Origin of the sequence: Clostridium autoethanogenum DSM 10061 (genome assembly GCF_001484725.1) — a bacterium.
GTDB lineage: Bacteria > Bacillota > Clostridia > Clostridiales > Clostridiaceae > Clostridium_B > Clostridium_B ljungdahlii.
Map to the genome: position 1 here is coordinate 1,038,088 of NZ_CP012395.1, position 57,671 is coordinate 1,095,758.

The following is a 57,671-nucleotide window of genomic DNA, read 5'->3' on the forward strand; positions in this document are numbered from 1 at the left end:
CTACTGCCAGTGAAAATAAAGTTTTTGCCGTTCCTGCAGGACCTTTTATTATCACAAGTGGAGCCTTTTCTGCATTTGTTAAAAGTGCCTCCAACATAAATTTCTGTCCCACATTTCTTGGAACTATTCCAAGAGGTGTACTATCCTTAAAACAAAGTGAAACTATTTCTTTACCGTCAAATCTTCCAAGGGCAGTCTGTTTAGGATTACTTAAACAATGTATTATAATAAACTCGTTTACATAAAGAGGTGGATCAAAGTATTCTGCATTGTCCTCATTATAACAAGTTATTTTATCAACTTTCATATATTTGTTACTATAAAATTCTGTTATATCCTTTTCAGAAGCATATACATCTATCCTTCCTGTATACTGACTTTCATCTTCGGGAACAACTTTTTCATAGAAATCTTCTACCTCTATATTTATTATATCAGCCTTAATTCTTTCAAATATGTCCTTTGTTATCAAACATACATTTTCACCACTTTCTTTAAGGCCTTTACACACCTGTATTATTCTGTTATCCGGTTTGCTTTTGTCCCAAGCCGGGGGCATCTGTACATCATAGTGGTTCATTTCAACCCTTAACTTTCCACCACCTGGCAAGTCCACTCCTTGGTTAAGCTTACCGCTTTTCCTAAAGTCATCTATAAGCCTAGCTGCATACCTAGCATTGGCACCAAGATCATTTTTATTCTTTTTAAATCCATCTAGCTCTTCCAGTACTACTTCAGGTATAACCACATCTCCATCATCAAAAGTCAATATAGCCCCTGGTGAATACAAAATAACATTGGTGTCTAAAACATAAGTTTTTTTCAAAGCCATTCCTCCCCTCTACCATTATTATAATATATTCATTTAAATATATAAATGAATTAAATTTCATAAACTTTGAAAATATATTTTGAATTATTTGCATAAAAGATAGGCACTAGTAATAACTAGTGCCTATTTTCCATAATATAATAATTGGGGATCAAAATATTATGCTATCTTTGTTTCATCGGTATATTGTTAATATTAACTATATTATGTGACAATATGGTGTCAAATATATTAAATATTTATTTACTTTTTTAATACTTTATGAATTAAAATGTTGTTAACTTAAGTATATGGAACAAAGTAACAAGTCAAAGACGCAAAATAAGCTAGCATACTGACTAGTTATTTTTTCAATATGTCTTGATTCTAATAAAAAATCTGTACCCTAATTTAGGTACAGATTTTTTATCATATATTTACTTTAAATTCTGTTCATAAGCCTCAATCATTTTCTTAACCATATTTCCACCTACAGAGCCTGCTTCTCTTGAAGTTAAGTCTCCATTATAACCATTCTTTAAATTTACTCCAACTTCTTTAGCTGACTCCATTTTGAATTGATCTAATGCTGCTTTAGCTTGTGGAACTACTGGATTATTACTGTTTGTCATAGTACTCACTCCTTTTTATAGTAAACTTTACTGCTTACATTTAAAGTTTCTACATTTTTAAAAAAATTACTCCAGGTAATTGAATGAATATTTAGTACTTGTTGCAATATAAGTTAATAAGCATAAATGCTTTTAAATTTTTTACTGCTTTGTAATAAGAAAGTAAGCACTGTTAGCTACCAGCACTTACCTCTTTCAATAGATACATATAATTATACTATCCTCATTTTCGCTAAGGTCATTTCCCTAGGACACTATTATATTACCCAATATCTCTAACAATATGACACCATATACATTATGTAAATATTCATAAAAAAATAATCTGGATAAAAAATAATGATTTTCATAATAACAGACTTTATACCAGATTTTATAAGTTGTGAAGATACTAGATTACAATTACAATTAAATTAGGTACACTATTTAGAATCAATTATAAGGAGCATTGTAAAATGTGGAAAACTTATGGAAGGTTTATAATAAATAGCATATTTGTATTCCTAATTTGTTTCTTAATCTTAATACCAAAATCAGTTCAAGCTGCTTCTGGACAGGTTTCTAGGATCGGAGAATTTAATAGATATGCGACTGCTGCTAAAAGTGCAACTACAAATTGGACTAGCAGTAAAAATGTAGTATTGGTGTGTGGTGAAATATATGCAGATGCAGTAAGTGGTGTAACCCTTGCAAAAAAGTTAGATGCTCCTATCCTTTTAACTACTTCTAACTTACTTAATTCATATACTAAATCTGCATTAGACACCTTAAAACCCCAAAACATATATATTATAGGAGGAGTCTCCTGTGTATCACAAAATATAAGAGATGAACTTAAAAGTTATGGTTACAATTTAATAGAATTAGGTGGAAAAAGTAGATACGAAACCAATGTATCTGTTGCTAATGAATTGGTCAAATTAGGTGTTAATGCCCTGGATGTAATGCTTGTCTCAGGAAAAGGATTTTCAGATGCCCTATCAGCTGCGCCTATAGCAGCAGCTAAAGGACAAATTCTTTTACTCGGAAATAATGATGACGACTCAATGGAACCAGTTTTAACCTTTATTAGAAATAACAATTCAAATGTTACAGTTATTGGTACACAAAACGTATTAAATGACACTATGTATAATAAAATAGGTGCTGCGAAAAGAGTAAATGGTGGAGCTAACAGATTTGAAACCAATTTAAATATGTTAAATGAATACCAGGATATATTAAAAAATGATAAGCTGTTTATAGCAAATGCAGGTGGAGAAGATTTTCCAGATCCTCTTATAGCCTCTTCTTTAGCCGGTAAGTGGTCATCACCATTGGTGCTTGTAGATGGTGATAGTTCCCCATCTACAGAGAAAGCATTAAACTACATAAAAAATAAAGCAACTAATTTAACAGACTTAAATGCCATAGGCGGAAAAAATGTCATTTCAGATAATATTATTTCAAAGATAAATAATGCAATTTCCAATGACGTAGTTTCAATAACTACAAATGGATTAAATCAAATTAAAATTGCATTCAACACTGATATCAACAAAGAAACAGCTGAATTTGTAGGAAATTATCAGATTGATGGAATTGATCTTACACCCAATATATCTTCAGCTTCGCTGCAGGATGATAATAAAACTGTACTAGTTACCCTTGCAAATCCATATTCACAATATAAAAGCATAATTTTTACTGTAAAAAGCACCGTACTAGATAAGGATTTAAATGTCATAACACCTAAAATTGAAAAAGGAATTACCTTTTTAGACATAACTGCACCTAAAATACAAGCACTAACACTGTATGGAAGTAATAAATTAGTGCTTAAATTTTCAGAACCAATAAGGATAAAGACAAATAATCTATCTTCCATGAAAATCAATGATCAAAGTATAGTGGGTCTTGGATTAAACACATCCTTAAGTACTTTTTACGAAAAATCAGGCGTATGGTCAATGGAAGTAGTACTTTATTTTGATGCATCCCTTAAAGAAGGTGTCAATGCTTTTAAAATTTCCCGGGGAATCTCAGGTGAACAGTTCGATGACGCTGCAGGATTTCCTATAGAAGAAACTTCTATAAATTTTAATGTTAATTCATTAAAGGACAATCCTCAAATTACAGAAGCTAATTATACTACAGCTGGAATTATTTATATAACTTACAATAGATCTATGGATACTAAAACCGTACTTAATATAAATAATTATAGAATAAATGGAAATGCAATAGCCGCCTCCTCCATAGACTTTTGTCCGGGATCAAATGATAAAATTGTTCAAATAAAAATTATAAATTCTTTACTTAATATTGGAAGTAATATTGTAAGTGTCTCAGACAATGTTAAAGACGCCTATGGTAATAACGTATATGACAATTCCAGTACGAGTTTTGAAGTTGAAGATAATACTGTAAAACCACAAATTACACAATTTAAAATACTCGACAGTCAAACAATAAACATAAAATTCAACCAATATGTAATGAATATATATGCAACTAATAAATCAAATTATAAATTGCTTGATTCTGATGGAACAGACATAACCTATAGAATTGATGAAATATCACCAGCTACTAGGTTAAGTAATGACAACACAAGCTCCTATAATATAAAATTTACAAGAGATAATACTTTAACAGATTTAACATACACCTTAGTTATTAAAAATATCATTGATACTAACTTAAAGCCTAATGTAATGGATGATTATACTGTAACTTTCAATGGAATAGATAACATAGATCCCAAAGTTACAGCTATAGTCCAAAAATCAGATAATCCGCAAAAAATAGTTATTTTTTTTAATGAACCCATGAATGTAGATTCACTAAGGAATCCTTCAAATTATTATTTTGTAGATGGTACAGGTGGTACTAATGCATTGCCTTATAATACAGTGATTACTCCTGGTGAAGATAATACTTATGTGCTCATTAAATTTCCATCTAATTATATATTAAGCTATGGAACTTCAGAAAATAATGTACTCAAAATAGGTGTGGAATATGTTAAGGATAAATCTCTAAATACTTTATCAGGAATAGCCTATGTTGATAACATAAGTAGAGATTATAGTACAGGGCCATCCCTTGTTTCAAATACTGTAAAATTTTTTTACGATGGTGATGACCTAAAAGTACAGTTTATTCTAACTTCTGACCTAGACAATTTAAACCTAAATGACTTTAAAATTGCAGGAATGACTCCCGATGGTGGTACTATATCCGGAAGGAAAGTAATTCTTACTTTTGCTAGTGGAATTCAAGATAACGTAAAAATCAGCACGGTGAAGTCAGCTGGAGTTAATGCATTATTTACAATTGAAAATCCAATTTCTAAAGATATAGCAGGGCGTACACTAAAAGAAGGATTGGATAAGGTATACAGTATGCTGCTTCCTCCAAGAACTAATTCCAGTTTGTGGTTTGCAAGCAGCACCACGGGAAATAACTCTGTAACAATAGCATTTGATGAAAATATAGATGATAGTATTTATGGACTGTACTGTGATGATTTTATATTTACAAATGAGACCACTGGCGGAAAACTGAATCCTACATCTGTATCCGTAAGTGGTAAAAATGTAACCTATAAATTTGAAGACGGCTCTATAAAGCCTGGAGATAAAATTGACATTCATGCTGCGTTGTCTTCTGCAGACATTAACATAAGAAGTAAAAAAGATGCCAGTGGACAAAATTCTGTTTACATTCCGTCAAAATATGATTTGAGGATAAACACAGTAATTTCCAATTAAAATAATTATATTTATTAACAAATTTCAATTTTAAACATAGTATATAATATAAATATTTTCACGGAGGTATTACATGAATATCAATTCTACTAGCGACAGCAGTAACAAAGAAAATGCTGAAAACTTCGATGTTTCCCAAAATATATGTCCATATTACTCAATGTCTTATTATGATGAACCAATAGATGATGAGTACGAGGACGAAGATCCTGATGAATATGACTTCGATCCTGAAGATGGATATAGACAAGGAGGACGTAGAAAAAGACGTAGACGTAGAAGACGTAGAAGACGTAGAATGATGCGTAGACCTTTCATTCCATTCGTATTCCCTGTAATCATGTATGGTGATTATGACGACTGGTATTAATATTAAAAGGTAATATTAGATAGGTACTAGCAATTTGCTAGTACCTATTATAATGCATTTTTTAGTAAATCTATATTTCATATAATTAAGGCTTGTCTCTAACAAGTAAAAGAAATACTCATGCCAAGATTTTCGGCTTTTTCTAAAGCATCAGTATTAGCAATATCACCCTTATCTGCCACTCCCGGAACAGCAATTATTCCTAGATTGTTCCACTTCAGATAATCAATAATACCTTTGTAAGTTTCAATTGCTCCATTAAACATACCATCTTCGTTATCTTCTCCACAAATCATAAGTACACTTTCCTTTATTTTAAGTGGACGTTTGCAATTAGGTGATACATAAGCATATAGTCTATCTATTGCTGCTTTTATTTGTGATGACATACCAGACCAATATAAAGGTGTTACAAATACAATCACATCTGAGCTTTCAAGTAGTGGCTCTAATTCACTAAAATCGTCCTGAAACGAACAAGCCGTACCCTTACTCCAGCAGGTATTACAAGCCTTACAACCATTAATATTTTTCATTGCCGTTTCAAATTTTGTTACAATGTGACCTTTTGCCCTAGCACCTTTAATAAATGCATCTGCCATCATTTCACTGTTACCATTTTTTCTTGGGCTTCCTGTAAGTACTAAAATATTTTTAACCATTTTTATCACTCCCTGTAAACATTAACAACTGCTTTTATTTTCTTCTTTATCCAATTATATAGTCAGATTAAATGGTTGTAAAGCATTAAAATCATTGTAAGTTACCATAAATAACATCTCCAATATATCCATAACCCTTGTCACTAGGATGTGCTGTATTTGTTCCACTTCCCCCTGAATAATCGTTTTTAGCCATTCCAAACAAACCTTCTTTTTGTGCAGCAGTATAATCCTGATAATAAGCTTTATAAATATCTATAACTCCTGCATTATAAGCATCTGCTATTTCGTATAAAGACATAACATAAGCAGGCCAATTTGTCGTCCATGTCTTAGCAGGCATTTGATTTGACACCAAGCATACATCACTGCCTCTTCCTTTCCAGTAACTCACTAAATTCATCATACTTTCCTTATAGTCTTGAACAGAAATACCTCGTCCTGCTTCATTAAGTCCGAAAGACAGCAGCACTAAATCAGGCTTTGGTGATACATTCCAAATCTTCTTTGTGGTGTCTGTAGTAAAATAGCTTGCCATTTTACTAGAAATTGCTATCTTGTCTACCTCAATTCCTACGTCATTCGATGAAGCAATTGCACCTTCTATAAAAATATTGGATGTATTAGTTGGAGTTATTACTAATGTATGAGATGTATTAGTTAATCCTGCATAAGAAACCTTATGTGAAAAACTTTCTGTTTCTCCTAGACAATCTATAGAACCTACTTTTTTTCCATCTATGGTTACAACAGCTGTACCTCCATCTTTTGCCTTAGAATACAATAAATCTAAACTTTTTCCAGTGAAAGTTAAAGCTGCTGGTGAACTACTTTTATTAGAAATTCCAAAGCATCCACCAAAACCACCAACATTAGAAGTAAACTCTTTAGAGGCACCAGAAACACTCCAACCTGTTCCTAGTTTCCATCTAGGTTTAGTACCAGAAGGAAGAGCACCTTCGTATATACTAATAAAGCCTTCCCCTGCATTTCCAAATTGATTTTGCAGTGATGACTTCATTACACCAACCCAAGATTTATTTATTTCATCACTGGAATATTCTCCTCTTGTATTAGATTCACCTATACAATATATTCTCACCTTTTGGGTACTTGTATTTTTTAATTTATTTTTATATTTTAATAAACCTGAATTTATGTTATATCCGTATTTTTCATAAGGTGATTCTTTATGAATTACTTTTCGGGGTGTTGGTTTAGTTTTCTTTATTATATTAATTTTTGCTGAACTTACAAAAAACATGACACAATATGCAAATACAGCCGAAATAATAATTAATATCTTTTGACGCATATTAGTACTCCTTTACTTATTTTAATGTTTCTCTTTAATATGTGCAGAAATCATACACCAAATACATTGTGATATACGTAATTGTGAATATATTTATACTTTTGTAAAATAATAAATTTATAATATCACAAAAGTAGGTGAAATAATTATGATAGTCATATATCATGACGTTGGAGGTGCCCACTCTACTGCTGTAGCAGCCAATATACATATTGGGAACCTACCAATAGATAGAATCCCAAGTAAAAAAGAATTACTTGATTTACCGACCTTTGATAAAATGGAAAAAAAGGATCTTGGAAGGATAATTTATATTGGTAAAGATGAGTTTAATGCAGACGTATACACTTTAGCTAGGAAGTATGCTCCAGACATAGTAATACCTGCTGTTATGGATATGTACTCTATTTTTAACAAAAATACTGATGAACTTATTATTGTAGACACCAAACCAACTGTCAATTTACTTATGAATATAGGGGGATATACTTCAAGAAAGCTACACTGGGTAAGTGTTGGAAGACCAATAGTAACAAAAGGTACACAACAAGCTTATATGAATATAGTCAACTTGGTTACAGGCGTTAAAAATAATTTAAAAAATAGATAATATGTTAAAAGAGGGATATTTCATATGTAAACTTTTTACACAAAGAAAAGATCCCTGTACCCTTCTAGCAGCATTCTTTTAATTACATCATTGCCTTAATAACACCACAAGCTAGCATTTTACCAGATGCTCCGGAAGGCTGAGTTCTATAATCATCTGGGCTTTCATGTATGATTACCGATTTTCCTATAATCTGAGCAACATTAAACTTATTTGTAAAGAAGGTCATTCTACAATAACCATTATTTGAAAAAAGAACTGGAAAATCTCCTGCATGATTGCCATGTGGCTGATTGGTTGGATTCCAATGTCCTCCTGCAGCTTTAAATGGCTCTTCAGGATTACCTACAGCACATGTACCATTTTGGTGTATATGAAATCCATGGGGTCCAATTTGTGGATTTCCATTCATAGCAGGTCTATAAGGAGGTAATCCATTTACTTCTACAGAAACCTCAGTTCCTCCACGTACCTGAGTAAAAGTTACAGTACCTCTTATATTAGGAGCTAAAGGTCCTCCAGTTATATGAGCTATAGCTTTTCTAGTATGCATATTCATATCGCCCCTATATCCACTTATAAAGGGACATTCATATTCGTCAAAATGCATAATATCCTCCAAATTAAATACTTCAATTTATGTTATGTAAAACTTTAAAAATAGTTACAAAAAGATCAGCGTATTAAATAGCACGCTGATCTTTTAAAACTAAACTAATGAAGGTTGACGAACTTCCTTATATATAGATGACATTGTATTTATTGTACTTTCAGGTGCCGGCTCTAGTGGATAATATCCTTTTTTCACCATGTACTGCCAAACTTCATAAGCATGATTGCAGCTCATAGTAAACGCATCCTTTAAAAATTCTCTCACGCCAGGGTTACTAGCTTCCATAGCAGACCACGCATATTCCCTTCCTGCCCTTTTTAGAGTTAAAAGATATGCAGTTGCTATTTCTCTATCGTTCATCTGCTGAATATCCGTTCTTGGTGTAATTGATGGAAAATTATTAGTTGGTGACTTAGTATAATCTTGCAAAGTTTTAACCAAAGATGGTACATTTAACTTTTGTGTAGGACCTGTAGTTTTACTTAAATATTCAACCTTTATATTATAATCTTGAATATGTGCTGGGAAGTGTGCTTGAATCATAGATTTTAATTCCTGGTCCTGAACTGCATTTATAAACATAGCCATATTTGTTATAGAATTTACGCAACTTATAGTTAATTCATGTAGATCATGTATTTCATGAGCAGCCAATTGCATAATATTACCTCCTATTGAAATTTTACTTATTTTAAAATCATTACTACAGTAAATAATTTTCCACTAGAATATCTATTTTATACTATAGCATTTTTAGTTTTCTATACTAAGCTTTCAATCTATATATAAATTTGTATTTTCCTCTTCTGGGAAATAGTCATTAATATTCTATAGTATATATTACTGCCGCAAGGACAAAATATTAAAGTAGCATAATTCAATATGAATTAAACCTAAAATGTTTATATAATCCCATTAGACTAAAGGAGGATACTATTATGAATAAAAATGATAAAAATCTTCAAGAAGCAAAAAAATTGAATAAACAATCCAAACAGGGAAATATGTCAAGTGCTGCTAGCACTACCAGTTATAATAGCCCAGATCTTCAAGAAGCTAGACAATTAAACTCACAGGTTTCAGGCAAAAGTTCATCTTCTTTTTCAAATGTTTCAAATAACAGTGATTTAGATGAAGCAAAAAAATTGAATCAACAATCTAAACAGGGAAATATGTCAAGTGCTGCTAGCACTACCGGTTATAATAGCCCAGATCTTCAAGAAGCTAGACAATTAAACTCACAGGTTTCAGGCAAAAGTTCATCTTCTTTTTCAAATGTTTCAAATAACAGTGATTTAGATGAAGCTAAGAAATTAAATCAACAATCTAGGCAGAAAAAGAGTAAGTAACTAAAAAGTGAAGGAGAAATCTTAAGATTTCTCCTTCATTTTTTATTATGCTTTACCTAGTACATTTTAGAATAAACTCATTCATTCAAATCTACAATATCTACATTAAAATGTTTATTTGTATTTAAGTTTTTTACTTGTATTTTACCATCTTCATCTGTATTTATACTTTCAAGCCATACGGGATTATCTTTATATTTTACCTGTATAACTCCTTTAGATTCAATTATTTCTTTTACTCTTTTCTTATCCAAGCTTACCACCTCCTATATACATAGGTTCTTATATAGTAAACTTTTTATACCTTCTAGAACAAAAAGATGTTTCTCCTCAAATTACCAGCATAATATTTTAGGTTCTGCACATTCTATTAGCATAAGGATATTAATGTGTTAAAGTTATTAAATATCTAAGTTTCGTGTAAACTATAATATTCTTTCTCTAACATATTGGTATTACTTTATGCTGGAGATGACGAATCTCCAGCATTTAATTCTTTATTTTTAACCCCTATATTACACAATACAGCTTACTTTGTATAACTCAAATTTCCTAAACATCTTATGCCAGGGATAATGAAATCCCTGGTTTTCATTATCCCTTATTTTGTTCTACATCAATAATAATTTTGTTGCATGTCTTACACATATATGCCTTAATTTTCGGTCTTCCTATCCAACCGGATTCTCCTAATTCAATACCACCTTTGGCCCATATTCCAAGAAACAATTTTTTATCTTCAGGTAGCCATTTCATTTTATAGTTATCCCCATATATATGACCTTTAACCATTTCTCCATTACAATAAGGACATTCCATATAAAACTCCTCCAAACAAGCTATAATACCTTTAAATTAATTATGTAAAATCTATATCATTAGTAAAACACATTATTATAACTTCATTTTAACATTCTTAAAACATATTGCATACACTAACTTGTGTAATATATGCTAGGAGGAATAGATTTGATTTTTTACTATCCTTACTTTGGTTACAAAGTAAAGTGTAAAAGGGTTCCAGTAACTTTTCCACCTCAACACCAAGCTGTACAGCCCGGATTAGAGACACTTATGAACCCCAAGCCTATATTTGATAATCCAGACTATGCTGGGAGTGATAAATTAAAAAATAAGGTCGCCCTAATTACTGGAGGAGATAGTGGTATTGGCAGAGCTGTATCTCTAGCTTTTGCCAAAGAAGGTGCAGACATTAGTATTGTGTACTTCAATGAACATGTGGATGCAGCTAAAACAAAGGCTTTAGTAGAATCTCAAGGAAGAAAGTGCCTCTTAATTTCTGGAGATTTAAGAGAAGAGTCCTTTTGTAAAAAAATAGTCAAAGATACACTTGATGCCTTTGGTCACCTAGATATACTAGTTAATAATGCAGGTGTTCAATTTCCTCAAAACAGTCTTGAAAATATCTCTACAGAACAATTGGAAGATACTTTTAGGACAAATATTTTTCCCTTATTCCACGTTACTAAAGCTGCCCTACCTCACTTAAAAAAAGAAAGCAGCATTATTAATACCGCTTCAATTACAGCTTACATGGGTAATAAGCTACTTATTGATTATTCTTCTACAAAAGGAGCCATTGTGAGCTTTACCCGTTCATTAGCTCTTTCTCTTGTATCAAAAGGGATAAGAGTCAATGGAATTGCTCCTGGACCTGTTTGGACACCTCTTATACCATCAAGTTATTCAGCAAAGTATGTGGAAACTTTTGGCTTAGATACTCCTATGAAAAGAGCTGGTCAACCTGTGGAATTGGCACCTGCTTATGTTTACTTAGCATCTGACGATTCTACTTTTGTTACTGGTCAAATTCTACATGTAAATGGTGGAGGCTTTATAGGATCATAACTTTTTATCTCCTTTATATATAATATGAGATCAGTACCATCTATAAAAGAGTGGTACTGATCTAAATAATTTACTTACAAACCCTATATGTGATTGGCAACTTCATATGCATTCCAAATAGCATACATAATATTAGAAACCTTACGTGCATCTCCTAAAAGATAAATTTCTGGGATTTCAAATTCTAATTCTTTATATAGTGAATTTTTTTCTTTATATCCAACAGAAAGTATTACCGAATCGCATTTTATTTTTTCTGTTCCCTTTTCCGTCTCTACTTCAAGATTTCCATCCTTATATGCTTTAACTTTTGAACTTGTTTTTACATCAATACCATTAAAAGGAATAAGTCTTTCAAGCATTTCACTATTTGCAGAACACAGCGGCCCATTTAATGCAAGTATTTTATTTAATGCTTCTACTATAGTTACTTTTTTACCTTTTTTAGCAAGATGAAGTGCAGTTTCACATCCAACTAGTCCACCACCAACTACAACTGTAGTGCCTCCACAATCTTTCTTTTCTGTAAGTACATCTGCTGCTGTAAATACTTTATCATCGTCTCCAAGTGAGAATACTTTTGGTGTAGACCCTGTAGCAATTATTACACTATCAAAATTGGCTTTTAAAACTTGTTCTTTAGTAATTTCACTATTTAAATTTACTTGTACATTTAATTCGTTTAATGTATGTGCATACCAATCAGCTAAGGCAATATCATCTTCTTTAAAATCTGGTGCTCCACCTGGAATAAGGTTACCACCTAGTCTAGAATTCTTTTCATAAATTACTGGTTCATGGCCTCTAAGTGCTAAAACTCTTGCAGCTTCACATCCTGCTACTCCACCACCAACTATTAAAACTTTTTTCTTCTTTAATATAGGAAGAAGTGCATTGTCCTTTTCCTTACATGCTTGTGGATTTACTGCACAATTTATCATTGAATAATGTTGAATTCGTCCCATACAACCTTCTTGACATGATATACAAGGCCTAATTGATTGACATCTATTTGCCCTCAGCTTATTTACATAATCAGGATCTGCAAGTAATGGTCTTCCAAGACTTATCATATCACAAGTTCCATTTTCAATGGCTTCAAGTGCCATATCTGGATCATCCATTCTTCCTGCACATATAATAGGAACATCTACAGTTTCTTTCATTAATTTAGCATATGGTCTATATAGTCCCTTCTTTTGGTACATTGGCGGATGACTCCACCACCATGAATCATATGATCCAACATCAGTATCCAATGAATCATATCCATAAGATACAAGTAATTTAGCGGCTTCAATTCCCTCGTCTAAATCTCTTCCCTTTTCAACAAATTCTTCTCCTGGAAGTGCTCCATCTCTTAAATCTTTGATAAAGCTCTTTGGTGAATACCTAAGCACTACTGGAAAATCTTCTCCACATCTATTTTTAATTTCTTCAACTATTTCACGTGCAAAACGAAGTCTGTTTTCCAAACTTCCCCCATATTCATCTGTTCTGTGATTAAATAATGAAATAGCAAATTGATCTATAAGATATCCTTCATGAACAGCGTGAATTTCAATTCCATCAAAACCAGCTCTCTTTGCATTGTAAGCTCCATCCCCAAATTTCTTCACTATGGATTTAATTTCATCTATTGTAAGCTCACGGCAAATTTTATCAAGCCATCTATGTTGAATTGGTGATGGTGCAACAGGTGGGAATTCACCAAGATTAGTAGGTATAGTTACTCTACCAAATCCAGCTGACATTTGTAAAAATACTTTTGCATTGTATGCATGTATTCTCTCTGTCATTTCCCTTGCAGTTCTTACAAATTGAACAGGATTATGTGTAGGGCAAGGACAATTTGGCATACCATGTTCTTCAACTTCATTATCTACAAAAGTAACTCCTGTAATAATTAAGCCAGTGCCACCTTTTGCTCTTTCAGTGTAGTAATCAATTCCCCTTTGGTTGAATCCTCCTTCACTGTCAGCTAGTCCTAGTGGACCCATAGGTGCTAGTGCAAAACGATTTTTTATTTCACACTTTCCAATTTTAACTGGTTCAAATAATTTTTTATACTTATTCATAAAACCACTCCTAAATTTAAATAATATAAGTATTAAAATGTTGGTCCTGTTGTACTTATTAATAAATACGATTACATATTTATCTTTACCTATATTATATATATTACTATAAATCATGTCAATGTTTACATGTTTAATTTTTCATGTTTTACTTTACTTTATATTCATGCATGATAAAATGATTATATGGAAAGAACGAGGTGCTAATATATATGAGGACTTTAAAATACGCAATCTTAGGGCTTATTAATAGAAAACCGTCAACTGGATATGATATAACTAAAGAATTTAATGATGCATTAGTAGAATTCTGGTATGCTAAACATAGTCAAATATACCCTGAATTAAAGAAATTGACAGATGAAGGTCTTATTTCATATGAAACGGTAATACAAGGAGAAAAATTAGAAAAAAAGTTATACACAATAACTGAAAGTGGAAAAAAGGATTTGCAAAAGTGGCTTGCTGAAGATGAACCTTTAGAACCAACGCCTAAAGATATTTTCAGACTTAAAGCTTATTTTTGTGATGAAATGGACACTGACACCTTATTAAAACAATTTAAAAGTCAATTAGATAAACATACTGAAAGATTAAATTATCTTAAAAATTCTATGGAAGAACTTTTAAAGGAAAAGGATATATCTAAAGTGCCTTCTTCTGGTTTTGGTGACTATATTGTCTTACGAGGAGCCATCATGAGAGAAAATGCTTATGTAGATTGGCTTTTTGACTGTATAAAAAAAATTACAGAAGGATTGTAGGGGTTCTAAACAAAAATCAACCTTCATTTTTTTAAAGAACAAAGTTCAAATATCAAATAGAGACAATTTTCTTCCCAACGTCAGAAAATATTAAAATTATAGATTTCCTGAGGTATGATGGAAAGCATCTTTATCTGTTCTTTGTTATTTGAACTTTGTCATTTTAATTCATGTGTATACTATCTGATATTTGAAAACCCATCCTATATCCTTTTAAAGAAGATGTATTATTATTTAATTTGCTTACTATAAATAGGTAATATTTTTGTCCCAGTTTATAAGGTTTATAGGGAGTAACTTTTACAGATTTCTTATCATCTTGTAGAGATAATGCTGTTGGAATTACATTTCCAGAACTATCTACTACATATATATTTGAGCTATTTACGTTCTCATCATTAAGCTGATCTTTAAACTTTATCGTCCATTGTTTATCCCGTAAAATATTCAAACAGTCCTTTGAATTTAAATCCTCCCATCCTTTGTCTGTAAATATGCTCTTATCTACAGGCATTTTTACATCTATTAGAGGAAATGCAGCTTCCCCATTGTACTTTTCTGGAGTTCCAAGTGCATATCTTACACTTACAGTACTATTTACTTTTAAATTTTTTATTTGATTTTTTCCTTCATCATTATTTTTTACATAAAAAAGCTCGGTATCACCATTTTCATATTTAACCTTTATAAATATATAGTCTTTATCAGTATATATATTTTCTAAATTACCAATTACCCAGGAAGCACCTATTATATTGCTTTCCCCTGCACCTAAATAATCATATACCTTACCTGAAGAATTTTTTACGCTTATACTAAAATCAGGTAATTTAACTTTTATTATAGTATAAGGATAAGTTACAACTTGAGGTACTATGGCACCTTTGTCCGGGTCTGTTTCCTTTACAATTATATTTCCCCTTCCTTCTACATCTTCTACAGCATCTACTTTAATATCGTAGCCTCCTGTGGGCTTTTGTCCTCTCATTACAGCTACATATAGATAATTCGTGCTGCTATCCAAATAGTACAAAAATCCTTCACTGGATTTACAAGAATCTATGCCATTAGTTAAAGCTTTTGGCGCATTATCATAAGATATAGTCTGAAAATCAATTTTATTGCACATTATATTAGGTCCATTCTTAATAATAAGTTTATCCTTACTGATGTTAGATACTGAAGATTGCATCTTGACTGTCCCTTGAGCTTTTACTGAAGCCGGCATATATACAGCTCCTACAGCTAATGCAAAACACATAGGTATAAATAACTTTTTAAACATATATAATTTCCTCCTCCTTTAAATATCCTTTTCAATTATTAGACGTATGGACTCTGGCCTTCGCTCCATAATTTATTTAATTGAATTTGCTATGTCAATTAGGGAATTTTCTTGTATGTTTCCATATAAAGAATATTCCACATTATTCATTATCCATGATACACTTGTTGCTTGTTCATCTTTAAAGTAATTTATATAAGCCTTACCAGCACCAATATATAAAGTTTTATCACCTTTTAATCCCGATAAACTCTTGCTTTCCTGTATTATAAAATATTTAGAATTTAAACTATACTTTATGCTTATGCTTTTAACGCCTTCACAGGGAATAGATATATTTGAAAGTTCAAATCCTTCAGGAACATATGATGGCAGCAACACCTTACTTTCAAAATATTTTTCAGCATCTTTCATGCTTAAGGATTCTCCTAGAGAAGCTACTCCACTAGGTCTTACTGCACCTAAATCTCCCCCATGATTTTTATCATCTTCTTTTTCATTTTCCTGATTAGTACTAGGAGTTTCAATATTGTAATTATTTGTATTTTGTGGCAAAATATTTTTATTTTGAATTCTTGTATCCTTATTTGAGCTTACATTCTTAGTTGAATTTTTTGCATTTGATTTATCCTGTACTATTGAATTTCCTATTTTATTAGCTTTTGATATTTCCTTTGACGTTTCATTATCTATAGTTCCTTTATGATCATTATTTATTGATTTGTCTACATATTTTTGATCTGGTTTTACATAACTGCGTGCAATATCAGTTTTATGAGAAAAGTTGTATAACTTAAATGTAAAAATTAAAATGACAAAAACAGCTGATGCAATTAAAACCGGTTTTAATTGCAATGACCTTCTATTACTGCATCTTTCTAGGGTCTTTCTTTTCAATTCATCTGTAACACAAATATCTTTTAGAATTTCATTTGATTCATTCCTAAAATTTTTCATATTATCTCTCATATTCAATCTTCCCATCTATATTGGATTTCAATACTGTCCTTGCTCTAAAAAGTCGGCTGCGCACAGTACCTTCTGGTATTTTCAGTACCTTACTTATGTCCCTTGTAGATAGCTCTTCATAATAGTAAAGAATTATAATTTCCTTATATTTGCGCGGCATATCCATAACCTGTTTTAATAATTCTTCATGTTGAATTTTATTTATAACTTTATCATCTACATTTTCACAAATATCTACAAAAGAATTATCATACACATCCTTTGACAGAATAACTTTCTTGAACCATGAAATTCTTAGTACATCCCTGCAAGTATTTATTGTAATAGTCATAATCCAGTTTTTTTCGCTGCTGCTTTTTTTGAGCTTACTAAAGTTTTTATACACTTTTATAAAAACCTCTTGAAAAACATCTTCAGCCAAATACTTGTCCTTTAAATACAGATAGGCCATTCTAAGTACGTCATTTCCATAGCTGTTCATTAACTCTTCTATTTTCTCATCCATATATCAATAACATCTCTTCCAAGACATTTCCTCCTGCTATACAATTTTTAAAAATTAAAATTAAGTATACTTAATTTTACCATCAAAATCCCTTTCACATTATATGACGTATAAAGTTTTAATTTTGCTTCATAAATTTGAGAATTAAAGAATGAGCATATATCAGTAATATTCTACTGTATTAATGGTCATTTTTATTGTTTCAAAATTTAGAATATGCTATTATATACTTATATTACCATAATATAGCAAATAAGGGGACTTAGAATATGTACAAAAAAGGTATAAAAAAGCTTGGTATTGTAATGTTTCTATCTTTCATTTTAAATATAGCATTTGCCTACAATTCTGTTAAAGCATATTATGAACCGCCAATATCAAGAATAAGCGGCAATAATAGATACGCAACAGCTGCTAGAGTTGCTACAATAAATTGGACAACTTCAGAAAATGTTGTATTAGTATCAGGTGAAGGATATGCCGATGCAGTAAGTGCTTCATCATTAGCTAAGAAATTAGATGCACCTATACTTTTAACTTCATCAAATGCACTCAGCCCAGAAGCTGAATATGCACTAAACCTATTAAGAATAAAAAATATATATGTTATTGGAGGAAATGCTTCTATTTCGCAGAACATAAGAGATACTCTTAAATCCAAATATACCTTGACAGAGTTAGAAGGATCAAACAGGTATGAAACTAATATAGCAGTAGCCAAATATCTAGTTAAATTAGGAGTTAGTGCAAGCAACATTATAGTAGCTAGTGGAGAAGGATTTGCAGATGCTCTTTCTGTATCATCAGTAGCTGCAGCAAAAGGACAGATTTTGTTACTAGCAAACAATAACAAAAATTCAATTCAATCATCAATTAACTTTGCAAAAATCAACTGCTCTAAGGCTGTAATTGTTGGAACTAGAGATGTTATAAGTGACTCAATAAAGAACACTTTTGGGGCAAACGCTACTAGAGTAAATGGTGGAGCGAATAGATTTGATACTAACTTAGCTGTATTAAAAACATTCAAGAGTGACTTAAAAAATGATAATTTGTATGTAGCAAATGCAAGTGCAGCCATACCGGATAACCTTTACGCAGACGCATTAGTTGCTTCCGCATTAGCTGGAAAATATAGTGCACCATTAGTATTAGTTGACAAAGATGGTACAGATGCAACAAACAATGCTATGTACTATATTAAAGATACAGTTTCCCAAAATACTCATGTGCAAATAATTGGAGGACTTTCTGTTATTCCAGATTCTATATTTGATAATATATATTTTCCATTAAGCATATAGGTTTCAAAAGGGGTTGTTGCAATAACAATTACCGGCTGTTTAAAAACATGTATACGTATTAAAATAGCTGACATACTAATTGATTAGTATGTCAGCTATTTTATAATTTACTCCTATTCTTCTCATTATCTCTAATTTCTGTAGAAATTATTTCATGTTTAAGTACGTCAATGAGCCCAATGTCCGTAAGTCCAAGCTCCGGCACAGTAGGCAAGGAAATAAACGACAATGTCATAAAAGGTGCAGCTAAAGTGCAGCCTATCTCATGTGTAAGATTATTTAAACTAGTAATTTCTTCTATAACAGAATCTGCATCATGGTCACTCATAAGCCCACCAATAGGTAAAAGCATCTTTCCAATGACTTTGCCCTGCTTTACTAATACAAAACCTCCCTGTATATCCTTAATTTCATTAACTGCTATAGACATATTATAATCATCAGTTCCAACACAAACTATATTGTGGTGATCATGAGATACAGAAGAAGACAGTGCGCCATCTTTAATATTAAATCCCTTTACAAATCCAATTCCAACTCCGCCTGTTTTTCCGTATCTTTCAACTACTGCAAGTTTTAAAATGTCCTCTTCTACATCATTTTGAATTAGTCCTCCCTTTACCGGAAGTTTTACTTTTATCCACTTGTTTATTATCTGATCTTTAATAAGTTCTATGGCATTTATACAGGTTGTATCATTACATTTGGAGTTTATCTTAAAAGATTCTGGTGTTATTGGAGTTTTAAATTTTACAGTATTTTTTATCCAGTCGGGATATTCTGAACTTACTTTATTTGAAATTAAATTTTCCTGCTCAGCTACAAGCTTGCCTTCAAAAAACACCATAGATGGCTGTATATTTTCTAAACTTTTTACTATAATAATGTCCGCTTTTCTTCCTGGAGTAATGCTTCCTATTTCATCTTCTACTCTAAAATGCTTTGCTGCATTTATAGTTGCCATCTGAATTGCATTTATAGGAGAAACCCCAAGAGAAATGGCCTTGTTCACATTATAATTTATGTGTCCTTCATTTTTTATATCACTGGCATGTTTATCATCTGTACAAAACATAAGATGTTCAAAAGAAAGTTTCTTATCTACAACTCCCTTTATGAGCTTTTCTACATTTCTCTCAGAACTTCCTTCTCTTATAAATACATCCATACCAAGTCTTATTCTCTCAAGAAGCTCTTCAAAAGATACACATTCATGATCATCACTCATACCAGAAGCAGCATAAACATTAAGATCTCTTCCTGTTATTCCAATAGCATGCCCATTAATTATTTTTCTTCTACTAAGCGAAGCCTCAATTTTCTTTAAATATTCTTCTTTTTTAAACAGTATTTTTGAAGGGTCAAGTTCCCCTAAGCTCAATGTCTCGTCCCAACTAAGTGCCTCTATAACTTCTTCTAATTCCACTACCCCTCCTGTAGTTTCAAGGCCCGGAGCTGTAGGTACTCTTGATGGGATTTCAATATAAGTTCTATAAGGTAGTTTTTCTATAGAATCAAGCAGAGCTTTTATTCCATCTATTCCACATACATTTGCAATTTCCATAAGATCTGCACAAAGAGTTGTAGTACCTTTAGGTACTATTACATCTGAAAGTGCTTCAGGAGAAAGCAATGTAGTTTCAATATGCAAATGAGAATCAATAAATCCTGGAATAGCATATTTTCCACTGCAATCTATAGATTTTTCAGCTTCAAGCTTAACATCAGGATCAATGCACACAACCCTGCCATCTTTTATATAGATGTTTGTACCATATATTTCTTCAGAATAGACATTTACGAGATTAACATTTGAAAGTTTTAAATCACAGGATACTTCACCTAGTCCACATTCTATAAGTTTTTTTATTTCCAAATAGCTTTTCAATCACTTTTCCCCCAGTACCCCTCATGAGTTTTTAATATTTCATCTTTTAATTCATTAAAAGGCCCTATTACAGTAATGTCTTTCTGTCCTTTCTTAAACACTTCCCTACAAGAGAGGTCAAAAGTTGGATTTTGCTTGTCATTTCCCGTTTGATTTAGAAGTTCTTTTTCAGTAAGTCCATATACAACTGTCCTTACATTGCCCCAGTAAATGGCACCAGAACACATGACACATGGTTCAAAAGTAGTATATAGTGTACACTCTGCTAAAAATTCTTTAGAATATTTTTGAGATGCCCTCCTCATAAGGGAAGCCTCAGCATGTCCCGTACAATCTCCTGTGCTTATCTCTATATTTTCCTGTTCTAAAAGTATATTACCATCCTTATCTACAAGCAGTGCTCCAAATGGAGTATTTCCATGTTCTCTTGAATTTTTAGCAATTTCATTTGCCCTTCTTAAATAATATAGGTGATCCTTTTTACTCATTACACTTTTCCTCTACTTTCTTCATAAAATCTTTAAGCAAATTTATTGAAACTTTTTTTCTATAAGCAGCTGTGGATCTCTGATCATCTATTGGAGTTATTGAACTTTCATAAAGTTCTAATGCCTTATCTAAATTCAATTTTTTAATTTTCTCTTCACCTTTTTTTACTCTAACAACTGTAGGCCCTACAGATCCAAACGCAATGCACACATCATCAACTTTCCCCGCAGAGACACTGGCGAATGCAGCAAAGGAGAGCTTAGAAATAGCTGCTGCTTTACGTGTTCCTACCTTTTTATAGTAAAATAAATTATGCTCATTTGCTGGAATTTTAATACAGGTAAGAAGTTCATCCTTTTTTAAAGAAGTTTTCCCCGGTCCAACTATAAAATCCTCTATAGGCATAGTTCTCTTTTCGGTTTTACTTTCTATTATAAGTTGTGCCTCTAGGGCATAAAGTAGTGGAAGCATATCCGCTGCAGGAGATGCATTACATATGTTTCCCCCCAGTGTTCCAACATTTCTGATGGCAGGTGTGGCTATGCCATCTATTACAGTTCTAAAGCTATCTGGTATCAGTTCACTTTCACAAACTTCACTATAGGTACATGCTGCTCCAATATATATATAGTCCTCATCTCTTTCAATATTCTTCAGTTTTTTTACTTCATTTATAAAAACTACATTACTTTTAAAATCAGGCAGCAAGCCCGGTTCCATTCTCTTCTTTATCATAGCATCAGTACCACCAGCCACTACAATTGCATCTACTTTATTTAGTATATCTAACGCGTCCTTAATATTTACTGGTTTAAAGCTTTCCACAACTTCTCACCTCTTTCACTAGCTAATTTTATGGCATCAATTATCATATTATACCCTGTACATCTGCATATGTTTCCTGAAATTCCACGTCTTATATCCTCTTCTTTTGGTTTTGGATTTCCAATAAGAAGAACATAAGATGCCATTATCATAGCAGGTATACAAAAACCACATTGAACTGCACCTGCTTCCTTAAAACACTGATCAAGTACTTCAAATTCTTTTGTATTTCTCAACCCTTCAATAGTTAAGACCTTGCTTCCCATTACATTTGCCAGTGGAAAGCAGCAGGAATTAACCAATTTTCCATCTATTATAACAGCACAGGCCCCACATTCTCCCTGTCCACAGCCTTCTTTTACTCCAGTTAACTTAAAGTCTTCTCTTAAAACATCTAAAAGTCTCTTAACACCTGAAGCTTCAATTTCTACATCTTCATTATTTAAATTAAAGTTTACCTTCATTGTCCATTACCTCCATTATAGATTCCGGTGTTACAGGAATTTGATTTAGATGCCTTTTAAGTGCATTCTCTACTGCAATGGCATAAGCAGGAGCTGCTCCATCAATAGTCAGTTCTCCCACACTTTTTCCACCAAAAGGTCCGTTATAATAGGGGCTATTTACAAGTTCTCTATGTATTCTTGGGAAATCTACAGCTGTTGGTATAATATAATCTGTAAAAGTTGATTGTTCCAGTTTTCCCTGTTTAGGCTTTAGAACCTCCATAGAAGCATATCCTAGTCCCTGAGTTACACCCCCATCTATTTGCCCTTTAACAATATTATCATCAATGGCATTTCCTACATCATAAGCAGTCCATATACCTTTAACTAAAACTTCATAAGTTAGTGGATCTATTTCCACTTCTACTACATTTGCACCCCAGGCACTGGTATTATATGCGTCTCCTTCAAATTTATTTTCATCCCACAGAATTTCCTCAGGATGTTTGTAATTAGCTGCAATTTCAAATTCATCCTTCTCATCCCACTTATCTTTAATTTTCTGGCATGCTTCTTCAATAAGTTTTCCAACTATCAATATACTTCTTGAAGCTACAGTAGGCCCGGAATTAGGTACCCTATCCGTATCTGGTTTATTATATATAATTCTATCTATCGGTATTCCTATTGTCTCTGCCGCTATTTTTCTTAAAGTAGTACCTAAGCCCTGTCCCATTTCTACATTAGATACTAATATTTCCACAGTGTCATTCTTGTTTTTTCTCACTTTCAGCTTTGTCTTTATAATGTCTCTTTCTCCTTTTCCAGTAAATCCACCACCGTGGAAAAATACAGACATACCGATTCCTTTCAATTTATTTTCTGACATGTATTCTTTATATTTTCTATTATAATCAGACATTTCTTCTACTTTATCCGTAAGCTTATCAACTACTACATCTTCCCTATAAGTTCCTCCTGTAGAAGTCTTACTTCCCTTTTTTACGTAATTAATTTTTCTAAACTCAACTGGATTTATTTTAAGCTTATTTGCCATATACTCTACAAACATTTCCACTGCAAATGTAGATTGAGGTGCTCCAAATCCTCTAAATGCTCCACTAACTAATTTATTTGTCTTAAGTACAGATCCCTTCGTTTTTACATTTGCCACATCATATACTCCACATATTCCAAAAATTGCCCTTTGAAGCACTACATTTGAGAGTCCAGAGTAGGCACCACCGTCTAATCTAACATATGCATCCATTCCTATTATTCTATAATTTTCATCTATATAACCTTTTAGCTTAATTTTTGATGGATGTCTTTTAGTACTTGATTTTATATCTTCATTCCTCTCAAAGACAAGCTTCACTGTTTTTTTAATTTTATAGGATGCAACTGCAACTTGACATCCTAAAAGAGATGGAAACTCTTCTTTTCCCCCAAATCCTCCCCCTGTAGTTGCCTGTTTTACCTGAACCTTATCGTAGTCAAAATCAAGTGCCTGTACAATTGCATCTTTTATATAATAGGGACACTGCATAGATCCCTCTACTGTAATCTTTCCATCATGATAAGTTCCTACAATTCCCTGTGGCTCCATATATGCATGTTCCTGGTATCCCGTACTATATTCATTTTCAAAAACATATTTAGCATCTCTAACTGCAGCTTCTATGTCTCCCTTTGAATACTTGTACTCTACAAATGTATCATTTTTTTCTTCAGCATCATCCATAGTTAAAGTTGAAGGTAAATCCTCATACTCTACTTCTGTTCTTAAAATAATATCTACTACTTTTTTCTTTTCAGGTCCTACAACGAGAAGTATTCCCTCTCCAATATAATTTACCTCATCTTCAACAAAAATTGGCCAATCTCCAATTTTACCTGGTACATCGTTTTTATCCACAATAAAATATCCTTCAGGAATCTCCGGGAATTTTATAGATAATATTTTAGCTCTTGCTCTAGTAGATCGAAGCGTTTTTGCATATAAAACATCTTTATATACTATATCGGAGATATATTTAGCTTTTCCCGATATCTTTTCTTCTGCATCAAATCTAATTATAGAATCACTTATATTGTTTTCCATAATAAATATCCCCTTTCTAGAAATCTGCCCTAATTTACACTTTGTAGCACAAAGACCTCATCTAAAATCTACAACTTAGGAAAGCACTGCTTTAAGAATTGAATAATACCCTTCTACAGCTTTTTCAAATTGTGATATTTCAATATATTCATTTACTGTATGTGCTAAATTTTCCTTTGAAGGTCCAAAACCTATAGCCTTTATTCCTGCTTCCCCTGCATAATGGCTTCCATTTGTACAAAAAGAATAGTGAGTTATTTCAGGATTAATTCCAGCTTTTACTAAACCATCATAAGACTTTTTAACAAATTCATCTTTTCTATCATAAAGCCATGCAGGAAAGAATCTTTCCCCTTCTATTTCCACACCTGTATAACACATCTCTTTCCCCCTTGAAAAACTTACTTTAGCTTTAAAATTTTCATCTTGTTTTTCAAGTTCTGTAATAATATTCTGTATAGGCTTAAGTACACTTTTCCTAGTTTCTCCTACAAGAAGCCTTCTATCAAATGTTGCTCTACAGTAATCAGGAACTACAGATGCCCCTGGATATGGTGAAGATTTTATATCTGTAAGTTCAAGTATTCCATCGCCGAGAAAATCATGGCTGCTGAGTTTTAACTTTCTTATAGCCTCTATAAGCTTGTTCATCTTATATACTGCATTTATTCCCTTTTCAGGATTAGCTGAGTGAGCAGACTTTCCAAAGGTTTCAACTAAAATTTCAGCTCTTCCCCTCTGTCCTATCTTTAAATTGCAGTTTGATGCTTCTCCAATTACCACATAATCAGGATTTACTTTAGCGCTTATTTTTCTAGAGGCAACTCCTTCAAAACACTCTTCATGTACAACTCCTGCTACATATATGTCACCTTTAAACTTCTTCTTAACATCCTTAGCAAAATAAGAAACTCCACATATCATGGCACACAGGGCGCCTTTCATATCTGATGTTCCCCTTCCGTACATTTTGCCATCATGAATTTGGGCAGCAAAAGGAGGGTATGTCCACTCACTCTCATCCACTACAGGTACAGTATCCATATGTCCATCAAACAATATGGACTTTCCCTTTTCTTTACCTTTTATATGGCCTATTATATTACCATAATCATCTATAAAAAAGTCGTCAAAACCCATATTATTAAATGCGACTTTTATAACATTTGCCACATTTTCTTCTTGTCCAGAATAACTTCTAGTTCTTATAAGCTTTTTGCACAATTCAATTACTTCACTTTTTCTTTCCTCAGATAACATCTTTATGCCCCCTAAATATTAAATTCTTATTACTCTTCCAGTTAAATTCTTGCTTCTATTTCCACCTTTAAGCACAACACTTCCATTTATAATTACTGCATCTATTCCATCAGGATACTGCTCCGGTTCTATAAATGTACTTTTATCAATTATTTTATCTTGTGAAAATATGACAACATCTGCCTTCTTACCTACCTGTAATACTCCTCTATTCTTTATATTAAAGGCTTTTGCAGCTTTATAGGTCATCTTATATACAGCATCCTCCAGTGTAAGAACTTTTTGTTCCCTCACATATCTTCCAAGTATTCTTGGAAATGTACCATACACTCTAGGATGTGGTTTTCCTGCTAAAAGTCCATCTGTACACACATTCTGCTCTCTTCTCTTTAAAAACTTTATTACTTGTTCTTCTTTTCCATAATAATCGTACATACCTACTGAATTTTCTTCTTCATATAAAAGATCAAAAGCTGCATTATATGGATCTTTATGTCTCATGTCTGCAATTTCCATAAGATTTTTTCCTATACAATCTTTGTTTTTATCAGTATTTACACTGGTAACATATATATTTTCAAATCCAGCAAAATCTATAAAATTATCCCATCCCGGAATTCCATTTTCTATATCTTCAATCATCTTTTTTCTAAGTTCATTATTCTCAAGTCGTTTAAGCAATTTGTCAGTTCCACCATTATGAGCCCAGGGAGGAAGTATAACTCCAAGCATTGTACTTCCTGCAGAATAGGGATACTGATCATAGGATATCTCTAATCCTTCTTTTTCAGCTTCGTCTAAAAGCTCTCCCATTTTGTCAACTTTATCCCAGTCTTTCCTGCCGCATACTTTAAAATGAGAAAAATGTATCTTAACTCCACTTTCTCTTCCAATCTTTATTATTTCTTTCATTGAATTTACTATATCCCCAGCCTCACTTCTTTGGTGAACTACAAATATCTTGTCATGTTTTGCCACTACTTTGCAAAGTTCTATTAACTCATTTGCATCGCTATAGGCACAAGGCATATATATAAGCCCTGACGAAAGTCCTAAAGCCCCTGCATTTAATTCCCTCTCTGTTATCTCTTTCATCTTTTCTATGTCTCTCTTATCCAAAACTTTATTTTCAAGTCCTACAGCTTCCATTCTTATATTTCCGTGAGGTACAAGATAAGATACATTAGTGGCTGTTTTATTCTTTTCAAGAAGTCCTAAATACCCTTTTGTATTTTTCCAATCCCATTTAAGCCTCTTACTGTCTCCGTCAAGTCCAGCTATGTTTTTTCTCCAGGAACTTATATAATTTTTAGGTACTGGAGCAGTAGACACCCCATCCTGCCCTAAAACCTCAGTAGTTATTCCCTGTCTAACTTTAGGCTCCATATATGGATCTAGAAGTATTTCTACATCTGAATGGCTGTGGGTATCTATAAAACCAGGACATACAACCTTGCCTTCTGCATTTATGACAGTATCAAATTTACTTTCTTTTAAAGTAGTTCCTATGCAGCTTATACTATCATTTTCAATTGCCATATCTGCATTGTAAGGTGTAGAACCTGTTCCATCTACGATGGTTCCATTTTTTATAAGTATATTATTCATAGCTTGGACATCTCCCATCCTAAATTATCTTCTTATGTTTTTCTAACGTTCCTCTCTAAAATAAGCATTTCCTAGTGCTTTAGGCGGAGCATTTTTATTTGATTTTCTCATATATACAAGTACCAGTATTATAATAGTTACTAGATATGGGAGCATATCAATAAAATATTGAGAAATAAACATATTTTTCATTCTAAAACTAATGATATCAAGTCCACCAAAAAGATAAGATGCAAAAATAGCTTTGTAAGGATTCCATGATGCAAATACAACCAGTGCTACTGCAATCCAACCTCTACCTGCTGTAACATTATCCTGCCAGCTGGGAACATATGCTAGTGATAAATAAGCCCCACCAAGTCCGCAAAGTGCACCACCAATAAGTATATGAATATATTTATAGAGGTTTACATTTATACTAGCGGCATCTGCTGCTGCCGGATTTTCTCCTACTGCTTTAAGATTTAATCCCTTATAAGTTCTGTAAAAATAAATTCCCATAATAATTGCAGCTGCATATCCAAGATAAACTAAAATATCCTGATGAAAAAAAACTGGTCCAATAAAAGGTATGTGGGAAAGTATTGGTATACTTACAGGTTCAAAAAAACTTTTAACACCTACTGGTATATTCTTGCCAACTATACTTTTACCTACAAAATTAGAAAATCCAGTTCCAAATATAGATATAGCTAGTCCTGAAACTGTTTGATTAGCTTTTAAGTTAACCGTTAAAATCGTATATATGAGAACGCCAAAGGCTCCTGCTGCCATAGCTGCCAAAATAGCCATTATTGGATTTCCAGTATTATATCCTATACTAAATCCCATAACCGCACCCATAAGCATTAATCCTTCAACGCCAAGATTTAAATTTCCAGCTTTTTCAGTTAAAATTTCTCCTAGTGTTGCAAAAAGAAGGGGAGTTCCTGCAACTACTGCTGCTGCTAAAAAGCTAATTACTCCATTCATTATTTACACCTCATTTACAACTTTTTTATTTTCGTTATCATTTTCATTTACATCGCCCTTTGACAGTCTAAACCTAATAAAAAATTCGCTTCCAAGTACAAAAAATAAAATTACTGACTGAAGTATTGATGCTACTGAATTTGGTATGCCAAATGCTGTCTGGATAAATGATCCTCCTTGCAAAAGACCTGCAAATAAAATTGATACCAAAATACTTACAACAGGGTTTAAATTTGATATCCAAGCTATTATTATTCCAGTATATCCAACTCCACCTGTTATTTCAGTAGAAAGTGTTTGTTCTATGGCAGAAGACTGTATTACTCCTGTTATTCCACAAAATACAGCACTAAGTACTATAGCAATCAAAGTAGTTTTCTTTATACCTATTCCTGCATATTTAGCAGTATTTTCGCTTTCACCAATTACAGAAATCTCATAACCAGTTTTAGTGTGATTTAAAAAAATATATACAAAAATAGCAAGTAATATAGCTATTATCCATCCAATATGAACTCCAAAGACACTTGGAAGTATTGCGTTAGAAGAGAAATTAGGCATTTTAGGGAATCCCAAAGAACTAGGATCTTTCCATGGACCATATTGAAGATAAGTTACAAATTTTAATGCAATATAATTCATCATAAGGGTAGTTATAGTTTCATTGGCCCTCCATTTCACTTTAAAGAACCCCGGTATAAATCCCCATATTCCACTAAATAATATTCCACTTGCAAACATTAAAATGATGAGGATAGGAGCTGGCATATTAGGAAAATGAAATGCAACAAGTGCAGCTCCAAAAGCTCCCATTATTATCTGACCTTCACCGCCTATGTTATAATATTTTAATTTAAGGCCTATTGCAATTCCAAGGGCAGTAATTGCAAGTGGTATAGCCGAATTTATAGTCTGTTTAATTGGATTGGGACCTCCAAAGGCACCTTTAAACATTGAAATATAAACTGATATAGGATTACACTTAAGTGCTGCAAAAAGAATTCCCATTACAACAAAAGCTAATAATATGGCAATTATTCTAATAGACACTTCTTTATTTTTACTTATATTTTCTCTTTTAACAAACTTCATTTTCATAAATCTCATCACCCTTACGCTTATTGCCAAGCATTTTATATCCTATTGTTTCCTTTGTAACATTTTTGCTTTCAAAGCTTCCCGTTATCTCCCCTGAATACATAACTATAATTCTGTCACAAATACTTAAAAGTATATCCAGATCTTCTCCAACAAATAATATACCTGTACCTTTTTTCTTTTCTTCATTTACTAAATTGTAAATGGTATAACAAGTATTTATATCAAGTCCCCTTACTGGATAACCCATTAAAATCAACTTAGGATTTAATCCTAATTCTCTTCCCAAAAGTATTTTTTGTATATTTCCTCCAGAAAGATTTTTAATTGGATAATGTATACTTGGGGTCTTTACTTCTAAATCCTCTTTAATTTTTTCAGCTTTCTTTTCAACATCATCTTTTTTGAGTAACAGTCCTTTTTGTTTTTTATAATATTTTAAAAACACATTATCGACCATATCCATAGATCCTACAAGTCCCATACCAAGCCTGTCCTCCGGTATAAAACTTATTCCTAAATTTTCTTTTGAAAGTTTTGAAGCATCTTTATCAGTTATGTCTTTTCCCTGAAATTCTATTTTTCCACTAGATATTTTAGTAATTCCAGCTATGGCTTCACAAAGTTCCTTCTGACCACATCCGGAAATTCCTGCGACTCCAACTACTTCTCCTTCATGTATCTCAAAATTTATATTTTTAAGTATAGGAATGTTCAAATCATTTATTAAGTTTAAATCTGAAACTTTTAATATGGATTTGCCAATAGTCGTATTTGATCTTTCTATAGCTAAATCTACATGATAACCTATCATCTTATCTACTAATTCCTTAGGTGTAGTACTATCTTTTGCAACAGTTTCTACAGATTCACCTTTTCTAAGTATAGTAATTGTGTCCGCTACTTCCATAACCTCATCTAATTTATGAGTTATAAATATAATAGAACATCCTTCTTTTTTCATCCTTTTCATTAAGTTAAATAATTTCTTGGTTTCTTGAGGGGTAAATACTGCTGTGGGTTCATCTAAAATAAGAATATCAGCTCCTCTATACATTACTTTCAAGATTTCAAGATTTTCTCTTTCTCCTACGGACATATCATAAACGTATTTTTTTAAATCTACATCAAAGCCATATTTGTCTTTTATTTGTTGAACTTTTTTTACCTCTTTATCATAATTTAGAAATAACTTTTTTTTCTTTCCCAAAATAATATTTTGTATTGCAGTCATCGATTCTATAAGTTTGAAATGTTGATATATCATACCTATACCAGATTTTATAGCATCAGTAGGTGATTTAAACCTAATTTCCTTGCCATGTATAAAAATTGAACCGCCATCAGGAATATATATTCCTGACAGCATGTTCATAAGTGTACTTTTGCCTGCACCATTTTCACCTAACAGTGCATGAATTTCTCCGCCTTTAACATTAAAATTAACATTGTTATTAGCAACTACGTCACCAAATTTTTTAGTTATATTTTTCATAGTTAAATAGTATTCTTCATTCAAAAGGATACACTTCCTTCCTATTTTTCATTTGCACCATTTATACCTTGTACAAACCAATCTATTTTTTCAAGATAATTGTCATCTAAAATCTGACCTTCTTTTACTTTTAATTCACCTTTTTGATCTTTAATTGGTCCAGCAAATATCTTCAATTTACCTGAAATTATATCAGCTTTAGCTTTTTCTACAGCTTCTTTTCCACCTGCAGGTGCACTTTCTTCTCTAATTGGTGCAAGATCATTAACTCCTGACTCAAGACCTTTTAACCATTTCTCAGATTTCCACTTTCCAGCTATTAAATCATTAATTTGCTGTTTATAATATACATCCCAATGATAGACAGGTGCTGTCATGTACATTTTAGGATCTTCATTCTTCTTGTCTCTATCAAATCCTATACCTGCAAGTCCCTTCTCTTCAGCAGGATCTAATGCAGATGTAGTATTTTGTTCTTCACTTATAACATCATTTCCCTGGTCAACAAGTGCCTTACCTGCTTCTTTTTCTTTTGCAGGATCATACCAAGTATGAGTCCACTTTACATTTACTACAGCATTTTTATTAACAGACTGTACTCCTAATGCAAAAGCATCAATTTGTCTATATAATTCTGGTATCGGCATAGATGCTACCACACCTATTTTGTTTGTCTTGGTTTTCATACCAGCCAATATACCAGTTAAATATGTTGATTGATAGTATTTAGCAAAATATGCGCCCATATTATCTGCTGTTTTATATCCTGCATTATGTAGGAATATAACATCCTTATGTTTTTGTGCTTCCGTATAAACATAGTCCATGTATCCGAAGCTAGCTGCTACAATTACATTACATCCCTGGCTAATCATATCTTCTATAACAGGTTCAACTTTCTGAGATTCTGGAACATTTTCTTTATATATAGTCTTGATTCCCATCTTATTAAGTGCTAATCTTCCATCGTTGTGAGCATCAACCCAACCACCATCGCCTAAACTACCATCATAAATAAAGCCAACTTTTATCTTGTCTTTATCTATTTTCTTTCCTTCAGAAGTAGTACTTACTCCCGTAGAGCTTGTGTCAGATGATGAACATCCTGCAAATAGTCCTGTAATAACAACAAGTGCAAGTAAAAAGATAAGTATTTTTTTCTTCTTCATTATCAGTTCCCCCTTATTATTTAGAATAATATTATCAAAAGTCAAATGAATAATTATATAGTTCATCATTCATTTACTTTTTAAATATATCTAGAAATAAAATATAGTAATTAGTGGTTGAGAAAGTATTTTTATAATTTTGCTATTTTATACAAAGTGTTTTTGCTTATTTATCATTTTTATCGCAATAATATTTTATAATAGTAATAATATATTATTATATTAAGTATTATAGTTGCATATTTTAAATAATACAATAGTAAAATTATAAATTTATTAATATTTTTTCGTTTTTACGTCAAAAATAGTGCTGTATTGTATACATTTTTATGATTTTGGTAATTTTTTTACAGTCTTTTGTATGTATTTAATTTAATTAAATTTATTATTTTCTAAAAAAAGCATTTATGTATGTTTGTATATTTCATTATAGGTGCTATATTATAAAAAATTTTATAAATATATATTTCAATATGTGAATTTAATGTTATAATCTAAATAAGTATTTTTATATATTTTAATAATTTTATCATTAAGTGGTATATTGTTATTTTTATTTATTATCTTTATTGTTATAAGTTAAATAATAATTGGGGTGAAAAATTTGAATAACAGAGAATTATTAAAAAAATACATACCTGTAGCTAAATTTATTTCTGAAATTCTAGGAGATAACTGCGAGGTAGTAATACAAGATATAACTACTCCTAACAATTCTATAATTTTTATAAAAAATGGTCATTTAACAGGAAGAAATATAGGTAGTCCCCTTACTAACTTAGTTTTCAATATAATTCAGAATAAAACTTATACAAATAAAAATTACGCAGCTAACTACAAAGCAGTAGGTAATTTTAAAACTTTCAAATCTTCAAGCTATTTTATTAAAAATGATGATAACAAGATAATAGGATTACTTTGTGTAAATATAGATGTTGAACCTTATAATAAAGTTAAGGATTTAATGGACAAATTAAGTTTTGTATCAAATACCGATGTGAGCGAAAATGAAAACATAAAAACACAAGAACAATTTTATGATAATGTGGATGATCTATTGTGTACCATGATCAATGAGGCTATATCTGAAATAAATATTCTTCCAGAACGCATGTCTGCTAATGAAAAGATTTGTGTAGTAAAATATTTATACGATAAAGGAGCTTTCAATTTGAAAGGGGCTGTAGTTAAAGTAGCCAAAGCTCTCCTGGTTTCCGAGCCTACTATATACAGGTATTTAAACAAATACATGTAATAAAGTGCACCCCAAATGTTAGATACGTATAAAACATTTGAGGTGCACCTCTTTTCACAGTTTCCTTAATTTAGTTATTCAAAAATATACTCCATGTGTCTGGACCTAAAATACCATCTGTAGCTTTTCTCCAATTCTTCTGGAGATTAGTTACAGCTTGAAAAGTGGCTTCATCGTAAACCATAGGAGTATAGGAATTTTTCTTTAAATAGCCATATTGTTCAAGTTTCTGTTGTATCCACAGCACTACATGAGATTTATGACCCTTAGCAATAATGTTCTGGATTCCTTTTAATGCTGCCATAGTCTCATTCCCTGCAATCCCATCTACAGCTAGTTTTGCACTATAATCTAAATTCAGGTTATACTGAAGTGCTTTTATCTGCTGTACAAGAGTATTTGGCTTAACAGGTGATACATTTCCAGTAAATATATCTTCTATAAAATAATTTAAGTCTACATATCCCACAGCGCCGTTTAATTTCCCGGTTTCTGAATACTGCCATGAAGCATCATCTGGATATAAGGAAGGCTGCCTGCCATAACTTGCAATCCAAAGTGGAACATCTGGAATATTACCTGCCAGGTAATCTTTATAAAATGCATATCCAGAATATACTCCTATCTTACGACCTTGTGACTGTACATATTTGATAAATGCATTTGCAAAATTAATAGCATTGCTCCTACTCCAATTTTCCTCTCCCTCTATATCCAGCCACAGAACAGTGTCACTTTCCAATCCTGAGATAGTTTTTAGAAAGTGCTTTGCTTCCGCTATTGGATCATTACCATTTGCGTAATGATAAAATCCCAATTTAAGTCCTGCCTGTTTAATTCTTTGATATCTATAATTTAATAAACTATCTACACGAGATAGACCTTGTGTTGCTTTTTGAATTACTACAGAAATACCATCTGTATTTTTAATAACATTCCAATCTGAAATATTATCTCCTTCATATACGTCTATTCCATTCATTATCTTCATAAATCATTCCTCCTATTGTATTCTTATTAAATACTTAGGACAAAAGGAGTCTAGTAACTGTTATGCCAATGCCCCCATTTTAGTGTATTCATGAAACTTTTAATTTGTTCAAAATAAAATATTGGTTTGAATACTTCCATAAATAATAACCTCTTCATTCATAAACATTTACAACTGTAATTTAATATTACCATATTATATAAAATTAATTTTTAAATCTGAAACAATATATTACTTGTGTATTTTTTTTATTTTTGAAAACAATATATTTGTACAAATAAATATATTGTTTTCAAAAAACTTTTTAATTAGTTTGAATTGAGGCGAGAGAATGAATCCAATACTGTTAAAAAATTGTTTACTAACAAACTATCACGATTATAGCAAATTTACCAAGGACATTCTAATAACACATGGAAAGATACAACAGATTGCTGACACTATAGACTTCCAATGTGAGAATTTAAAGACAATAGATGTTAAAGAACAGTATGTATTACCAGGATTTGTAGATTGTCATACACATATAGGCATTATAGAGGAGGCTACTGGCAAACTAGGTTTAGATAATAACGAAACCTCAAATCCAGTAACACCTCATTTAAGAGCTATAGATGCAATAAACCCCCTAGACATAGCATTTAAGGATGCAGTAAAAGCTGGTGTCACCTGTGTTATGAGTGGCCCAGGAAGTAATAATCCAGTAGGCGGGCTCAATACCGTATTAAAGACTCATGGTAATATAATTGATAATATGATAGTTAAAGATCCTTATGGTCTTAAAATAGCATTTGGAGAAGATCCTATGTGCTGCTATGGTAATAAAGGAAATTGTCCCGTAACTAGAATGGCAGTAGCTGCTCTAATACGTGAATTATTTATGAGAGCACAGGACTATATGGAACAAAAGGAACAAGGCAAAATTAAGGAAAGAAATATTAGACTAGAGGCAGTAATTCCACTATTAAAGGGAGATATGTTTTTAAGAGCTCATGCCCATCGAGCTGATGATATAATCACTGCTATAAGAATAGCAGAAGAATTTAATATAAAAAAACTCGTTATTGAACACGGCACTGAAGCCCATCTTGTAAGCGATTATTTAAAAGAAAAAAATATACCCGTAGCCTTTGGTCCTATGCTGACTCCAAGAATAAAAATGGAACTTAGAAAACGTAATTATAGTTCTGCACTGCATTTAGTAGAAGCAGGTATAAAAGTAGCATTAATGACGGATCATCCTTATAATTCTATAGATCAACTAAGACCAGTAGCTTTACTTGCAGTTTCAGAAGGATTAAAGCCTTTAGATGCTTTAAAATCAATAACAACTAATGCTGCTGAAATATTAGGATGTGATAATAGAATAGGAAAGATAAAGACTGGTTATGATGCAGATATTATTATACTAAACGGTGATCCTCTAGATATGGTAAATACAAAAGTAGTAAAGACAATCATAAATGGAGAAATTGTTTTTGAAAGAACAATTTCTAATTAACAATGTACCGCATAGACCTATTTATATTTGCTTTAGCATAGGTATAATACTATAGAAAAATGAATTTCCCCTATAGTAGACTATTTAGTTATTTAACTATCTACTATAAGGGAAACATATGATTTCTCTAATACGGTTACTATGTATTCATTAAATTTATTTATATTCTTCTAATGTTTTCAATAAAGTTTCAGTATGAAAAGGCTTCCTAATATAGCCACTAGCTCCTAGTTTTATACATTCATCTTTCACTTCTTCATGTCCTACTGCTGACATAATAAGTACAACTGCGTTAGGGTCAATTTTCATTATATCAGTTAGGACTTCAACACCATCCAGCCTAACCTCAGACATATTCAAATCTAAAAGCACAATGTCTGGTTTTTCAAGCTTGAACAGCTCTACTGCTTCCTGTTTATTTGATGCCCCAAATATACTTTGGAACCCTCCCTTTTCAATAATCTTTTTTACGAACATCCTCATATACGATGAATTATCAACTATTAGTACCTTTTTCATATTAAAAACTCCTTTATATCCCTAATTTTTAAAGACCCTCTTTAGTGAAGCAAATCTTTTATTTTAGCAAAAAATCTAGCACATTCATCTATTTCATGTTTTAAAGCTGCCTGCTCTAATTTTATTGCTAATTCATGAATAGAAAGTATTCCTAGAGTTCCAGAAGAACCCTTTAACTCGTGAGTTGTCCAGGCCAATTTATCAAAATCATTACCAGCAATAGCCTTGCTAATATCTGATAATAAATCAGGTAAACATCTTATATATTCTTCAAGTATTTCTTTTGCATCATCTTTTCCAAGTCCTGTAGTTTTAACAAAGCAGTCAATATTATCGTCTATTATTTTACTATAATCATCTACACACTCTCTCGTTTTAGTATTGGCTTCTATCATCTTAAACATCTTATTAAAATTAATAGGCTTACTAATATAATCGTCCATTCCAGTTTTAATACACTTTTCTGAGTCACCATCCATAGCATTAGCAGTCATTGCTATAATTGTAGTATGCTTTTTGTCTCCTTCTAACATCCTTATCTTAGATGTACACTCATACCCATCCATTACCGGCATCTGACAGTCCATAAAAACAACATCATAATCTTTCTGTAACACTGCTTTTAATGCTTCACTACCATCCACCGCCACATCACAAGTCATATCATGTGATTTAAGCATAGTTATAACAATTTTACGATTCATTTTATTATCTTCAACCAATAAAATTCTTGGTTCTAATGCATTTTTAACTTCTTTAACTATATGTTTCGTTATAACTTGATGTCCTTCTCCATTTTCTTTTTTAAGGCCCAATACCATAGCAATACAGGCAAGTAAGTCATCTCTTCTAACAGGTTTGCTCAAATATGATGAAAAGCCATATTCTTTCACAGTCTCAGCATTTCCCTTTTGAGTTATACTAGTTAGAAGTATTAATTTTATATTCTTTGCAAAAGGTATTGTTTTTAATGTATTGGCCAGTTCATAACCACTCATATCATTCATTTGATAATCCATGATGGCAATGTTTATTTTGTTTTTTGTACTTGCATTTGAAAGAATTGTGGTAATGGCACTACTGCCGTTTTCAGCTTCAAATACTTTAAGACCAGTTTCTTGAAGATATGAATTAATAATTTTCCTGTTATTTACATCATCATTAACAATTAAAATATTCATACCATCAAGCTTTTCAAACGCAAATTTCTGCCCTGAGGCTCTTTTTACAATCTTCAATCTCACATCGAACTTAAATATAGACCCTTTTCCAAATATACTTTCAACGTGAATTTCACCGCCCATCATTTTTACCAATTCACTAGATATGGCAAGCCCCAGCCCTGTTCCTCCATACTTTCTAGTTGTAGACGTATCTGCTTGACTAAAAGATTTAAATATATTATCAATATGATCCTTACGAATTCCGATTCCAGTATCCTTTACTTCAAAGTTAAGTACAGCTGTTTCATTTTCTTCCTTTAAACAATCAACTGTAACAGAAATTTCACCCTTATTAGTAAATTTTACTGCATTACTTATAAGATTATTTAATATCTGTCTAAGCCTTGATGGATCACCAACAACCTCTTCAGGAACACCTTCACTAATCATGGTATAAAGTTCAAGTCCTTTTTCTACTGCCTTAGGGACAAGTAGTGAAACCGCATCTTCAATAGTATTTCTTAAATTAAATCTAATCTTTTCCATGGTTAGCTTTTTAGCTTCAATCTTTGAAAAATCCAATATATCATTAATAATATACAATAATACCTTCGAAGCAGATTTTGCTTCACGTATAAAGTCTTTTTGTTCTAAAGACAAATTAGTTGATTGAAGTAAATCGAGGAATCCAAATATTCCATTCATTGGAGTTCTTATTTCATGAGACATATTTGCAAGAAATTGACTCTTTGCAATATTTGCTGCTTCTGCTTGTTCTTTTGCCTTGTATAACTCTCTTTCTGCTAATCTCTGCTCTGTGATATCCTCAGCAGTGCAAATAAGATACTTGATATTACCTGTCTTATCCTTCTGAGGCTTACTTTTAATTTGAAGCAGTCTATTTTCACCCTTGAAGTTTCTAACCTCAATTTCTTTTTTTGCCGGCTCATTCTTTTGAAATAGCTCCCAATTGCTTGCAGAAAGTTTATTTGCAGTATCTATATCAAATATATCGTATAAATCCTGATATTCTAAATCACTTTTCTTCTTTCCAAAAAAACTTGCATGGGCTTCATTAACAGCTGCGTAAGAAGTAACATTACTTAACGCCCAAATTTGTGATTCAGAATTATTAAGTAAAATTGCCTGTCCACTAAGAGCTTTTTTATATGTTTTCTCCTTTACAATTCTTGTTCTTGTATGCGAAAAAGCTTTTGAAATGTCTATTAATATTTTAATTTGCTCCTCTTTCCATGTCATAGGCTTTGATAAACTTTCATAACCTATGAATCCAATTAACTTGTTTTCGCTTTTTAATGAAATTATAAGAGAAGTTTTGATTCCCTCTTTTAAAAAAGCCTCTTTTTCAAATACTGCTTCGTCAGAAAATTCCTCCACACTATTCACCACAACAAAATCCTTATTCTTAATCTGGCGAATCAGCCACGGAAAAGCATAAACTACCTCTTCCTCCTCAATCTCTCTTTTTGGTTTTATACCTTTCTTATTCCATTGACTTTCTATTTGCATAAAAGTAGGATCTTTAGAAAAGTAATAGATAAAAATTCTATCCAAATCAAAAAATAAGCCTATTTCCTCCAGCGATTTTTTTAACTCAATCTGATAATTATTACTATTTACATCTAAAAATTTCTGAAAAGTATTATGAATTAATTTCAGGAAACCACTGGAATAGTTAACATTTGGGTAATTGCCTTCACCTTTCATAAAATCCCCCCTAAATTTAAAGCTCACAGGTTTTCGTAATAAAAAGAGTTAATTCTTTTAATAAATCAATTTCATAAGGTTCTAAAAGCAAATTTCCAGCTTTATCATATATAACTTTTACCACAGGTCTCATTGGCATTGAATTGTTTTGCTTTACTACTAAGCCTTTTTCATTTGAACTTAAAATAACTCCACTTCCTGTTGGAAAAGCAGCTATATTCATAGTGAACTTTCTTACCATTTCTGCATCAAAATAAGTATTACTCATACCAACAAGATATTCAATAACCTCGTTGACACTTTTACTTTTCAAACCATTTCTACCTGATATCATATTATCAAATACGTCACATATGGATATCATCTTTGCAATTTTGTTTATTTCATCACCTTGTAATTTTAAAGGGTACCCGCTGCCATCACTTCTTTCATGATGCATTAATGCAACTACCTTGACGGATGCATTCCAAATATACTGTGATCCTAAAAAATCATAGCCGACCTTTGGATGCATTAATGTAATGTATTTGTCTAATTCTTCCTTAGTCTTAAAATTATCTAAAAGTTTCCTATCATTCATAATTTTTATCTTACCTATATCATGAAGCAGAGCACCTGTAGCTATGTCTTTAAGCTTCATTACACTGTACCCCATATGAGTTCCTATTATTGTAGCTAATACACAAACATTTACTGAATGGGAATATATATTGTTATCACTTGCACTTATTTCTGCAACATTTATCAAAACCTCTTTATTCGATACCACATCCTCAATTACTGAATCTACTGAATTCATAATACTACTATTATCAGTTTTTCCTTCTCGACAATATGTTCCAATCATTTCCCTAACAGCATGTTTACTCATTTGCCTTGTCTTTTGAGAAACGCTTTCCTCAATAATCACATTTTTCGATATATCATCATCAATATATACACAGTTAATTCCAATTTCTTTAATTCTCTTAATATAATAAGGTTTTAATTTTACTCCTATATTAAGTAAAACTCTACCGAATTCATCATAAATTTGCCTTCCAAGGATTTCATCCCCCTTCAGGCTGGAGACACTAATAACTCTCATATACACCTCCAAATGAAATAATTAATTTTTTTAATAATCAAAATTTCTTATAAAAAATATAGTATCTCTTTGCCAACTAAACATAAAAGAAAAACACCATTAGCAATCATTATTATTTAAATATATTAGCATATTCTTAAACTTTTTACTACATGAAAAACCTGTAGAGTAAATGGTTTTATATTTAATTTCTCAAACAAATCCATTGAATAGTTTAGTATTCAATGGGACAATCACTCAATCACAGGCTACTGCAATAACTAATGCTTATTTATCTGCATATCACTGTAATCAAACTACTACACAGACAACATCTGGAAGTAGTTCTGCACACAGTACTGTCAAACAACATGTTAAATAAAAGCAAGGGAAGCTGCTAGCTTCCCCTAAAATTTATATGATTTTCTTTAGTAAATCATCATGATATATTTTTCATTAAAATCCAATCATTACATTCTTCTCCCCTACTCATTACATTGTAATGAAATAAAAAAAATAATTCACGAAATAAGACTTGTATAAAAAATGCAGTCTTTATTTTTTCACTAATCTTAGAGGATTATTTTTTATTAGAAAATTATCTATGTATGATATAATTACAGCTGAGGTGAGCTTATGCTAAAGATAGGACTTTGCGATGATGAAGAATGTCACAGAATTCAAATTTCAGGTATGTTAAAAAAAGCGTTAGAACTTAAAAATACAATGTATTCAATATTTCAATATGAAAATGGTGAAGATCTTCTGCAGTCAAAATTAAAAATGAATTTATATTTTCTAGATATAGGTATGGATAAGCTAAGTGGAATAGAAACAGCTAAAAAAATTAGAGCTTTAAATAAAGAAGCAATTATTATATTTATAACTGCACTTAAAGAATATGTATTTGAAGCTTTTGATGTAAGAGCTTTTCATTACATTCTAAAACCTATATCAGAAGAAAAATTGAGAAATGTGCTTTATTCTGCTTTAACACAAATTGATGAAACTGATAATTTTATTCTTGCTAAAACAATTAGTCAGTGTACTAAAATTTTTGTTAAGGATATATTATACATAGAATCCCAACTTAGAAAAATAAAAATTCACACTACTTATGATGTTATTGAGTATTATCACAAATTATCTGATATAGAAGATGAATTAAAGAATTTTAATTTTTTTAAATGTCATAGGAGTTATATTGTAAATTTAAAATATGTAAAAAGTTATGATAATGTATTTATAACTTTGAAAAATGAGGAAAAAATATATATTTCCAAATACAAGCTTTCTGATTTTTCAAAAGCATTTATGTATTATCTAAAAAGTTTAGGACAATAATATGAATAATCTTCAGATTATTAACACATTAGGACTTTTATCCACTTTAATTGTCCTTCCTTTTCATTATATAATACAAATACGTTTTTTTAATAACTTCCTAGATTTTGAAAATAAAATATGGAAATGTATCTTTTTTGTAATTTCTCTATTGTTTCTTAATATTTTAACTTACAAAATACAATTTCCTTCTCCATTAACATTTATTATAAATGATTTGCTTTGTTTTATATTTTTATACTATTTATATCCTGGTAATTTTGTGTTAAAACTTTATGCTTCAATTGTTCCAACTACAATTTTATTACTTACTTACACTATTTTTTTAAACTTTGATTATTATGTTTCATCTTGTATTTATAATTTAAATATGAGTTCAATACTGAATATTTCTGTTCTTTTTCTGATAAACATTACTAGAGAATCTTTAAACTTAATTATATTGTTTATCTTATTGAAAAAAATAAATAAATTTTTGAACTTTAAAGAAAAAATTGTAGATGCTTACCAAAGCTTATATTTGTTTGTTCCTTGTTTTGCAACTTATAGCTTGATATTAATTTTTTATTTTACTCAATATATTCATGTTGATAATAAAAGCTATTATCTTTTTTCAATTTTTCCCAAGATTTACTTTGTCGTGCCATTTGTATGTATTATATTGTTAATCTCTATACTTATTAATGCATACATCTTTAAAAAAGTAATTGAAATACAGGAAATTGAACAAACAAACTTATTAATGGAACAACAGTTTAAACTTCAAATTAACCATAGTAAAAATCTTGAAGCTCTCTATAGTAGTATACGTAGTGTTAAGCATGACATAAATAATCATTTACTTTGTTTAAAGATTTTAGCCGAAAATGGAAACACAAAAGAAATAAACAAGTATTTATACACACTTGGACAAACTATAAAAAAATTGAACTATAAAATCAAAACAGGAAATGTAATTTCTGATGCCATTATAAATGAAAAATACAATATTGCTAAAATGAATAATATTGAATTTATTTGTAACTTTATCGTACCTGACAAAATTACACTTGATTCTGTAGACTTATGCGTAATATTAAGCAATTGTTTAGATAATGCAATTGAAGCTTGTATGAAAATTGAAGACGAAACTATTAACAAGAAAATCACCATTAATTCTTATATCCACGATTTATATTTGCTAATAGAAGTTTCAAATACCTCCACAAATAAACTTCAATATAAGAATAATAAAATTATAAGTACAAAAAAGAATAAAAATAGTCACGGCATAGGAATATCTAATATAGAAACTATAGTAAAAAAATATAATGGAATTTTAGATATCATATCAGGAAAAAATAAATTTATTTTAAATATTATGCTTAAAGTAAAAAATAATTAGTGATTAATTGAGGACTGCTTTAAGAAAGGAATGTTTTGTATGCAAATTAATTCAACTACTTATAATCCAATGTTAAACAATACTTTTAACAGCTCCAATGATGATTCTCCAAAGGATATTGATGGAAATGAAAATCAAATTGATAATGAAATACAAAGTCTTGAACAAAAAAAATCAAGTTTAAACAGTAAAATTAGTAGTATAAAAGGTGATTTTACATCATCAAAGGCTAAAGATGAATTGATTAGTCCTTTAAAAAGTGAACTCCAATCAATTGAAGCTAAAATACAGGAAAAACAATCTGCAAAGATGAAAGGAAAAACTAAAAAAACTAATTCTGGAAAAAAAGCTAAAAATAATAAGCATATTTCTAATAAAAATAAATCTATTCCAGAACAATTAGATAATATCACTACGCAAACTGGTATTACAAATAAATTAAAAATAAAGAATACATTAAAAAGTTCTTCTAAAATTTCTAATGTATCTGAATCTATAAGCAATAAAAAAAATAATACTCATATAAAAACCGCACTTGCTGTATATAAATCATCAGAAAATGAAGATTTACCAACTTACGAGACAAATATTCTAGCTTAAAAATAAAGGGATTGTAACATTAAAAAATTTATATATAATATGTTGTAATATTTATTCTTAATGTAACAGTCCCTTATTTTTAGCACAATACCACTTAAATTTATTGTAAAAATATCACTGCAGATGAGTCATCACTTTTTTTAAATCTAGGAAATTTCACTACATCTGCATCCTCATTTTCAATAAGTCTTATACACTTGATGCAATCCTTGTTTTTCAATAATTGAAATAAGGTTATCAGTCTCCATATATTTGTAATTATCAAAAATTGCTGAAAACCCATCTGACATTAATAAAGCCTTTTTACATTCTTCCAAATCCAAATACCCATAAAGAGAATTTTCTACTGCACTTTTATCAAATTCTAATGTCCAGTAACCTTCTGGAGTATTTTTAAGCAATCTATGTTTAATAAGCAGTGGATTTATCCTCTGTCTAGCTTCAACAAAACTTATTCCTTCATTTAACATTAACTTGTTCATTTCAGCTTTAGCTATATTATCCAGTTTATCAAGCAAAGTCTGTTTAATAATACTTGACTTTCCATTATTATTCTCAACTATAAGTGTACAATCTCCAAGTAAAAAATATTCTACTTTATTATTGTTAATTCTAATTATAGTTATAGAAGCAGCTGGCAAATCAACTTTATCAGGATATTTTAGTGAAGAAATTTTATTAAATTTATTACCTATAAAATCCATTCCTTTAGAAACAATTTCTTTAATATCTTTTGATTTATCTAAAATATTATCTTTAAGATAATTATTCCATTCATTAACAAACCAATACACATCACCTTTAGAACCTGTCAGATTAGTTTTGTTAAGTCCTGTTGCACCATCTATAACCAACCATAATTGTCCTCTGCATAGGTAATATTCTCATTAACCCTATCCTCTGACATGGAAATAAAATCATATGTTGAAAACTTCATAAATCATAACCTCTTAATCTTATTGTATATTATTTTGTATTTATTACATAACCTGGTATTTCCAATAATGTATTTTTATATAATCCTTTATATTATATCACAACTCAACTTTTGCACATGCAAAATTTTCAATTAATATAGAAAATAAATAGAATTTCGGAGGTAAAATTATGAAAATTTCAGGCGTAAGTTCTCTTATGGGTATTTAAGAAGTATATTATAAAACTAAAAATTTCAAATACTATTTTGAGTCAATTTTACTATAATAAAAAAGTGATAAACAATTATAACTACCATTATCACTCTATGCAACATTATATTTATTAATATCTTTTACTTATGACTTTATAAATAATTTAATATACTTCTATTAAACTTTCTTCTTATTAACTCTGTAACCAGTTTTAAAATCCACTATATTCTTTAATGGCTGCTGATTTTTAAAATATTCAAGATTTTCAATACTTATGTTAACAATTCTTCTTAAAGTTTCTGGAAGATGAAAAAATCCTGATATGTGAGGAGTAATAACAACCCCTGGGGCATCCCATAATCTATGTTCAGATGGCAGCGGTTCTGGCTGCGTTACATCAAGACCTGCTCCACCAATAACTCCATTTTCAAGGGCATCGCATAAATCTTCAGTACATACACAGTTTCCTCTTCCTACATTAAGAATGATTGCATCTTTCCTCATTAAATTAAACTTATCCTTATTAAACAAATGATAAGTATCCTTTGTTCCTGGAAGACTCAAAGCCACTATATCAGCTTTAGGCAAAAGTTCATCCAGAGCCTCCATTGTATATAATTCATCAATATATTCCGGTTTTTGTCCTTTGGTCCTTTTTATACCTATAGTATAACTTCCAAGTGCTTTCATCTTCCTTGCAAAATCTCCTCCAATATTACCAAGTCCTACAACTAATGTAGTACTTCCTTCTATTGAAGTAACATTTCCTTCATCTTTCCACAGATGCTTTTTCTGATTTATATAATATAAGTTCAGCTTCTTTTTAATTTCAAGCAGCATACCCAGCATATGTTCAGATATTGCAAGACCATAGGCACCTGATGCATTTGTAAGATATGCTCCTTCAGGAATTACACCAGCTTCGCAATATCCATCAGTACCTGCACTGTTTAACTGAAGCCATTTAAGCTTTTTACTTCCATTTATGTATTCTGGAGGAACATTTCCAATAATTATATCAGCACTTTTTACAATTTCATCGCTAATTTCTTTATTTGATATAAAAATATACTCCGCTTCTGGCATTTTTGCTTGAAGTCTTTCTTTTTCATCTTCATTTAGTGGAATCACAACTAAAATCCTCATATCTACCACTTCCTTATAACATCCATTATACTACAATGCAATTAGCAATTTAATAAATCTTTCCCTAGTGAAATATGAAATATTTTACTATATATGGTATCTATTCATCTTGTTCTACTGAATTTATATAAATTTTCCCCTACTCTCCCATACGAAATTTTGGTCTAATATTAAAATAATGCGAAGCAAAGCTGTTGAAAATAACAAAGTTCAAATAACAAAGAACAAATAAAGATGATTTCCATCGTACCTCAGGAAATCTATAATTTAAATATTTTCTGACGTTAGAAAGAAAATTATCCTTATTTGATATTTGAACTTTGTTCTTTGTTATTTAAAAAAATTGCTTCGCAATTTTTCTAAACTGCAAAAGTTGAGTCACTAACATTATATCTCAAACTCAATTTCTATGCTTGTACCAACATTCAACTTACTTTTTACATTAATTTTTCCACCATGTGCTTCTATTATTTGCTTTGCAATTGCCATTCCAAGGCCTGAACCTTTAACACTTACTGAACTACTAGTCCCCCTATAGTATCTTTCAAAAAGCTTTTTCACTTCCTCTTCTGACATACCCTTTCCATTATCCTCAATATTTATATATATTTTATCTTCCTTTTTTATAGAAACTCTTATTTCAGTATCGGGACTATTGTGAATTACTGAATTATAAATCAAATTAGTGAAAGCTCTCTTAAAAAGTGTATTGTCAAAATTAAAATCTACAATATCTTCTGAACAGTTAAAAATAATATTTCTTTTTTCATATTCAGGATTATTCAATATACTTATAACTACTTCCTTGAGCAAACGCACTAAATTTTCACCTTTACGATTTATAGGCAACATTCCATTTTTCAATTGATAGGTAAAATTCAAATTTTCAACTATGCTCTCTAAATTTTCTGCATTTCTAAGTATTGTTTTCCCATACTTTTTTGCATCCTGAGATGTAACATCATACTTAGGATCACTCAATATTTCTGCATAACCTTTTATTGGAGATAGTGGAGTTTTTAAATCATGAGAAATATTAGCTATCCATTCCTCCCTTAAAGTTTGATTCTTTTTTCTCTCATCTTCGCTGGCTTTAAGTTTACTATCTAAAATATTAAGACTGCATTTTATATCCTTATACGTTCCTTTTTCCTTCATAGGAATATAATCATTTGAAGCAAGTCTTCTTATGCCTGATGTTATATTTAATAATGTACGATTCATCCATATACCATAAACTGCAGCAATAAGTATAAGTAATATAAATAATGCCAATATAACAAACTTTATCTTTAAAACTTTGTTATAATTCATGTATAAGGTTATTTTTGATATTTTCACAGGAAACCCTATGATATACGTCCACTTTTGTCCACCGTTATTGACACTTCCAACAAATATAGTATGTTTTCCTGCACTATCTCCATTTTTATATAACTGAACAATATCTATTGGAGAATAATGTTTTGGGGCACTTTTAGGTTCATTATATTCTAAAGTTACATCTCCATTTTTATCAGCAATTTGAAAAGAAAGCTTGTACTTTTTTAATTCACCTACTGCTGAATCCTTAAGTTTTGGTGTACCTTTATCAAAACTAATTTTTTTATAAAAATTAGATGTAAAATATGCAGGCCAGCTGCTCCAGTTAGCATAACTATTCTCACTGCTTATATTAACATTTAATAGATAAAGCCCTATTCCTAAAAAAATTGAAATTAAAATTAGAAAGGCAATAAAAAATTTAAAATATAAATTAAATATTACCTTGTATCCTGACTTTTTCATCCTATTCATTCCTCTTTACAAGTTTGTATCCAAGTCCTATTACAGTAACTATAATTTCCGGTTTAGAAGGATTTTTCTCAAGCTTTTCTCTTAAATGTCTTATATGAACGGAGATTGTATTATCATATCCAAAATAATCATCTCCCCATACTACCTCACATAATCTTTCCTTATTGACTATTTTATTTGAGTTTTCTGCCAGATATAAAAGAAGCTTATATTCCTTTGCTGTAAGTTTTACTTCTGAACCATCCTTATATACCTGACTGTGCAACTTATCAATAGTAATGCTGCCAATGATTATATTCTCATTTTCACTATTGCTGTCTTCCTTTATACCATCATACTGCTGTCTTCTAAGCTGTGCCTTAATGCGAAAGGCAATTTCTCTTGGACTAAAGGGTTTGGTAATGTAGTCATCCCCTCCCATACTCAGTCCAACGATTTTATCAACATCACTATTTTTTGCAGATAAAAATAAAATTGGACAGTAAGAAAATTGCCTTATTCTTTTACACACCTCTATTCCATCGATGTCTGGAAGCATTATATCAAGTACTACTATATCAGGCTTTTCACTTTTACATATTCTTATACCATCCAATCCACAGTTAGCTTTCCTAATATTCTTAAAGCCTTCCTTTAATAAAATATCCTCTATTAAATCCGTTATATCTTCTTCATCATCTATAAGTAATATTTTTTTATCTGTATTACTTACTAAATCCACCCCAAAACACCCCTTTTATTATTGAACTCAATAATATTAGTATACAGTATTTTTTGTTATGATTTTCATATAAGATTTAACAGAAAGAAGATAAAAACATAAATAAATTACTACATATACTCCCATTGTCATACCCATCCATTCCAGCTGTGATATTGAAAAACCGCAGAGATATTTCATATAGGCCACAAGTGGAAACATACTATGAAGAATACCAAATATAAGTGGCATTAAAAAAATAAATCCCAGTTGTTTTGATATAATTCTTAAAGTTTCTTTTTTGGTTAAACCTATTTTTGAAAGTACAGAATACCTATTCTTATCTTCATAAGCTTCTGTTAACTGTTTATAATACATTATACTTCCAGTGGAAACAACAAAGAGAATACCTAGGAATGCACCTATAAACACATAGCTTCCATACAAAGTATGAACCTCAGTATACATGTCATAGTAAGAAGAAAAAGTTTTGTCCTTTGGCATCACTTTGGAAATCTTTGTAACAACACTTCCACTTTTTAATGCATTATCAAAATTATATGCTCTTATAACAGTTGTATTATTTCTATTCTCATTTAAAAGCTTATTAAAAAATGTATCTGGTACTACTATAGTTGTTTTTTGAAATTTAACTTCTAAAACACATTTTTTACTTGAGTCGGAGATATCAAGTTTATACGCTTTCCCTCCAACAGTTGCATTAAGCTTATCACCTGCAAGTCTCCCTCTTGCCTCAGCTGAATTACTTACTTCAATGAAAAAGCATTGATTTTCTTTATTAATTTTAATATTCTTAGCTCTATCGACAATATCTATACCATCATTAAAACCTGAATTATTTACAATATCCTTGTATTCAGATGCAGACATTATAAACATATCAAAAGGAGCCTTTAAATCTCTCTCAAAGGGACCCTTATATTTTGGTGTAAGCCCACTTCCATTTATCATTACAATATCTGTCTTATAAGTTGTTTTAATCTCTTTATGATTATTAATAACAGCTTCAACTTTTTTATTTAGTTTATCGCTGCCACTTTGATACATTATTGAAAACGGACATCCACTTGGTGCAACTTTATTAAGTGTCAAATTAAGACTGAAAGTAAAACATAATGCTGTGATGGCAACAGCAGATACAACAGCTATGGTTGCCAGAAGATTAGAATTTCCTTTAATTCTATAGATTATTTGAGATACTCCTATTAAATTTTCTCCTTTATAATAAGCTTTTTTATTTTTCTCAAACAGCTTAAAGATATAAATCATTAAATTGCTAAACAATATATAAGTTCCTGCAACAACAAGCAGCATTATAAGGAGACCTTTGTACAACATTTGGACTCCACCAGACTCCAAATTCATTTTTAATACACCAATATATCCGCCAATAACCATTATTAATGATAATAATGCTAAGACTCTAGAAAATTTAGGTTTCTTCTCTCCTTCCTTAGCCGCATGTATAAGCTCTATAAGTTTAAACTTATATATTATCCCGTAAGCTTTTATGGAGTTTAACAAAAATATAATCATAAAAACAAAAATCGTCATTACTATAGCTCTAATATCAAAGGTATATTGTATAGGCTTGTTTGATTTCATACATACATTAAGTATTTTTAAGAAGAACCTGGAGGTAAATGCTCCTAAGGGTACACCAACAATTAAGGCTAATATCCCTAGGAAGATATTTTCGAAGAACATCAGTGTGCCTATTTCTTTCTTCTTCATACCAAGCAGTGAATATATAGCAACTTCTTTCTTTTTATTTTTTATAAAAAAGCTGTTAGCATAGCCTATGAAAATAGCTGAAAATATTATAACTACAAAAGCTGCAGCTTTAAAAATAGCACCAACCTTAACCTTGCTTGAGCTAAATAATTGTATTTCGTGATTATAGTATATGGAATAAAATATCATGAGGATAAAAACTGAAGTTACCGTACTTATAAAATAAGAAACATAATTTTTAAAATTGTGTTTTACATTGTTTATTCCAAGATTAAATAGTGTCACTTTCAGCACCCCCTACTTTAGCAAGAGTGCTTAGTATTTTATTATAGAAATCTTTTCTACTGCCTGTTTTCTCAATCTCAGTATCAAGTATTCCATCCTTTATAAATATAATTCTTTCACAGTAGCTTGCTGCAAATGCATCATGAGTTACCATAACAATTGTTGCTCCATTATCCTTATTTAATAAAGAAAGATTGTTTAAAAGTTCTGTTGAAGATTTTGAATCCAGTGCTCCTGTAGGCTCATCTGCAAATACTATTTCTGGATCAGTTATTATAGCTCTTGCAGCTGCCGCCCTCTGCTTTTGACCTCCTGAAACTTCATAAGGATATTTTCCTAGTATATCTTCAATATTCAAGATGCGGCTGATCTTTTTTAATTTCTCTTCCATGGATGCCACATCTACCTTAGATAAAGAAAGTGGTAAAATAATATTTTCTTTTAAGGTTAAAGTATCAAGAAGATTGTAGTCTTGAAAAATAAATCCAAGCTGCTTCCTTCTAAACATTGATAGCTCATCTTCATTAAGATTTAAAAAACTTTTCCCATTTAGTTCAATTGTTCCTGATGTTGGAGTATCAATAGTTGATATTACATTTAGCAATGTGGATTTACCTGCTCCTGAAGGCCCCATAATTCCAAGAAATTCCCCTTTTTGAACAGAAAAGCTCACTCCATTTAATGCATTTGATTTGCTTCCACCGTGTTTTGACCCATACACTTTTTTTATATTTCTAACTTCCATTATATTCATTATGATTTCCTCCTGAATTTGACTTCAGTTAGATTGTATATGTATGAGTTTAAGGTGGATTTAATATGATCTTAATTTCATCTTAAGTTTGTTTGACTTACTCGGTTTTAATTATATAGCTTATATTTTTTATTGTTTGGACATTTCTTTATGTGCGAGGCATATGTAAATATTATCCAATGCAATTTTTACCTTTCTTAGGTGTTTACATATAAAGTTTAGCATATCACATTCTAAATTTATCCGATGACTACCATCCGTAACACTCCTATCACACACAGTGAAAGCGACTATCAACAAATCAAAGATTTGAGGTATCTGCCTTTCTTCATGTGGAAGATACTAGGGCTCTCGAGAATCAGCGATTTATAGTTCTTATGCCGTGCATAACAGATGATACACCCCTGGAAAGTTGTTCTAATGCTAATATTGAAAGAGGTATTTCTCACAAGCAAACTCCACCTGAGTCTAAGAATCACTCGATTAATTGCTTAGTCTCTTTTATCTAGTCATCTTAGCTTCATATTGTAGATATAACCTGATGTATAACATAAGAATAAAAATTAAGCATCTCATTTACATTTTTATTATAGTAGAAATTTTATTCTTTCTCTATAAATGTAATAAGGGTAACTTTTGCATTTATTTCTTTATCAATACTTATTCCAACCTTCAAAGATATATCACTTTTTAAACATATAATTAAATTACTTTATTCAGCAATAATTTTAAATAATCTTCAATTTTTTTTATCAATTCTTGCTTAGAAAAATAGTCTAATAAATAAGTTCCACCTAATATATTCAAATATCTAATGGATTCTTTAAAAACATTTCTATTAATTTTTACACCATTTTTTTCAAAGTTATTTATTGTAATTAATAAAGCTTTACGAATTTTCTCATTACTAGAAAAATTACTTGAAAAAAGATATAACGACTTTGTAATAAAGTCGGTTTTAAAATAATCCATAAGTATAAATGGATCTTCAAACGAATCATCATACGTATATTTTCCTAACCACCAAAGCCTAGAAATAGAATTAGTTATTAATGAACGTCTTTTACTATGAGCGAAAAAATAACGAGCATAAATATTAGTTTTTGAAACTTTTTTTTGATTACTCCAGCGATACTGCATATATTCATAAAATATACCATGTGCTAATCCTGCCCATAATCTTTCATCACTTGCTTGCATATCGTTTAAATCCATAAGGTTTTTATATAATATAATACTATTATCAACATCTGTCTCTTCAGGCTTATCACAACTCATTTTCAATTTAAACTCTGGAACTTCTTTTTTAAACTCTATAAATGGAGAAATATTACCAAAGCACTCATAAACCCACTGATTATTTGAGGAAGAATAGTTATCAATGTTTTCTTCAAATGTTTCTTTTAATGTTTTTAAAGAATCCTCTGACAAAAAATATAAATTCATTTAAACATCTTCCTCCTCACAATCTAAATTCACAATATTATAAAATGCCCGCCTTACAGGAGAATCTAACACTTCTTGAGCTAATTCAAAAGATGTTTTATGTTCCAGAAGCTCCTTATTTAAAGTGCTACCGTTTTTTTGAAATGTTTTTGACATAGAAGCAAACCATTGATAATCGCAGTATGTATCATTACCTTCATTTTTTAAAGTTTCAAATGTATATATAAGAGCTGGGAATATGAGTATAGATTGTAAAGTTGATATAAATGATGGGTTATTAGCTATCTTATTGTAATTATTATAATCATCCTTATTTAAAAGAAGATTTATTTTATCTGAATTTAATTCAATTTTAATTTCAGAGTTATCATCTGCTGCTCGCCTTGATATTGAAAATATTGATTCAACTTTGCCTAAGTCCTCATCTTGCTTTGGGACTTCTATTTTATATGGATCATCAATAGCAATGATATTGCCTTTAAATAAGCAGAAGGATCGATTGCCATAATCACTATTAAACTTTGAATTAAAATAACTGTGAATATCTCGTTTTGCAATTATAAAAGAATTCACGGTAACACTTTCTTTTACTTTATCTAAATATATCTCAAATGTTCCCACAAAGTTCTTTGTTTTTTTAATTATTCTATAAGAAGTGTATGGACATTCAATATGAAATACAAATTCTGCAAAATCATTGAGGATCATCTCATTAAGTTCATCATTTAAAAGTGTTATATTGTATTCAAAAATCAATTTTTTAAATGATTGGGATTTAACAATATCTACTTTTAATGTTGATTCAGTAAAATCATCATTAAAAGTACAAAGAACAGGATAAGGAAAAAGTTTATTTTTTATATCCATATATTTTTGCCTCCAGTGAACAATTTATAGGAAAATTTGCTATAGAAAAACTTAATTTAAATTCAATACCGATCTTTTCCATTTTAGGCATATTTTCTAAATAAATTTTATTACTTCTGACCTTTAATTTTTTATGAGATTCTTTACCAATCATAAAAGCTTCACCTATCTTTGCTTTATCATTTCCTTGTTCACATGACAGATTGATTTCTATATATCCATGGTTAAGAACATTTTTAAGTAAAAAAATCAGTTTATACATATTTAACGTAGGATTAATAGACATCATCCTAATTGACAAAGGCAAAATAATTTTATTTCTAAAAAGCGTGGAATCACCTTCTAAATTTTCATTACGAGATGCTATAGGTGAATATTTTCCTTCTCTATGACCGATACCATGTGAATAACCCTTTATTACTCCATTCTCATTATAATTTCCATGTAAATTACTTATACTATCAATAATGTCATCAGAGGAACCATCTTCAACTTGCCCATTAGAATCATTTTTTATCTGTGTACGTTTTATTAATACGTTACCTGTACGGTAATTAAGTCCTTCACTATTTACCTTATTTTCAACATCAGTCTGATCTTGTGATAAATCTGGTAAAAACTCTCCGACACCTTCAGCATCAACTTGATCTGTAACAGTTCCTTGCCCCTTTTCAATAATAAATTGTTTAATATCATGTCTCATTTGATGTAATATTTTTTTATATTTCAAAGCATTTTTTTTACATCTGTCAGGTTCCAGACCATTATGTTGGGGATTTTCCATATCTCTAAAAAATTGGTTTGTTTTTTCATCAGCCGTAGTTACAATACCTGCAAAATATATCGAACTGGGCATATGATCCTGGTCATATATTTTCATACCATTACTTCTACTCATTAAAATTCTTCGTTTAAAATCTTTATTAAATAAAATTCTAAGGTTTATATTTCCTATATCACCTATACCAATTTGGGTAGACACACATTTATCACTAACTAAAACTTTATAATAATCATTAGCATATTTAAGATCTGTAGAGTATTTTTTCATTATGTGCGACAAAGAATCCTTATTTATTTTTTTATCATTTACAATCACATCTAATGTTTTACTATATATTGACAGAATGAAATTTTCCAAAACAGAACATATTATTTGTTTTTCAAAGTCAATATCACATTTAAACGCAGAAATATAGATGTCTGTTCCACTACTAGTGCGATTAAATCCAGGGTCCAAATTTAACAGTTCAAATATTGGATATTGGTTATTTCCAAAATACCCAATACTCTCTACAAAATTCTCGTTTTCATTTTTAAAAGAAATTAATTTGGAAACACCTTGAGATGCGCTCTTTCCTGTATAATCAAGTGTACTATAAAAAACTGTTCTAAATTCTGAACAAGCAAAAGGTGCATTTTTACCTATTCCAAAACTGCCAGCAGAATCTTTATCCTTATCTGATATACCATCAGAATAAATTAAGCCTGTCCATGGATTTATTTTATCAATTTCATCAGAGCCCGATAATCCCATAGTATTATAGTCGCTTATTCTAAGCATTCTTAGTTTTTCATTATTAAATAATTCAATGTTATTATGAAAAAAATTAGAAGTTCTTTTATTGTCCATATTAGTACAGCTAAATTTTTCACACAGTTTAAATATCTTCAACAACCTTTCTCCATCAGGAAACTTATTAGTTGAAATATCAAAGCTTCTAAATTCAACAACAACAGGTAAAGTTTTATCTTTGGCCGCATCTAATGAGTTTTGACAAACTTCACGCACAAGTGAACTTACTGGACTTCCATTAAAAGTTTCTATTCCTGCTTCACTTAATCCTGTTCTATGCATTGTATTACTTTCAGGAAATAACCAACTACCATTCATATACTAACCCTCACAATTCACTTGAAATTTATATCTAAATATTTTTCATATCAATCCTACATTTTTCTAATTTATTACTAATACATCTTATAACTATATAAACTACAAATTAAATCTTAAAATTTTTAAAAACTACATTTTTATTATAGTACAAGTTCTATTTATTTTTCATAAATATGTAAAATAATCTACTGTTTTTCTTTTAAAGTTAAAAACTACGTAAGTTTTAACTATTTACAAATATGGAAGGGTATTCGCATAAATCACAAATTTACTACAAATCTTTTTTCATATTTTGCACTCATAAATTCAAATTTTTTATTCTAGAAATTTCAGTTATAACATTAAATATTACTTTATATTCTTCTTTTGCAATTCATATGGTAGTTCCATATATCCCTTTATCTAATACAGAAACTAACCAACTTTCTTTTTTTGAATTAATGTAACATGTAATAAATAGTAGTACTACAATGAAAGCAAATAAAAGAATTAAATATTTAAAATACTTAAAAAGTAAAGCTTTATCTTCCATAAGTAATTTTAAATTACTAGAAAAACTCTTAGTTCCATAGACATGAATAATATTTTGACAATGTTCTGAACTCATAGCAAAAGCAAGTACAAGATCTAAAGCGTATTTATTACTTTTAGATATTTAATAGCCATCCTTTTTCATCTTTATTTTATTGATCAATTTAAAGATAACATTAAAAAATAAGCTTAAAATTTGATATAATTTGATTATTCTTTTGGAAAATTAAATCATATTCTTATACAAAATATAATTCTAATCTATTATTCTTCAAGCTTTTATTGCTGCATTTTGTTTGCTTATAACACACTTATAATATTTTGCAACCATTTTTTTTTATCTTCTTGTTTTCTTGGACTAGCATGACTATATAAATGTGCAGCAATTCCTTTAATTTTTTCTGAAGGAATGAATTTCATATATCGGCTAGTTAATAACATTAATCTTGTATCTAGTCCCCATGCTAAAATAATTGGGGCATCATTACCAACGCTAAATGCCAATTGTTTTTCACATATTCTTTGCTTCGAAAATATACTATGTATATCACTAAAATATTTATCTTCAAATGATTTTACTTTTTTAAAAAAACTGTTACTATCTCCATCTCGTATATCTGATAAGTTAATAACTCTTACATTCTTCCATCCCTTATAATTCATCAACCTCATAATTTGGAATTGAGCCTTATCTGGATCTGCTAATACCAAATTAACCTTCAATATATTTCTACATAAACTTTCTAATTGAATTTGTTGTGGTGCATAATTTATTGGTTTACTCCCTCCTTGGTTCATCATTATAACAAGTGCATCTGGAACATGCATATATAATTTGTTAGAAAAATTTAAAGCACAATCTTTTTTAACTATTTCCAAAGCATTTCTACATTCAAGCAATTTCTTGCTATATTTATATACATTGTAAAAAGAACCATAAACCTTATATTCTTTTTTTATCTCTTTATCCTTAATAAATTCAATCATTTTTACCCTCCAAAACTTCTATCGGTAATAAATATCATTTGATATAGCATATGTTTATATTATTGTAATTTTGTCAACAATTTTTATGATTAAACACTTCCATATATCACAAGTTTGCTAACTTTGCCGGACTGTCCAATGTAATAATTTGCAGACGCCAAAACTTGTTGATACTTTAGAGGCATTTCTATACTCTTACTTATTGCTGGCTGAACAATAACAATTATCCCTTTAAATATTAAGTTAGGGCTTTTTATTTCTTTTGAGAACTTTCTGAATTCTCCCTTTAAAAACTTACAATGTTTACTACTTCTCCTGGACTTCATCTTCTGTAATAACGTTTGTTTTGATTTCAACCAAATTGTTGATTTAACTGCCTGCCCAACTACTTCATACAAGTCATTCATTGAACTATTAAATTGCTCTCCTTTTTTGCTTTTTACATGAAATAAACTAACTATCATATTATTGTCTTTAATTTCAACGGCAATATAGTCCGCAATTTCCCCTTTAGAATGATCATAAATAATATATTTGTAATTAAAATTTTTTTGCAAAATTTCTTGCAAAGATTTTTGTA

General features: G+C 30.6%; 50 protein-coding genes (2 of these 50 only partly in view). 12 read left to right on the top strand and 38 right to left on the bottom strand.

All coding sequences use genetic code 11. From position 1 onward, the window contains the following. Together CLAU_RS04590 and CLAU_RS04595 are read right to left on the bottom strand one after the other, a co-directional pair. On the bottom strand, positions 1-826 hold the 5' portion of the coding sequence (locus CLAU_RS04590; protein WP_029169988.1) for a PhoH family protein. 551 nt of this gene lie to the left of the window's left edge; only the first 826 of its 1,377 coding nucleotides appear in the window; the start codon lies at positions 824-826; the stop codon falls past the left edge of the window. A gap of 422 nt (positions 827-1,248) precedes the next feature. Then, positions 1,249-1,443, bottom strand: coding sequence for an alpha/beta-type small acid-soluble spore protein (locus tag CLAU_RS04595; RefSeq protein ID WP_013239610.1), 195 nt, complete (start codon positions 1,441-1,443; stop codon positions 1,249-1,251). 455 nt (positions 1,444-1,898) lie between these two features. Between CLAU_RS04595 and CLAU_RS04600 the strand changes: the two genes are divergently transcribed. Then, positions 1,899-5,198 carry a cell wall-binding repeat-containing protein gene (locus CLAU_RS04600; RefSeq protein WP_023162033.1) on the top strand — a complete coding sequence of 1,100 codons (3,300 nt, stop codon included), beginning with the start codon at positions 1,899-1,901 and terminating at the stop codon, positions 5,196-5,198. 73 nt (positions 5,199-5,271) lie between these two features. Continuing rightward, a complete protein-coding gene (locus CLAU_RS04605; protein ID WP_023162034.1) occupies positions 5,272-5,568 on the top strand; it encodes a hypothetical protein in 297 nt (98 codons plus the stop codon). Positions 5,569-5,666: 98 nt separating this feature from the next. Here CLAU_RS04605 and CLAU_RS04610 read toward each other — a convergent pair whose 3' ends face one another. Further along, on the bottom strand, positions 5,667-6,230 hold the full coding sequence (locus CLAU_RS04610; protein WP_023162035.1) for a flavodoxin family protein: 564 nt from the start codon (positions 6,228-6,230) through the stop codon (positions 5,667-5,669). Positions 6,231-6,321: 91 nt separating this feature from the next. Next, on the bottom strand, positions 6,322-7,545 hold the full coding sequence (locus CLAU_RS04615) for an SGNH/GDSL hydrolase family protein (RefSeq protein ID WP_023162036.1): 1,224 nt from the start codon (positions 7,543-7,545) through the stop codon (positions 6,322-6,324). Between the two features lie 148 nt (positions 7,546-7,693). On the opposite strand from CLAU_RS04615, the gene CLAU_RS04620 reads away from it, so the two are divergent. Continuing rightward, positions 7,694-8,155 (top strand): DUF3189 family protein, encoded by a 462-nt coding sequence (locus tag CLAU_RS04620; RefSeq protein WP_023162037.1) that lies wholly within the window; start codon positions 7,694-7,696, stop codon positions 8,153-8,155. A gap of 82 nt (positions 8,156-8,237) precedes the next feature. On the opposite strand, the gene CLAU_RS04625 is transcribed toward CLAU_RS04620, so the two are convergent. Continuing rightward, a complete protein-coding gene (locus CLAU_RS04625) occupies positions 8,238-8,765 on the bottom strand; it encodes a superoxide dismutase family protein (RefSeq protein ID WP_023162038.1) in 528 nt (175 codons plus the stop codon). A gap of 99 nt (positions 8,766-8,864) precedes the next feature. Next, a complete protein-coding gene (locus CLAU_RS04630; RefSeq protein WP_013239617.1) occupies positions 8,865-9,428 on the bottom strand; it encodes a spore coat protein in 564 nt (187 codons plus the stop codon). Positions 9,429-9,706: 278 nt separating this feature from the next. On the opposite strand from CLAU_RS04630, the gene CLAU_RS19925 reads away from it, so the two are divergent. Continuing rightward, positions 9,707-10,117, top strand: a complete 411-nt coding sequence (locus tag CLAU_RS19925) for a hypothetical protein (RefSeq protein WP_013239618.1) — start codon at positions 9,707-9,709, stop codon at positions 10,115-10,117. Positions 10,118-10,194: 77 nt separating this feature from the next. On the opposite strand, the gene CLAU_RS04640 is transcribed toward CLAU_RS19925, so the two are convergent. Then, complete coding sequence (locus CLAU_RS04640; protein WP_013239619.1) at positions 10,195-10,371, bottom strand: H-type small acid-soluble spore protein; 177 nt, start codon at positions 10,369-10,371, stop codon at positions 10,195-10,197. 340 nt (positions 10,372-10,711) lie between these two features. Further along, positions 10,712-10,936: a PF20097 family protein gene (locus CLAU_RS04645; RefSeq protein WP_023162039.1), complete on the bottom strand. Its 225-nt coding sequence runs from the start codon at positions 10,934-10,936 to the stop codon at positions 10,712-10,714. 150 nt (positions 10,937-11,086) lie between these two features. On the opposite strand from CLAU_RS04645, the gene CLAU_RS04650 reads away from it, so the two are divergent. Beyond that, positions 11,087-11,986, top strand: coding sequence for an SDR family oxidoreductase (locus CLAU_RS04650; protein ID WP_023162040.1), 900 nt, complete (start codon positions 11,087-11,089; stop codon positions 11,984-11,986). Positions 11,987-12,069: 83 nt separating this feature from the next. Here the strand turns inward: CLAU_RS04650 and CLAU_RS04655 are convergent, their stop codons facing one another. Beyond that, positions 12,070-14,064, bottom strand: a complete 1,995-nt coding sequence (locus CLAU_RS04655) for an FAD-dependent oxidoreductase (RefSeq protein ID WP_023162041.1) — start codon at positions 14,062-14,064, stop codon at positions 12,070-12,072. Positions 14,065-14,276: 212 nt separating this feature from the next. Here CLAU_RS04655 and CLAU_RS04660 point away from each other — a divergent pair, with 212 nt between their 5' ends. Beyond that, positions 14,277-14,828, top strand: a complete 552-nt coding sequence (locus CLAU_RS04660; RefSeq protein WP_013239623.1) for a PadR family transcriptional regulator — start codon at positions 14,277-14,279, stop codon at positions 14,826-14,828. Positions 14,829-14,991: 163 nt separating this feature from the next. Here the strand turns inward: CLAU_RS04660 and CLAU_RS04665 are convergent, their stop codons facing one another. From CLAU_RS04665 to CLAU_RS04675, 3 genes are all read right to left on the bottom strand, one after another. Continuing rightward, entirely contained in the window at positions 14,992-16,113 is a 1,122-nt protein-coding gene (locus tag CLAU_RS04665) for a protease complex subunit PrcB family protein (RefSeq protein ID WP_023162042.1), read from the bottom strand. 72 nt (positions 16,114-16,185) lie between these two features. After that, a complete protein-coding gene (locus tag CLAU_RS04670; protein WP_023162043.1) occupies positions 16,186-17,082 on the bottom strand; it encodes a DUF4367 domain-containing protein in 897 nt (298 codons plus the stop codon). Continuing rightward, positions 17,072-17,587: a sigma-70 family RNA polymerase sigma factor gene (locus CLAU_RS04675; protein ID WP_013239626.1), complete on the bottom strand. Its 516-nt coding sequence runs from the start codon at positions 17,585-17,587 to the stop codon at positions 17,072-17,074. The genes CLAU_RS04670 and CLAU_RS04675 overlap by 11 nt, the downstream gene beginning before the upstream one ends. 269 nt (positions 17,588-17,856) lie before the next feature. Between CLAU_RS04675 and CLAU_RS04680 the strand changes: the two genes are divergently transcribed. Next, positions 17,857-18,891, top strand: a complete 1,035-nt coding sequence (locus tag CLAU_RS04680) for a cell wall-binding repeat-containing protein (RefSeq protein WP_023162044.1) — start codon at positions 17,857-17,859, stop codon at positions 18,889-18,891. A gap of 100 nt (positions 18,892-18,991) precedes the next feature. On the opposite strand, the gene ade is transcribed toward CLAU_RS04680, so the two are convergent. The 11 genes from ade to CLAU_RS04735 all read right to left on the bottom strand — a co-directional run bounded on the left by ade (position 18,992) and on the right by CLAU_RS04735 (position 32,245). Continuing rightward, entirely contained in the window at positions 18,992-20,779 is a 1,788-nt protein-coding gene (gene ade, locus CLAU_RS04685) for an adenine deaminase (protein WP_023162045.1), read from the bottom strand. Then, complete coding sequence (locus CLAU_RS04690) at positions 20,776-21,267, bottom strand: nucleoside deaminase (RefSeq protein WP_013239629.1); 492 nt, start codon at positions 21,265-21,267, stop codon at positions 20,776-20,778. Before CLAU_RS04690 ends, ade begins: the two co-directional genes overlap by 4 nt. Next, positions 21,260-22,093 (bottom strand): FAD binding domain-containing protein, encoded by an 834-nt coding sequence (locus tag CLAU_RS04695; protein WP_013239630.1) that lies wholly within the window; start codon positions 22,091-22,093, stop codon positions 21,260-21,262. Before CLAU_RS04695 ends, CLAU_RS04690 begins: the two co-directional genes overlap by 8 nt. After that, entirely contained in the window at positions 22,072-22,557 is a 486-nt protein-coding gene (locus CLAU_RS04700; RefSeq protein ID WP_013239631.1) for a (2Fe-2S)-binding protein, read from the bottom strand. The genes CLAU_RS04695 and CLAU_RS04700 overlap by 22 nt, the downstream gene beginning before the upstream one ends. Next, the gene (locus CLAU_RS04705) at positions 22,541-24,643 is read right to left on the bottom strand and encodes a xanthine dehydrogenase family protein molybdopterin-binding subunit (RefSeq protein WP_013239632.1); all 2,103 of its coding nucleotides are present in this window, start codon (positions 24,641-24,643) and stop codon (positions 22,541-22,543) included. The genes CLAU_RS04700 and CLAU_RS04705 overlap by 17 nt, the downstream gene beginning before the upstream one ends. Before the next feature lie 75 nt (positions 24,644-24,718). Beyond that, positions 24,719-25,903, bottom strand: a complete 1,185-nt coding sequence (locus tag CLAU_RS04710) for a YgeY family selenium metabolism-linked hydrolase (protein WP_013239633.1) — start codon at positions 25,901-25,903, stop codon at positions 24,719-24,721. A gap of 18 nt (positions 25,904-25,921) precedes the next feature. Then, positions 25,922-27,511, bottom strand: a complete 1,590-nt coding sequence (locus CLAU_RS04715; RefSeq protein WP_013239634.1) for an N-acyl-D-amino-acid deacylase family protein — start codon at positions 27,509-27,511, stop codon at positions 25,922-25,924. Between the two features lie 42 nt (positions 27,512-27,553). Beyond that, on the bottom strand, positions 27,554-28,483 hold the full coding sequence (locus CLAU_RS04720; protein ID WP_023162046.1) for an ABC transporter permease: 930 nt from the start codon (positions 28,481-28,483) through the stop codon (positions 27,554-27,556). A gap of 3 nt (positions 28,484-28,486) precedes the next feature. Further along, positions 28,487-29,581 carry an ABC transporter permease gene (locus CLAU_RS04725; protein WP_029169990.1) on the bottom strand — a complete coding sequence of 365 codons (1,095 nt, stop codon included), beginning with the start codon at positions 29,579-29,581 and terminating at the stop codon, positions 28,487-28,489. After that, on the bottom strand, positions 29,562-31,100 hold the full coding sequence (locus tag CLAU_RS04730) for an ABC transporter ATP-binding protein (protein WP_023162048.1): 1,539 nt from the start codon (positions 31,098-31,100) through the stop codon (positions 29,562-29,564). Before CLAU_RS04730 ends, CLAU_RS04725 begins: the two co-directional genes overlap by 20 nt. Positions 31,101-31,117: 17 nt before the next feature. Next, a complete protein-coding gene (locus CLAU_RS04735; RefSeq protein WP_013239638.1) occupies positions 31,118-32,245 on the bottom strand; it encodes a BMP family ABC transporter substrate-binding protein in 1,128 nt (375 codons plus the stop codon). A 595-nt stretch (positions 32,246-32,840) separates the two neighbouring features. On the opposite strand from CLAU_RS04735, the gene CLAU_RS04740 reads away from it, so the two are divergent. Further along, a complete protein-coding gene (locus CLAU_RS04740; RefSeq protein WP_023162049.1) occupies positions 32,841-33,500 on the top strand; it encodes a helix-turn-helix transcriptional regulator in 660 nt (219 codons plus the stop codon). Positions 33,501-33,570: 70 nt separating this feature from the next. Here the strand turns inward: CLAU_RS04740 and CLAU_RS04745 are convergent, their stop codons facing one another. Then, the gene (locus CLAU_RS04745; RefSeq protein WP_023162050.1) at positions 33,571-34,491 is read right to left on the bottom strand and encodes a GH25 family lysozyme; all 921 of its coding nucleotides are present in this window, start codon (positions 34,489-34,491) and stop codon (positions 33,571-33,573) included. A gap of 331 nt (positions 34,492-34,822) precedes the next feature. On the opposite strand from CLAU_RS04745, the gene CLAU_RS04750 reads away from it, so the two are divergent. After that, positions 34,823-35,992 carry an amidohydrolase gene (locus CLAU_RS04750; protein WP_013239641.1) on the top strand — a complete coding sequence of 390 codons (1,170 nt, stop codon included), beginning with the start codon at positions 34,823-34,825 and terminating at the stop codon, positions 35,990-35,992. A 156-nt stretch (positions 35,993-36,148) separates the two neighbouring features. On the opposite strand, the gene CLAU_RS04755 is transcribed toward CLAU_RS04750, so the two are convergent. The 3 genes from CLAU_RS04755 to CLAU_RS04765 are packed head-to-tail and all read right to left on the bottom strand — an operon-like array spanning position 36,149 to position 40,489. After that, positions 36,149-36,511, bottom strand: coding sequence for a response regulator (locus CLAU_RS04755; protein ID WP_013239642.1), 363 nt, complete (start codon positions 36,509-36,511; stop codon positions 36,149-36,151). A gap of 41 nt (positions 36,512-36,552) precedes the next feature. Continuing rightward, positions 36,553-39,402 carry a response regulator gene (locus tag CLAU_RS04760; RefSeq protein WP_023162051.1) on the bottom strand — a complete coding sequence of 950 codons (2,850 nt, stop codon included), beginning with the start codon at positions 39,400-39,402 and terminating at the stop codon, positions 36,553-36,555. A gap of 16 nt (positions 39,403-39,418) precedes the next feature. Beyond that, positions 39,419-40,489 (bottom strand): HD-GYP domain-containing protein, encoded by a 1,071-nt coding sequence (locus CLAU_RS04765; RefSeq protein WP_023162052.1) that lies wholly within the window; start codon positions 40,487-40,489, stop codon positions 39,419-39,421. A gap of 615 nt (positions 40,490-41,104) precedes the next feature. Between CLAU_RS04765 and CLAU_RS04770 the strand changes: the two genes are divergently transcribed. The 3 genes from CLAU_RS04770 to CLAU_RS04780 all read left to right on the top strand — a co-directional run bounded on the left by CLAU_RS04770 (position 41,105) and on the right by CLAU_RS04780 (position 43,796). Then, on the top strand, positions 41,105-41,812 hold the full coding sequence (locus CLAU_RS04770; protein WP_023162053.1) for a LytR/AlgR family response regulator transcription factor: 708 nt from the start codon (positions 41,105-41,107) through the stop codon (positions 41,810-41,812). A gap of 661 nt (positions 41,813-42,473) precedes the next feature. Further along, positions 42,474-43,196 carry an ATP-binding protein gene (locus CLAU_RS21075; RefSeq protein ID WP_242832253.1) on the top strand — a complete coding sequence of 241 codons (723 nt, stop codon included), beginning with the start codon at positions 42,474-42,476 and terminating at the stop codon, positions 43,194-43,196. A 39-nt stretch (positions 43,197-43,235) separates the two neighbouring features. After that, entirely contained in the window at positions 43,236-43,796 is a 561-nt protein-coding gene (locus CLAU_RS04780) for a hypothetical protein (RefSeq protein WP_023162056.1), read from the top strand. Between the two features lie 179 nt (positions 43,797-43,975). Here the strand turns inward: CLAU_RS04780 and CLAU_RS04785 are convergent, their stop codons facing one another. From CLAU_RS04785 to CLAU_RS04835, 11 genes are all read right to left on the bottom strand, one after another. Further along, positions 43,976-44,650, bottom strand: a complete 675-nt coding sequence (locus tag CLAU_RS04785; protein ID WP_013239649.1) for a hypothetical protein — start codon at positions 44,648-44,650, stop codon at positions 43,976-43,978. Positions 44,651-45,103: 453 nt separating this feature from the next. Continuing rightward, positions 45,104-46,072 (bottom strand): D-2-hydroxyacid dehydrogenase, encoded by a 969-nt coding sequence (locus tag CLAU_RS04790; RefSeq protein ID WP_013239650.1) that lies wholly within the window; start codon positions 46,070-46,072, stop codon positions 45,104-45,106. Between the two features lie 387 nt (positions 46,073-46,459). Beyond that, entirely contained in the window at positions 46,460-47,860 is a 1,401-nt protein-coding gene (locus CLAU_RS04795) for a sensor histidine kinase (RefSeq protein ID WP_023162058.1), read from the bottom strand. Between the two features lies 1 nt (position 47,861). After that, positions 47,862-48,590 (bottom strand): response regulator transcription factor, encoded by a 729-nt coding sequence (locus tag CLAU_RS04800; RefSeq protein WP_023162059.1) that lies wholly within the window; start codon positions 48,588-48,590, stop codon positions 47,862-47,864. Positions 48,591-48,626: 36 nt separating this feature from the next. After that, complete coding sequence (locus CLAU_RS04805) at positions 48,627-50,609, bottom strand: FtsX-like permease family protein (protein ID WP_023162060.1); 1,983 nt, start codon at positions 50,607-50,609, stop codon at positions 48,627-48,629. Then, on the bottom strand, positions 50,596-51,363 hold the full coding sequence (locus tag CLAU_RS04810; RefSeq protein WP_023162061.1) for an ABC transporter ATP-binding protein: 768 nt from the start codon (positions 51,361-51,363) through the stop codon (positions 50,596-50,598). Before CLAU_RS04810 ends, CLAU_RS04805 begins: the two co-directional genes overlap by 14 nt. A 702-nt stretch (positions 51,364-52,065) precedes the next feature. Beyond that, the gene (locus CLAU_RS04815) at positions 52,066-52,809 is read right to left on the bottom strand and encodes a DUF6339 family protein (RefSeq protein WP_023162062.1); all 744 of its coding nucleotides are present in this window, start codon (positions 52,807-52,809) and stop codon (positions 52,066-52,068) included. Next, positions 52,810-53,676: a hypothetical protein gene (locus CLAU_RS04820; protein ID WP_023162063.1), complete on the bottom strand. Its 867-nt coding sequence runs from the start codon at positions 53,674-53,676 to the stop codon at positions 52,810-52,812. Then, positions 53,660-55,570: a hypothetical protein gene (locus CLAU_RS04825; protein WP_023162064.1), complete on the bottom strand. Its 1,911-nt coding sequence runs from the start codon at positions 55,568-55,570 to the stop codon at positions 53,660-53,662. Before CLAU_RS04825 ends, CLAU_RS04820 begins: the two co-directional genes overlap by 17 nt. Positions 55,571-56,404: 834 nt before the next feature. Continuing rightward, a complete protein-coding gene (locus CLAU_RS04830; RefSeq protein WP_023162065.1) occupies positions 56,405-57,091 on the bottom strand; it encodes a hypothetical protein in 687 nt (228 codons plus the stop codon). An 89-nt stretch (positions 57,092-57,180) separates the two neighbouring features. Continuing rightward, positions 57,181-57,671 carry the final stretch of a DEAD/DEAH box helicase gene (locus CLAU_RS04835; protein WP_023162066.1) on the bottom strand. 2,392 nt of this gene lie beyond the right edge of the window, so 491 of the gene's 2,883 nt are visible here — the last part of the coding sequence; its start codon lies beyond the right edge, outside the window; its stop codon occupies positions 57,181-57,183.

What these genes read in the sequence shown, in the direction of transcription:
- CLAU_RS04680 (WP_023162044.1), top strand. Translation starts at nt 17,857, where the DNA reads ATGTACAAAAAAGGTATAAAAAAGCTTGGTATTGTAATGTTTCTATCT.
- CLAU_RS04725 (WP_029169990.1), bottom strand. Translation starts at nt 29,581, where the DNA reads ATGAAAATGAAGTTTGTTAAAAGAGAAAATATAAGTAAAAATAAAGAA.
- CLAU_RS04815 (WP_023162062.1), bottom strand. Translation starts at nt 52,809, where the DNA reads ATGAATTTATATTTTTTGTCAGAGGATTCTTTAAAAACATTAAAAGAA.
- CLAU_RS04620 (WP_023162037.1), top strand. Translation starts at nt 7,694, where the DNA reads ATGATAGTCATATATCATGACGTTGGAGGTGCCCACTCTACTGCTGTA.
- CLAU_RS04705 (WP_013239632.1), bottom strand. Translation starts at nt 24,643, where the DNA reads ATGGAAAACAATATAAGTGATTCTATAATTAGATTTGATGCAGAAGAA.
- CLAU_RS04810 (WP_023162061.1), bottom strand. Translation starts at nt 51,363, where the DNA reads ATGAATATAATGGAAGTTAGAAATATAAAAAAAGTGTATGGGTCAAAA.
- CLAU_RS04670 (WP_023162043.1), bottom strand. Translation starts at nt 17,082, where the DNA reads ATGAGAGATAATATGAAAAATTTTAGGAATGAATCAAATGAAATTCTA.
- CLAU_RS04735 (WP_013239638.1), bottom strand. Translation starts at nt 32,245, where the DNA reads ATGAAGAAGAAAAAAATACTTATCTTTTTACTTGCACTTGTTGTTATT.
- CLAU_RS04615 (WP_023162036.1), bottom strand. Translation starts at nt 7,545, where the DNA reads ATGCGTCAAAAGATATTAATTATTATTTCGGCTGTATTTGCATATTGT.
- CLAU_RS04595 (WP_013239610.1), bottom strand. Translation starts at nt 1,443, where the DNA reads ATGACAAACAGTAATAATCCAGTAGTTCCACAAGCTAAAGCAGCATTA.
- CLAU_RS19925 (WP_013239618.1), top strand. Translation starts at nt 9,707, where the DNA reads ATGAATAAAAATGATAAAAATCTTCAAGAAGCAAAAAAATTGAATAAA.
- CLAU_RS04600 (WP_023162033.1), top strand. Translation starts at nt 1,899, where the DNA reads ATGTGGAAAACTTATGGAAGGTTTATAATAAATAGCATATTTGTATTC.
- CLAU_RS04700 (WP_013239631.1), bottom strand. Translation starts at nt 22,557, where the DNA reads ATGAAGGTAAACTTTAATTTAAATAATGAAGATGTAGAAATTGAAGCT.
- CLAU_RS04675 (WP_013239626.1), bottom strand. Translation starts at nt 17,587, where the DNA reads ATGGATGAGAAAATAGAAGAGTTAATGAACAGCTATGGAAATGACGTA.
- CLAU_RS04665 (WP_023162042.1), bottom strand. Translation starts at nt 16,113, where the DNA reads ATGTTTAAAAAGTTATTTATACCTATGTGTTTTGCATTAGCTGTAGGA.
- CLAU_RS04790 (WP_013239650.1), bottom strand. Translation starts at nt 46,072, where the DNA reads ATGAGGATTTTAGTTGTGATTCCACTAAATGAAGATGAAAAAGAAAGA.
- CLAU_RS04820 (WP_023162063.1), bottom strand. Translation starts at nt 53,676, where the DNA reads ATGGATATAAAAAATAAACTTTTTCCTTATCCTGTTCTTTGTACTTTT.
- CLAU_RS04765 (WP_023162052.1), bottom strand. Translation starts at nt 40,489, where the DNA reads ATGAGAGTTATTAGTGTCTCCAGCCTGAAGGGGGATGAAATCCTTGGA.
- CLAU_RS04660 (WP_013239623.1), top strand. Translation starts at nt 14,277, where the DNA reads ATGAGGACTTTAAAATACGCAATCTTAGGGCTTATTAATAGAAAACCG.
- CLAU_RS04760 (WP_023162051.1), bottom strand. Translation starts at nt 39,402, where the DNA reads ATGAAAGGTGAAGGCAATTACCCAAATGTTAACTATTCCAGTGGTTTC.
- CLAU_RS04770 (WP_023162053.1), top strand. Translation starts at nt 41,105, where the DNA reads ATGCTAAAGATAGGACTTTGCGATGATGAAGAATGTCACAGAATTCAA.
- CLAU_RS04630 (WP_013239617.1), bottom strand. Translation starts at nt 9,428, where the DNA reads ATGCAATTGGCTGCTCATGAAATACATGATCTACATGAATTAACTATA.
- CLAU_RS04795 (WP_023162058.1), bottom strand. Translation starts at nt 47,860, where the DNA reads ATGAAAAAGTCAGGATACAAGGTAATATTTAATTTATATTTTAAATTT.
- CLAU_RS04755 (WP_013239642.1), bottom strand. Translation starts at nt 36,511, where the DNA reads ATGAAAAAGGTACTAATAGTTGATAATTCATCGTATATGAGGATGTTC.
- CLAU_RS04830 (WP_023162065.1), bottom strand. Translation starts at nt 57,091, where the DNA reads ATGATTGAATTTATTAAGGATAAAGAGATAAAAAAAGAATATAAGGTT.
- CLAU_RS04780 (WP_023162056.1), top strand. Translation starts at nt 43,236, where the DNA reads ATGCAAATTAATTCAACTACTTATAATCCAATGTTAAACAATACTTTT.
- CLAU_RS04605 (WP_023162034.1), top strand. Translation starts at nt 5,272, where the DNA reads ATGAATATCAATTCTACTAGCGACAGCAGTAACAAAGAAAATGCTGAA.
- CLAU_RS04745 (WP_023162050.1), bottom strand. Translation starts at nt 34,491, where the DNA reads ATGAAGATAATGAATGGAATAGACGTATATGAAGGAGATAATATTTCA.
- CLAU_RS04690 (WP_013239629.1), bottom strand. Translation starts at nt 21,267, where the DNA reads ATGAGTAAAAAGGATCACCTATATTATTTAAGAAGGGCAAATGAAATT.
- CLAU_RS04610 (WP_023162035.1), bottom strand. Translation starts at nt 6,230, where the DNA reads ATGGTTAAAAATATTTTAGTACTTACAGGAAGCCCAAGAAAAAATGGT.
- CLAU_RS04750 (WP_013239641.1), top strand. Translation starts at nt 34,823, where the DNA reads ATGAATCCAATACTGTTAAAAAATTGTTTACTAACAAACTATCACGAT.
- CLAU_RS04625 (WP_023162038.1), bottom strand. Translation starts at nt 8,765, where the DNA reads ATGCATTTTGACGAATATGAATGTCCCTTTATAAGTGGATATAGGGGC.
- CLAU_RS04645 (WP_023162039.1), bottom strand. Translation starts at nt 10,936, where the DNA reads ATGGAATGTCCTTATTGTAATGGAGAAATGGTTAAAGGTCATATATAT.
- CLAU_RS04720 (WP_023162046.1), bottom strand. Translation starts at nt 28,483, where the DNA reads ATGAATGGAGTAATTAGCTTTTTAGCAGCAGCAGTAGTTGCAGGAACT.
- CLAU_RS04655 (WP_023162041.1), bottom strand. Translation starts at nt 14,064, where the DNA reads ATGAATAAGTATAAAAAATTATTTGAACCAGTTAAAATTGGAAAGTGT.
- CLAU_RS04710 (WP_013239633.1), bottom strand. Translation starts at nt 25,903, where the DNA reads ATGTTATCTGAGGAAAGAAAAAGTGAAGTAATTGAATTGTGCAAAAAG.
- CLAU_RS04715 (WP_013239634.1), bottom strand. Translation starts at nt 27,511, where the DNA reads ATGAATAATATACTTATAAAAAATGGAACCATCGTAGATGGAACAGGT.
- CLAU_RS04825 (WP_023162064.1), bottom strand. Translation starts at nt 55,570, where the DNA reads ATGAATGGTAGTTGGTTATTTCCTGAAAGTAATACAATGCATAGAACA.